Here is a 55,768-nt window from a genome sequence, read left to right on the forward strand (position 1 = left end):
TCTTCAGTCTGAGCGTGGATCATCGCGATCGGCTTGTCAGCATCGACGCTTTGACCCAGGCGGATAAAGTCGGTCAGACCGACCGCATAATCAAGTTTGTCACCGGCAGCGCGGCGACCACCGCCCATGGCGACCACGGCCAGACCCAGCTCGCGGGTATCCATGGCGGTCACGAAACCGCTGTTGGCCGCGAAGACCGGGCGCACGATGGCGGCTTTGGGCAGGTAAGCGTCGTAACGCTCCATAAAATCGGCCGGGCCACCGAGACCAGTCACCATGCGACCGAAGATCTCGGCCGCCTTGCCATTATCCAGCACCGCTTGCAGCTTGGTGCGGGCATCGCGCTCGTCGCTGGCAAGACCGGCGGAGATCAGCATCTCGGCACACAGCGCCATGGTCACTTCGTGGATCCGCGGGTTGCGGTATTCACCGGTCAGGTAGCGCACAGCTTCACGCACTTCCACCGCGTTACCGGCGCTGGAGGCTAGCACCTGGTTCATATCGGTCAAGAGCGCAGAGGTGCGGCAACCGGCACCGTTGGCCACGGCCACAATGCTCTTGGCCAGCTCTTCGGACGCTTCGAAGGTCGGCATAAAGGCGCCGGAGCCCACTTTCACATCCATCACCAACGCTTCGAGCCCGGAGGCGAGCTTCTTGGAGAGGATGGAGCCGGTGATCATCGCGATCGATTCGACGGTGGCGGTGATGTCCCGTACTGCATAGATACGCTTGTCAGCCGGGGCGAGATCGCCGGTCTGACCGATGATGGCCACGCCAGCCTCTTTCACCACTTTCAGGAAACGATCGTTGTCGACCGAGGTCTGGTAGCCGGGAATGGCGTCCAGCTTGTCGAGAGTACCGCCGGTGTGGCCCAGGCCACGGCCGGAGATCATCGGCACGAAACCGCCGCAGGCAGCGACCATCGGGCCAAGCATCAGGGAAACCACATCACCCACACCGCCGGTGGAGTGCTTGTCGACAATCGGGCCGCCCAGATTGAGGTGATCCCAAGTCAGCACCATGCCGGAGTCGCGCATGGCGCAGGTCAGGGCGACCCGCTCATCCATTGTCATGTCTTTGAAGTAGACCGCCATCGCCAGCGCGGCAATCTGCCCCTCGCCGATGGTGTTATTGGTAATGCCCTGAACGAAGAATTGAATTTCTTGGGTACTGAGCGCTTCACCGTTGCGCTTCTTGCGAATAATTTCTTGAGGCAAAAACATCTTTCATTCCCTCCGCCATTGCTGGCGTTACACAAGCCTGAATCCTTGCCCGCACACCGCATGGTGGGGGCTAACAGGGCGGACAGCAGTCCGCCCTCTCATCAACCTATTAGTAACCGCTGGTGTTGGCCGGCTTGTCGCCATGCCCCAGAGTGGCCAGCAGACTGGCCAGCAGGCTGGATGCACCAAAGCGGAAGGTACGGGCGGATACCCAGTCATTGCCGAGGATCTCTTCGGCCATGGCCAGGTACTGACCGGCAACGGCGGCATCTTTCACGCCACCAGCTGGCTTGAAGCCGACTTTCGGATTCTTGGCCTTGATCACTTCCATCATGATGCGTGCCGCTTCCGGGGTCGCATTGACCGGCACCTTGCCGGTGGAGGTCTTGATGAAGTCGGCACCGGCATCGATACAGATTTCGGAAGCGCGACGGATCAGCGCCTCTTCTTTCAGCTCGCCGGTCTCGATGATCACTTTCAGCAGCACGTTGGCACCGCAGGCCTCTTTACAGGCTTTGACCAGATCAAAACCGATCTGTTCATTGCCAGCCATGAAGGCGCGATACGGGAACACCACGTCCACTTCGTCAGCACCGTAGGCGACAGCGGCACGGGTCTCGGCCACGGCGATCTCGATGTCGTCGTTGCCGTGCGGGAAGTTGGTCACGGTCGCAATGCGTACGTCGGCTGCGCCGATCTCACGCAGGGTTTTGCGAGCGATAGGGATAAAACGGGGGTAGATGCAGACAGCGGCGGTCAGGCCAGCCGGTGACTTGGCCTTATGGCACAGGTCGATCACCTTCTGATCGGTGTCGTCATCGTTCAGGGTGGTCAGGTCCATCAGGTTCAGGGCGCGCTGAGCGGCCACTTTCAGATCAGTCATTCTGTTCTCCAAAGTCTCGATTTAATCCAGATAACCGGGCACCACCATACCATCCAGCGATGGATGCACAGGCAGTAATCCCCAGCTATACGGGAATGGAATTACAGTGCGAAGGCACCGGCACTATCGGGATGCTATTCAAAACACCCTGCAGGCACTGCGACTGTAAATAAGGCAAGAGCCCTGTCACTTTCTTACAAAAGTGCGGACTTGGTTCCATGAAGACTTGAGAAAGGCCGACAACATCTGACCTGACTTCCCAATCAATTCCATTTGACCGCCAACACCCGATTTCATCGAGTATTAGTCATTGCCAGCACCCTGCTGGCAACGCCTATTTCAGCCGAGATACCCCCTGTTTGCAAGCCGGATTTGCCAATTTCAGAGGTACCTCACATCTGGCAAATCCAGGTCTAAAAAAGCCTTACGAAAAGAAACGAGTCAGGATCCAGGAGTAGGCCAATCCCCCCAGATAGACCCCGACGATCCCCATTACCCCGGACAAAACGGGAGGCGCCGGGATCGGCAATTTGAGGAAAGAAAACAACAAACCAACTATAAAGCCGGCCACCATCGCCAGTAGCACTTCATTCATATAACCTCCGATTTGACTCATTTTATTATTAGTTTAGATAGGAAAACGGTTGTCACCGCTCCATACGCGAACGCCACGGCAGATGCCGTGGCGTTCGTGTTTATACCCTGTCAGTCAGGCGGCGATTACATGCCGGACAGTGCCAGGAAGAAGCCTGCGATAGTGGCAGACATCAGGTTGGACAGAGAGCCAGCCAGTACGGCTTTCAGACCAAAGCGTGCAATGGTGCCGCGGCGGTTCGGCGCCATGGACCCCAGACCACCCAGCAGGATGGCAACAGAGGAGAGGTTGGCAAAACCACACAGCGCGAAGGAGATGATCGCCTTGGTGTGATCGGACATGGCCACACCGTTGATCAGCACTTCGTCTTTCAGGTACGGAGCGAAGTTCAGGTAAGCCACGAACTCGTTCACTACCAGCTTCTGACCGATGAAGGAACCGGCAACCACTGCTTCATTCCAGGGCACACCGATCAGGAAGGCCAGCGGGGAGAAGATCCAGCCCAGCAGCAGTTCCAGAGAGAGTTGCGGATAACCGAACCAGCCACCCACACCGGAGAAGATGCCGTTGATCATGGCAATCAGACCGATGAAGGCCAGCAGCATGGCGCCGACGTTCAGGGCCAGTTGCATACCGGCAGAAGCGCCAGCAGCAGCAGCGTCAATGACGTTGGCAGGCTTGTCATCCAGCTCGGCATCGGCAGAGCTTTCGTCGTAGTTCGGGGTCTCGGTCTCGGGAACCAGCAGCTTGGCGAACAGCAGACCACCCGGTGCAGCCATGAAGGAGGCAGCAATCAGGTATTCCATCTTCACGCCCATGGAGGCGTAACCGGCCAGTACGGAACCGGCAACGGAGGCCAGACCACCACACATGACGGCGAACAGCTCGGAGTCAGTCATCTTGGAGATGTAAGGACGAACCACCAGCGGCGCTTCGGTCTGACCTACGAAGATGTTGGCAGTTGCAGACAGGGATTCGGTGCGGGAAGTACCCAGTACTTTCTGCAGACCGCCGCCCAGCAACTTGATGACCATCTGCATGATGCCCAGGTAGTAGAGCACTGCAATCAGGGAAGAGAAGAAGATGATGACCGGCAGAACACGGAAGGCAAAGACAAAGCCGCCGCCACCGAACACTTCAAACATCTTGTTACTGACCAGACCGCCAAACAGGAAGTCGATCCCGTTCTGGCCGTAGCTGATCACGCTGGATACCGCGTCGGACACGCCGACCAGGATATCGCGACCAACCGGAACATAGAGAACAAACGCCCCCAGACCGGCTTGAATTGCGAACGCACCGACAACGGTACGGACGTTGATTGCCTTGCGATTGCTGGAGAACAGCACCGCGATAAGGACGAGCGTCGCCATCCCTACCAGACCCATGAACAAATTCATTATTATCTTCCTCTAGTAGCACCTGGCTTGTTAGCGAGTTGTTATTAAACCCAACTAATCAAGGGGAGCGCATTATACTAATTAAAGTCCGATAAAATAGAATGCTGGTCACATTTTATCGTTATCAAAATGTCCAAGTGTCACAAAATTAGACAGCAAACGATTTTTACGCTCATTTTTTTTCCTGACAACTAAATCAGGTGTTGCGAATTTGTTTCATGGCTATTGGTCATGATGGAAAATATGCCGGGCAGTTTCAAATAACACCTTGGTAACATCCGCCGATGATTCCTCCCGCAAGGTCATCAATATTTCCGCTATTTTCGGCAGCGCTTCCGGGGTATTCCGGGTGCCTTGCTCACCTTGTAACGGCATATCGGGCGAATCGGTTTCCAGCACCAGGGCCTCAAGCGGCATAGCCCGAAATACCTCTCGCGTCTTGTTTGCGCGCTCAAAACTGATCACCCCGCCCACCCCGAGTCGAAAGCCCAGTTGCCAGAAAGTCTCCGCCTGCTGCAACGAACCGCTGAAAGCGTGGATCACCCCGCCACGTGGCGGCTTGAAGCGGCGCAACAGCTTGGCCACAGTGTCATTGGCACGCACCGAGTGGATCATCAGGGGAAGCCCGACATCGGCAGCCAGCCGGACCTGAGCCTCAAACAGCGCAAGCTGCCCCTCCTGCGGCACGTGAGAACGGAGGTCCAGCCCACACTCGCCTATGGCCACCAGCCCGACAGGCTGGCTCATTACCAGCGTTCGCAGCCGCTCCATCACCCCCTCCCGCTGTTCACCGGCATACCAGGGATGAATGCCCAGACCATAAAAGAGGCCGTCATGTTGCTCTGCCAGTGCCATCACACGAGTCCAGTTATCCTCTGCGATGGCAGGAATGATATACTCCGTCACCCCCAATGCCCGACAACGGACCAGCAGTGCCTCCCTGTCCTGGTCAAACACCGGAAAGTCGAGATGACAATGGGTATCTATCAGCTGCATATCACTCACACCTGTTTGCGGTATTTAATGGGTCATTGAACATGATGAACAACAGAAACAACGGCTTTACCCTGATTGAACTGGTGCTGGTGATCATAGTGCTGGGGATCCTGGCCGTCACCGCCCTGCCCCGCTTTATCAATATCAAGGATGATGCCCTGAAAAGCACGGTCTCGGCGACCGCAGGCAGCTTTGCCAGTGCAGTTCAGCTGGCTAATGCTGGATGGGCGGTGAAAGTGCAGGGGCAAGCGATCGCGCTCTACAACCTGAGCAGCTTTGGTAAAGGCGATGTGGATATCAATCGATATGGTTGGCCGGCAGGCTCTGAAGAAGATCAGGGAAGCGTAGGAAGCGATACACCATATCAGCCGGGCTCAGGTAACCATATATCGGTTAGCAACCCGTCAGACTGTAAACTGCTCTTTACCGATCTGCTTGATGGAGACCAAACCGTCACCCCCATAGCTCCCAACGCAGTGAATATCCCAGAAGGGTTTGATTATCTATCCATGCAAGTCGGTTCAGGCCATCAAGATGAGGATGAAGGCAACGAGAAACACTTCAACTGCCGCTATATCCTACGCGACTCAATCAACCGCTTCCAAACCAGCTCGGCTTATCTAAACGGCCTCGGCTTCGAGTACAACAGTGTTACCGGCGCCGTGACCCGCAATTTTGATTGAGCTCAGCCTCTTCTGTGCAAGCTCGCTCTTTGCTTGAATCATCATCATAACGAACCGGCGTGCAGCAGCGCCGGTTCTCCTGAGTGAGCCCCCACTCCTCGCACCATGCATCGTAACGGGCCAGCCAACGTAGCAATACCCCTTTCATCGTCACACCTCCGCCAACAGGTTCAGGTCAAAAACCATCCTAATCAGAGTCGACAAGGTGAGCAAGCCATCCCCACTATTGCGCTCGGGCGAGATAAAAAAGAGCCGGTCAGCATGGCTGACCGGCTCTTTTAAGATTCCCTGAAGAGGTTACACGATGAGCGACAGCTCATCAGCCTCACAGACTCTTCAGCTTCTCTTCCGGCAGGGCCAGCTCGTCGTTGTGGTTGACGCCGATACCGCGCTCCAGCACATGACGGGCGATGGCGTGCGCCTCTTCCAGCGAGTGCATGCTGTAGGTGCCGCACTGATACTCGTTCAGCTCGGGGATCTTGGCCTGATCCTGCACGGTCAGCACGTCGCTCATGGCCGCCTGCCAGGCTGCGCCAACACGGGCTTCGTCCGGCGCGCCGATCAGGCTCATGTAGAAACCGGTACGGCAACCCATGGGGGAGATATCGATGATCTCCACGCCATTGCCGTTCAGGTGATCACGCATAAAACCGGCGAAAAGGTGCTCCAGCGTATGGATACCGCGCTCGGAGAGGATCTCCTGGTTCGGCACACAGAAACGCAGGTCGAACACGGTAATAGTGTCCTTGTTCGGGGTCTGCATGGTCTTGGCCACACGCACCGCTGGCGCCTCCATACGGGTGTGGTCAACGGTAAAACTGTCCAATAACGGCATTTCTGACTCCTGATTTGGTTACCAGAACCAGCCCCCACGGGAGAGCTGATCCTTGCATTGACGGTACTGGGCGCCGTAGCGCTGGGCGCGAGCCTCTACCTTGCGAGAGGTCTTCATCAACCACCCCTTGCTGCGATAGCTGCCACGCCGGTAGCCACCCCACCCTTCGTGATAGTTGAGGTACTGGCCATAGGCATCCCACTTGGAGGTGCCATTGAGCCGCTGGGCTTTGCTAGTGTACCAACCCATAAAATCGATGGCGTCGGCAAAATCATCGCGGTCACTCCAGCTGTTGCCGGTTTCTCGCTGGTAATCGGCCCAGGTTTCATCTTTGACCTGAGCATAACCATAAGCCGAACTGGCCCGCCCGGTCGGGATGAAGAGGAAATACTGCATCGGCGGCTGGGCATCATGTACGTAAGAGGACTCCTGATACATCATGGCCATCACCACATGGATCGGCGTCCCCCATTTCTCGTTCATCTTGAGCGCGGCCTTGTGCCACTCAGGCTTCTCGCGAAAGATCTGGCACAGATTCTCCGGCTGGGCCGGTGGACGGGTACTGCAAGCAGTCAGGCCCGCCAACAGGCTGGCGACCACCAGGAAGCGCATCCACCCCATCAAATCAGGTCGCACTTCACGCATCAGGTCAGGTAAAGAGATAGCCAAGGTCAGATCGCGTCTTCGTTCTCTTCGCCGGTACGGATACGAATGACACGCTCCACCTCGCAGACGAAGATCTTGCCATCACCAATCTTGCCGGTGCGGGCGGTGTTCTGGATCGCTTCCAAACAGGCATCGAGATCCTCGTCCTGCACCACCAGCTCCACCTTCACTTTCGGCAAGAAGTCGACCATATATTCGGCGCCGCGATAGAGCTCGGTATGGCCCTTCTGGCGGCCGAAGCCTTTGACTTCGGATACGGTCATGCCGTTGATGCCGATCTCGGCCAGGGCCTCGCGCACATCGTCCAGCTTGAACGGTTTGATGATGGCTTCAATCTTCTTCATGGTGACTCCTTACCAGTTCTGTTTGCCGAACCCGGATGTAATGGGGTAACGGCGATCCTTACCAAAGTTGCGAGCCGTAATGCGGGGCCCGACCGCCGCCTGACGGCGCTTGTATTCGTTAAGATCCACCAAGCGGATCACCTTGCGCACCACCGCTTCCTCGAACCCTTCTGCCACCATGTCGGCGACCGAGGCATCCTCTTCCACGTAACGCTTGAGGATGGCATCGAGGATTTCGTATGGCGGCAGGCTGTCCTGATCCACCTGATCCGGCGCCAGCTCCGCTGAAGGAGGACGGTCGATAACCCGCTGCGGGATCACATAGTCAACCGAGTTGCGATATTCGCACAACTTGAATACCAGCGTCTTGGGCACATCTTTCAACACGTCGAAGCCACCGGCCATGTCGCCGTACAGCGTGGCATAGCCGACCGCCATCTCGCTCTTGTTACCGGTGGTCAGCACGATACGACGACGCTTGTTAGAGAGCGCCATCAGCAGCACACCGCGGCAGCGGGCCTGCAGGTTCTCTTCGGTGGTATCGCGGGCGGTGCCTTCAAACAGCGGCGCCAGCTGGGTCATAAACCCTTCGAACATCGGCTCGATGGAGATGATGTTGAACTCAACCCCCATCCGCTCGGCCTGCTCCTTGGCATCTTCCACACTCATCTGGGCGGTGTAGCGGAACGGCATCATCACCGCCTGCACCCTGTCGGCACCGATGGCATCGGCCGCAATGGCCAACGTCAGCGCCGAGTCGATGCCTCCGGATAGACCCAGCACAGCACCGTGGAAACCGTTCTTGGTAACGTAGTCGCGCACTGCCAGCACCAGCGCCTGATAGGTCTCGGCCAACGGCTCCAGCGGCGCAGCGGGCTCCCGCTCTTTCACCGGCTGGCCATCGGCAAAGCGTACCAGCGCCAGCTCTTCGGCAAACGGTGCCAGTTTGTGGCTCAGCTCGCCCTGGCTGTTGAACACCTTGGAGCAGCCGTCGAAAATCAGCTCGTCCTGACCGCACACCTGATTGAGGTAGACCAGCGGCAGACCGGTCTGATCGCAGCGTTCGGCCATCAGCTCGCGGCGGATCCAGGGTTTCTCCTGATCGTAGGGCGACGCATTGATGGTGAGCAGCAGTTCGGCCCCCGCTGCCTTGGCGGCCAGCGCCGGGCCCGGTTGCCACAGGTCTTCGCAGATGAGCAGCCCTAGCTGGTGACCCCGGAACGGTACCACGCAGGTCTCGGTCGCGGCGGTAAAGTAACGCTTCTCATCAAACACGCCGTAGTTGGGCAAATCCTGCTTGAAGTAACGGGCAATCAGCTGGCCCTGCTCATAGAGGGAAGCCGCGTTGTAGAGCGCCTCTCCTTCACGCCAAGGGTGACCCACCAAAATGGCACAGTTGCCCTGCCATTCGGCAACACGAGCCAACGCGGCTTCGACCCGGATCATCAGATCGGCACGCAACAACAGATCTTCCGGTGGATAACCGGTGAGGGCCAGCTCGGAGCAGACAAGCAGATCGGCACCTTGCTGTTCGGCTTGAGCTGCCGCAGCGAGCACTTTGTCAGTGTTATCTTCGATGGCGCCTACCGTCAGATTCAACTGGGCAAGCATCAGAGAGAGGGCTTTTGCCATGGCGATGCATCTTGTATTCGAAAATGATGGGGAATGATAAAGAAAAGGGGGGCAATCTGCCAGTTCAAGACAGGCGTAACCGTGTGACAGCAACCAGCGGGAAGGATAAGCTGTACATAGTCACGGAACGACAGGTCTTCGCAGATATGAAAAACGCCGGATTTACCCTGATGGAATTGATGATAGCCATTGCGCTGGGCGTCATTCTGTTGGGGATTGGTATTCCTTCCCTCTCTAACCTGCTTGGCAGCAATAATTTGGCAACCCAGGAAAAAAGCCTGCTAAACCACTTAAACTATGCCAGACAACAGGCTATCTCCAACCAGCAGACCGTCACGCTTTGCCTGACCACCACCAACGGGACTGATGAGGAGTGTGTTACCGGCGGAGCAACTCGGCTGTTAGTCTTTATCGACAGCGATAGGGACCAAAAGCTCAATGGCAGCGAAACAACTCTGACGGCAAGCCCCGAGTTTCCGGCACAACTGGCTATTTCCGCCGATACGCATTCCGCCGATGTAAAGTCCCTGCGCTTCCTCCCTGATGGCACCCTGGCTTCTGCCAATAAGGTTACATTTTCACTCTGTATCAGCGGCGAAAAGGGCATTGATATTGACGTTATGCCTGCCGGGCGTGCCCACAGCCAGACAAGTGGTGCTGTATGTCCATGACCTGCGTTAACCACAGTGGAACTCGAATGAGCACAAGGAGATCCATTTCAATCCAATAGCTATGCTTAGAGTCTCCTTTGAACAAGGACTCATACGCTATGGCACGAAATGGATTTACCCTGCTTGAGTTTTTAATATCTGCAAGCCTGACAACCATCCTGCTGACCTTGGGACTGCCATCATTGGCAAATCTGCTGACATCTACCGACAGCGACATCTACACAAGAAACCTGCAGGACCACCTGATCTTCGGCCAACGGCAAGCCATCACACAGCAGCAACCCGTCACAGCATGTCTTGCCATGCCTGTCAGAAACTCCACAAAAGAAGGCTGTGTACTCGCAAATCAAACCGGCGCCCAGCGCATGCTTGTCTTTATCGACATCAATCAGGATCGCCAATTCGATATTGCAAGTGGCGATATCTTGTTATCAGCAACAGAACCCTTTCTTGAAAAACATACCGTGACGGCCAATCGACAATTTGTGCGATTTAGTCCAGATGGCACTGCGATTGGCACCAACATGACACTCCGGTTTTGTATCGACCAGGCACCCCGAGTCGATATCATCGTTTCCCCATCCGGCAGAAGCAGAAGCGAAAAAAAGGAGCTGAGTTGTTCTTAGCACCTTTACCCTACTCAATAACCAACGTTATCTGGGTTGGATTTCATCTTGTTTTTTTGCATCAGCCAGCGAAAAGGTAGCCGCCAAAGGAACGCACTCGATTACCTCTGTGACAAGATGCACCACCCCATCAATCTCATAACCTTTCTGTTTAAACACCCTGACCAGATTTGCCTTGCTCGTATCAGCAACCGGTTGCTGCAACACCATCTGCACGCCACCTTCCAGAGTGACATAACATTTCATGTCTTCCGTTTGAGCATGAACCAACAAGGGTAAGCCCACACACCAGAGCAGCATGCGTTTCATCCCTGTTCTCCTTCATAGAGATAGATTTTCTTGGGGGACATATCCATTTTTGCCTCTTCCGCACCTTGTGAGCATTCTCCTTCACCGGTACAGCGCTCAGGCTCTCCCTTCCCATCATCTTTGAGGATGACCTCCTTGCCCGGAGCACCACCTATAATCCTGATCCGGCCATCATCCCCACCATGAATAACCAGATCATCAGCAACCTTATTTTGCACCTCTACGTAACGCTGAATAACTTCCTGATTGTTGCTATCCAGTACATATTTGAACGAAGTGCCATAGTGCATATCAATCATATATTGGCGCATGGCACCGATCGATTGAATCGTACATTGTTGGAAGTCCTGTACCTGAGGCAAAAAGGAGGTGAAATAGAGCTTGCCTTGCAACACCAAACCAGCCCCCATTGATTTTTCACCGTTTTCATTGAGCCAGAATTTCCATCCCAACTTGCTGGTCAACGCCTTGGTGGTGTTTACAATCTGCTCTTCATTCAAACCCGTAAAGGGATCGCTGGTCACATCGTAGAGATCGTTCAGTGTGATACTTGATGGCACCGCTGGTTCAGACGTTGCCCCAAACAAGGTTGGATTAACATTGTAGTCACGTAGCATCACATACACATTTTGGGTTGTCGCCTCCGAGGAGGGGCGGTTTCTATCACCACTGCCTATCAATACGGCATCAAACGGACGCTCGCTGTAAAGATAATTTGTCCCATCATACTTCCAACCTTTATTGATGGTGCGCACCAATACGGGCTGGGTAAAGAAACGGCGATCATCTTCCAGCTTCTTGGCAGTTCCACTTAAATGTGCATTTCCCAAACTGGCAAACTTGATGGCCGTCCATTTGGATTTTTCTGTCCCCTTCATGTCGATGCGCCAGATCTGACCGCCGGTATCACCCGCATAAACCCGGTCAGATACACCATCTCCATCGCTGTCCAGCACAGAAACAGCGCCTGGCATGCTATAAACCATGCCTGCAACCTGTTTGTTGGTTGCACTGGCCACATCTGGGGTAAAGCTTAACAACAGCGTGCCGGCCTCAGCATCCACGATATAAATACCCAACCCTTCACTGTCTTCAGCCCCCTGGCCCAAATAGCTCTTGGCCTGATCATAACCTCCAGAGAATATCAGGACTGGCTTATAGGTTTTTTTACCATTGGTTTCTGTGTAATAACCAGGAATGAACGCAACCTCGGGGATCGACCAGGTTTCGCCCAGGTTGCTGAAACCGGCGCTGTTTTTATCCAACCGCCACATAAGCGAAGGGGAGTCCGGATCGGATATATTCAACGCATAATAGGCCTTGCCACCACCGCGCAACCCGGTAAATAACCACACTTTGTCACCTTGTGACGACTTGATATGACCATCTTTGACTTGCTCATTGACCAGCACAGTGGGCGATGAATCTACACCATATAGATGAGCCGATGAATCCAGGTTTTCTCGCAGCGCTTTCTGATTGGCAATAAATTGATAGGGCATAACGGCCCAGCTTTCATCAACCGTGGTGCCGCTGTCTTTAAACATATGCAAGAAGCCGGCATTACTTCCCATCACAATGCGTAAGTCAGGTGTACATGTAGTCTGTCCTGTCGACTTTGTACAACCGTAGTTGATCACTAATGGCCGTGAATGCAACGGGTCACCAAGAATATGCTCCCGATTATCTGTTCTATCACCATCCTGATTCTCATCAAACGCATCAATACCCTTGGTCCAATTAAGCAGGTCATCCATGCTATCAGCACTATCAAGTTTCATGACAGTGCGTAGCTGCGTCGCCCCGCCTGCCATACCCTCAAGAGCAGACTTGCTAAAGGGAGTTAATGTATTAGTGGAAGGGGGAATAATATAAAGATTGCGATTGGTTTTAGCTGCCAGCATCTCTTGTACCCCACCCTCGGCAACCTTGTTACCATCACTGGTGGATGACCAATAGGTTCTTGCTGACTCAAGAATTGTTCCATCACTGGATATCGCAGGTAAGCCACTCTGATCGACTACATAACCCTTATCTGGATTCAGAACCAGCTTTTTAAGATTGCCCTTCCATCGTGGACCAGAACCAGGCTCAAACATTGCATAATAAATATTATTCAGACTGCGAGTACGGTCAAAGTTATTAGTGGCAATGGCGGGAGAGACCAACGAGGTATTCATTTTCAAGATAGCTAGTAATGATGATTTTAATGCTTCGTTAAGTTGGGTTGCATCGGTTGCTGGATAGTATTTACCCCCACCACGACGAGCGGTCTCTGCCAATAATGCACCGGCCCCCTTAATTGCTTCATCTCCAAAACCCACGGTGAATGTTGTGACTGTTTGTTTGCCTATAGCCGAGGTGTTTACATCATTGTTTTTCATATATCCGGCAAGTGCAGCAAGATAGCTTTTTTCACCAGAAGACCCATAACTAACCAAGCCGCCATAAGCAACCTTATCCTCTGTAGATAACGTGCTGATCAGGTTGACGACAAGGGAATCTGCTGCTTTATCATTGGTTGGTTCACCATCTGTCATATAGATGATATAACCATTATTGGAACATTTATCATAGGGGGTTTTATATATACCCGATGTTACTTCAGCATTGCTATCCCGCTTTGGAGTACGATTTACATCATCGTCACCAAAGTACACCCCCAAACCGCCAAAGTATCTATATGATTCATATAGTGTTTCACATAAGGGAGTCCAAGTGTCAGAGCTCAAACTATTTACCTTGTCAATCAAATCCTGCGCACCGCTTTTACCAGAGGTGAGGATGGCATCGTTACCTACAATATTACGGATTATTCTTCCGCCATTTCTACTACCTGGTTCATTGCCATCATTGTAGTTAAAAACAGCCAGACCAAAATCGACAGCTGGCGTAGCCAAAACCAGTTCTTTGACTGCATCCTGAGCAACTTTCAATCGAGTTTGTGTTGACACACCTGTACTACCGTAATACCAACGGACATAATTTGCCGTAAATAATGAGATCTGGGTAGAACTACCACTAGCAAGAGCATTGGCTACATTTGATGTGTAAAACCAGCTTCCCGTTGTGCGATTTGGCTTGTCAACGGGATAACCATCAACAATATATGTTGAATATGGACCTGAATATTGATTGTTTGCGTTTTTCTCATCAATATCTTGCTGGCAATCTGCAATTATTATACTGTAAATATCAAAATCATTTAGAGAACGCCAACGCCCCTTTCTATTTTTATCATATATTTCATATCCCCAAACTCGTGACTGAAATCGGCCCACATTATTTAGAGGGCCTTTAGATGTCGCACATGCATTTAAATTCTCACTAAAACGTTTGGTACTGTTGATAGTGGGAACTTTTCCATCACTGGAGAAATATATGAAGCGATTACTATTATTAACATCTGGATCATTAGCCAATGATGGATAACTTATCGATGAGTCATAAGGCTCTTTAGCAACTTCGGTTGTATTTTTCATACTCCCCGAGTTATCGAAAATAAAGAGCACCTTAGGGCGGAAGTCCCCCGCCTTGGCAAAGTCATAAATAAACAACTCGGTATCATCGGAATAACCAGTACCTACCGCCAAAGATCCCCCTGATATTCCGCAACACAATACCAGCAAGCTTGTAAACAAACAGTTCCTTATGTTCATCACCCGCTCCCTAATTGGCACTGAGCAGGGGTTGTTCTACCCCGGCAGTAAAGGTCATTTGGCTATTCACCTTGCCATAAGCACTGGATGTGGTGGCTTCAGCATAACGACAAGCTGGCGTTACATTCTGGCTACTGGCTTCAAATTTTCGTTTGCATACACTTTCTGTATTGACTGTCAAAGTAGTAGCAGGAGTGGTAGTGCCTATTGCCGCCGAAGTACCAATTGCCTGCGTTGCAATTTGTGTTGAGAGAGAAGTATCGCTCAATGCAGACTCCAGAGTACCTTCAACTTCGTGCTCCGCTCGTTGCAAACTGGCACTAGAACCCGCCATCTTCAGACTCATACCACTGGATTGCATGACGACTACCGCAATCAGAGTCAAGGGAACCAGAATAACCAGTGCAACAATCAATGCTACACCCTGGTTTTTTTTAACCAATCTCATGTTCCACCTCGGGTGGTTATTTGTTGATTGCGTAATGCAATACTGCTTTCCAAGAGCAGACGGCGATAACCATCACCACCACCATTAACCGTAATATTACCGAGTTGATAGCTATTGTTATTCTTATAGCGACTTGATTCCCGAGCGGCTCTAATCAGTAAGAAAAGCCGAGCCCCCAATACTCGCCCCTCATTCCAGCGCTGTGTTGTCATTTGGTCCGTTGATATATATCTGTCTATGCGCCCATCAGGGATCAAGGAGTCGTCAACACCATACATCAGCACCATATGTTCAACCCCTTCCGCCATGGCGCCACCAATCAGAGAAGAACCACCATTGACGGTCAAATAGCGCTTGCGCAAAACAGGAATGCCATCTTCTTGCGACAAGTAATAAATGTAGTGTTGGTATTCCCAGATCTGGCTCTCATTATTGGCACCAAAGAGTGGTCGGGTTTCACTCCCCTTGATGACTCTCGCCTCCTGACTATTGGTTGCCATATAAAAGCGGTTTGTATCCAATCCCTCTGATGCTGGTATAGGACGCCCTACCAGTCGCTTGATACTGATTACATCGGAGTTTGCCACTCGATCGTTGGCATCAATACAAGTAAAACCACTCAATCCTTTGCTTGCGGAGACCCGTGAAACCCAAAGCCCGCGAATTGGCCCAAGAGGTGATGGCAAACTACCGACAGAGCGCTCATCCAGACAATCACTGGCTGATAAAATGGTACTGCCAGTGCTGAGCGACAGTGAGGAGCCAACCTGGGTTGATTGGCCGGTATAGGCGCCAAAAAAACCGGCCCATTTGATATCCTGACTAATCAGCCGAATGGCCAATCGACCATTTTCCTGTAATTCACTTTGATCAAAGGCATCTTCAGAGCTGGAGCGAGACATCACAAAAACTGTGAATACCCCCGCCAACAAAAATAGACCGAGCAGCATAGCGACCAGCCACTCTACCAGCGTGAAACCGCGAGAATTCATAAAGTCGTCGTCAGAATAAACTGGCGCCTCGAAAGATTATTTGCTGTCGAGAGTTGACATTCATTGATCAGCGTTGCCGCGGCGGCGGCAGCCCCCCCATCAGATATATCTTGTTTGCCAGCCCAGAATATCCCGACAGCCAATACATTATTAGCCCGCCGCACCACGCAGCCTATCGGTGAATTCAGGGAGGATGCAGCCCCCGAAACACTGGCCCCAAGCAGAGCTTGTTGCCAGTAGTGAAGGTCGGCATTACGTAAATCTGCAGCACTGCACGCACTGATTGTGCCATCTGCAGCGGCGCATGTCGGGCGTGGCAAGTTGGCGGCAAGATTGACGGTCACTGCACCGGATGCGGCCCAGCTATCGCGATTTATCCGTACCCGCTCAACCATATCGTTTGCCAACCAGCTGGCGATAGTACGCTGGCGAGCTTCATAACTGGCAAATTTTGAATGGGTTTGCAAAGCAACCAGACCAAGCAGCCCCAACGACAGGATGACTGCGGTGATCATCACCTCCAGCAGACTGAATCCTCTCTCATGTGGTGAAACATGAATGACCATGGGCTATTCCCAACAGCTATTGCTAGCTGCACCGGAAGCACTTTTGACACCCAACTGATTAATGGAAAACACCGTGCAATCGGTATCTTTGACTTGGGCTGTCGTCGCGCCAGCACTGGCTGACAAGGTGTAGGTGTTGCCTGATACGGCAATGGATAATTGATACAGGCCATTCTCAGATGCACTACTGATACCAAGAGCAGCTGCAGAGGATGCATACTGATTGAAATCCATAAAATAGGTTTCTTGCCGATTGGCTGCATTGAGCAGCATGGCCTTGGCTTCGACACGATAACTGGTCAGCACATATTGCTGATAGGCGGGATAAGCGATGGTGCCAAGAATCGCCACGATGGCGATGACAATCATCAACTCAATAAGAGAAAAGCCACGAAAGTATCCAATCATATCCCATCCTTGGTGACAGACTGCTTCATAAGTTTAACGCCGAGCCTGTCTCTTGAACAAACCCGGCGTCATTATCAACACACTTTATTCTTAAGCCTTCCTGGCTGCACTCAAATTATTCTAAGTTCGGGAGGAACCTCAAAGACTACGTTCTCTTCACGGCCAGGATGCTCGGCAACCACCTTGCCTCCCAGCTCCCGCAGGCGGGCAATCACGTTTTGCACCAGCACCTCGGGTGCAGAAGCACCAGCGGTGACGCCGATCGCCTTCACCCCTTCCAGCCAGCTCGCCTCGATCATCGACGCATCGTCGATAAGATAGGCTCGGGCACCTACCTTCTCGGCCAGCTCGCGCAGACGGTTAGAGTTGGAGGAGTTGCGAGACCCCACCACCAGCATGGCGTCCACCAGCCCCGCCATCTCCCGCACCGCATCCTGACGGTTCTGGGTGGCGTAGCAGATATCATCCTTGCGCGGCCCCTGGATCTTGGGGAAGTGCTTGCGCAGCGTATCGATGACGTCAGAGGTCTCATCCACGCTCAGAGTGGTCTGGGTGACGAAGCAGAGGTCATCCGGATTCTTCACCTTGAGCTTGGCCACATCTTCCGGCGTCTCCACCAGATACATGCCGCCTTCGCGATTCTCGTACTGCCCCATGGTCCCGATCACCTCGGGGTGGCCGGCATGACCGATAAGCACGGCTTCTGAGCCCTTGCGGCTGGCGCGATGGACTTCCATATGCACCTTGGTCACCAGCGGACAGGTGGCATCGAATACCTTGAGTGCGCGGGACTTGGCCATCTCGCGCACTGTCTTGGCCACGCCGTGAGCAGAGAAGATGACGATGCTGTCGTCTGGCACCTCGTCCAGCTCCTCGACGAAGACAGCGCCCGCCTCTTTCAGCTTGTTCACCACATAGCGGTTATGCACCACTTCGTGGCGGACATAGATGGGGGCACCGAACTTCTCCAGCGCGCTCTCGACAATGCTGATGGCGCGATCGACACCAGCGCAAAAACCGCGAGGGTTAGCGAGCAGAATATCCATTAATGCACCTTCTCCTCATCATCAACGCCCAGGATCTCCACCTCAAAGGTCACGGTATGACCGGCCAGCGGATGGTTGAAATCGACCGTCACCGACATCCCGGCTACCGCCCGGATGATACCCGGCAGCTCGCTGCCATTGGGCTGATCGAACAGGATGATGGTGCCGACTTTTGGCTCTACATCAGCACCAAACTTGGCGCGATCCAGATGGTAGATGTTGTCGGGGTTGGAGAGACCAAAGGCCTCTTCCGGCGCCAGAGTAAAACTCTTGCTCTCCCCTTCGCTCAGCCCCAGCAGACACTGCTCGAAGGTGGGAGTCAGGCTGCCATCGCCCATCCGCAGGCGGGCAGGTTTGCCGTGCAGTGCAGTGCTGTCGGCAACCGAGCCATCTTCCAGCTTGATGGAGAAGTGGAACAGCACGCAGCTGTTAGCGGTGATCTGCTGGCTCATGCCTGCTCCTTTTTCTCACCACGGAAACCGTCCAGCACGATCATGGCGGCCCCGATAAAGATAAAGCTGTCGGCCAGATTGAATGCCGGCCAGTGCGCACGCTGCCAGTAGAAGTCGAGGAAATCGACCACATGGCCCAACACCAGTCGATCAAAGACGTTGCCGAGGGCGCCGCCGATGATGAGTGAATAGGCGATACCGCTCCAACGCTGGGTCACCGACTGCTTGCGCAGCCAGTGGATCAGCAATCCACAGATGGCAAAAGCCAGCACCGCGAAGAACCAGCGCTGCCAGCCCCCCTGATCAGCCAGAAAGCTGAATGCGGCCCCCTTGTTGTAGACGTGAACCAGATTGAAGAAGGGGGTGATCTCCACCCCCGGGTAACCAAATGGCAGCAACTTGACCACGGCGAGCTTGCTCGCCTGGTCCAGTACAAAGGCCAGCACTGCCAGCCACAGCCAACGCAGGCCGCTTTTATGTTGAGTCATGTTCATCAGGCAAATTGACGAGTTTCGCCGTCACCCTCAACGTTGGTCACACAGCGACCACAGATCTCTTCGTGACCCGCGATGGTGCCCACATCTTCTACATGGTGCCAGCAGCGATCGCACTTGGCGGCAGCAGACTGGGCCACGCTCAGCCACAGGTCATCACGCTCGGTCGCCACAGAGCCTTCCGGCGCAGTGTCAGCCTCCACAACCTTGGCTTTGGAGGTGAGCAGCACGAAGCGCAGTTCATCAGCCAGGGCATTCAGGCGTGCAGCCAGCTCCGGCTTGGCGAACAGGGTCAGTTCGGCCTGCAGGGAGCCGCCGATACGCTTCTCGCCACGGGCCACTTCCAGCGCCTTGTTCACTTCACCACGCACGGTGAGGATCTCGGCCCAGAAATCGTCGTTGAGGGTTTCACCCGCTTCCAGCCCGAACAAGCCGTCGTACCACTCTTCGGTGAAGACGAACTCGCCGCGCTCACCCGGCAGCAGGGCCCAGATTTCATCAGCGGTGAAGCTCATGATCGGTGCCATCCAGCGCACCATGGCCTCGGCAATGTGATAGAGGGCGGTCTGGCAGGATCGACGGGCCAGGCTGTCAGCCTTGGCGGTGTACTGGCGATCCTTGATGACGTCCAGATAGAAGGAGCCCATCTCGATGGAGCAGAACTGCATCAGCTTCTGGGTTACACCGTGGAAGTTGTACTCATCGAATGCCGCCATGATCTCGGCCTGTACCGCTTTGGCACGACCCACAGCCCAGCGATCCACCACCACCATGTCGGCAGGTGCCACCATGTCGGTCGCCGGATTGAAGCCGTTCAGGTTGGCCAGCAGGAAGCGGGCAGTGTTGCGAATACGACGATAAGCATCGGCAGAGCGCTTGAGGATCTCGTCGGAGACAGTCATCTCGCCGGTGTAGTCAGTGCTCGCTACCCACAGACGCAGGATGTCGGCACCCAGCTTGTTCATCACGTCCTGCGGGCTCACCACGTTGCCGATGGACTTGGACATCTTGCGACCCTGACCATCCACGGTGAAGCCGTGAGTCAGCACCTGGTTGTAGGGAGCCTTGTCTTTCATGGCCACACCGATCATCAGGGAGGACATGAACCAGCCACGGTGCTGGTCAGAGCCTTCCAGATACATGTCGGCTGGCTTGCCGTTAAACTCGGGACGGGCATCAACCACGGAAGCGTGGGTAGAACCGGAGTCGAACCAGACGTCGAGGGTATCAGGCACTTTCTCGTAGTTGTCGGCATCGGCACCCAGCAGCTCGGCCTTGTCCAGATCCCACCATGCCTGAATGCCGGACTGCTCGACCCGCTTGGCGACTTCGTGCATCAGGCGCACGGATTCCGGGTGCAGTTCCTGGGTCTCTTTATGGACGAACAGGGAGATGGGCACACCCCAGGTGCGCTGACGGGAGATACACCAGTCAGGACGGTTCTCGACCATCGCTTGAATGCGGTTTTTACCCCAAGCCGGTACCCAGCCGCTCTGGCCTTGCTGGGCAATACCGTCCTTCTCGATGCGCTCGATCTCTTCCAGTGCGCGCTTGCGCAGACCCTTCTGCTCCATGCTGATGAACCACTGTGGAGTAGCACGGAAGATGATCGGGGTCTTGTGACGCCAGCAGTGCGGATAGGAGTGGTTGAACACCTTGTGGTGCAGCAGGGCGCCGCGCTCGGTCAGCACTTCGATCACGGAGGCATTGGCCTTGAACACATGCTGGCCGGCAAACAGTTCGGTATCCGGCAGGTAAACACCGTTGCTGCCAACCGGGTTGGCCACTTCCAGACCGTACTTCTGACCGACCACGAAGTCTTCCTGACCGTGGCCAGGGGCGGTGTGTACGGCGCCGGTACCGGCATCCAGGGTGACGTGATCACCCAGAACCACCGGCACATCGAAGCTGTAGAAGGGGTGGTTGAAGCGCAGCAACTCGAGCGCGGCGCCCTTGGCATAGCCCAGATTGTGGAACTTCTCGATACCGGCGCGATCCATCACATCCTTGACCAGCTCGGCGGCCAGGATCAGACGCTCGGGGTGCTCACCTTCAACCTGCACCAGTGCGTAATCCAGATCGGCGTGCATGGCGATGGCGCGGTTGGCTGGCAGGGTCCACGGAGTGGTGGTCCAGATCACCGCAGAGATCGGGCCCTTGCCAGTGTGGCCTTCGGCGCAGTCAAACTTGGCGGCAACGCCCGCCTCGTCGACCGCCTTGAAGCGCACGTCGATGGAGGGGGAGTTCTTGTCGTAGTACTCAACCTCGGCTTCAGCCAGCGCGGAGCCGCAATCGGTACACCAGTGCACCGGCTTGGAGCCTTTGTGCAAGTGGCCGTTTTCAACGATCTTGGCCATGGAGCGGATGATGTTGGCTTCGGTGCCAAAATCCATGGTCAGGTAGGGGTGTTCCCAGTCGCCCAGCACACCCAGACGGATGAAGTCGGTCTTCTGCGCTTCGATCTGGGTCTTGGCGTATTTGCGGCACTCGGCGCGGAATTCGGCAGCGGAAACCTTCTCGCCCGGCTTGCCGACCATGCCTTCCACTTTCAGTTCGATAGGCAGACCGTGGCAATCCCAACCCGGCACATAGGGGGAATCGAAACCGGAGAGGCCCTTGGACTTGATGATGATGTCTTTGAGGATCTTGTTGACCGAGTGACCGATGTGAATGTTGCCGTTCGCATAGGGGGGGCCATCATGCAGAATGAAAGAAGGCTTGCCCGCTTTGGCGCGGCGAATAGCGCCGTAGAGATCCTGATCATACCAACGCTTCAGCATGTTGGGTTCGCGCTTGGCCAGATCGCCACGCATCGGAAACTCGGTTTCCGGAAGATTCAGGGTGTGTTTATAGTCGCTCATCAGTCCTGGGTTCCCTTCTTTTCTAAAAGAGTGCTGGGTAAATTGAATTGTGGCAGCCCGAACCAGGCTCGGGCCGCCAGGGCATCTCGTTCGATCTGCTCTTTCAAGGCAGTGAAAGAGGCAAACTTCTGCTCTTCGCGCAGCTTGTGGCGAAGCAGCACCTTGACCTGCTGACCATATAGATCACCAGAAAAATCAAATAGATGTACTTCCAATCTGGCTTGTGTACCGCTCAAGGTCGGCCGTACACCCACATTGGCTACACCGGGGAAGGTCTTGCCGGAACATATCACTTCCACCGCAAACACGCCACCGACCGGGATCACCTGGCGCTTGAGGGCCAGATTGGCGGTGGGAAAACCTATGGTGCGCCCCAGCTTGTCGCCGTGAGCCACCCGGCCGCTGATGGTGTAGGGACGGCCAAGCATCAGCTCCACTTCCGCCATCCGGCCCGCCTTAAGGGCTTCACGCACCAGGGTGCTGCTGACCCGCTGCCGTTCGAGCTGGAAGCTCTGGGTACTGATCACCTCGAAGCCGAAGCGATGACCCGCCTCCTCCAGCAGGTGGAAGTCCCCTTCCCGCCCCTTGCCGAAGCGAAAATCATCGCCGACCACCAGATAGCGCACCCCGAGCTTCTCCACCAGCAACTGCTCGATGAAGGTCGAGGCACCCTGCTCGGCAAAGCGGTGGCTGAAGCGCACGCAGAGCATGCGATCGATATGCAGCCCCTTGAGCGCTTCGTACTTTTCCCGCAAACGGCTCAGCCGGGCGGGCGCTGCCGTGCCGGCAAACAGCTCCAGCGGCTGCGGCTCAAACAGCATGACGCAGGCGGGCAATCCCAGCTGGGCCGCTTTCTCCTTGAGACGTGCCAATACCGCATGGTGACCCTGATGAACCCCATCAAAGTTGCCAATGGTTAATACACATCCCCGGTGACGGGGCTTGAGATTGTGAATGCCGCGAATAAGCTCCATCAGTGCCTTGTGCGTTGCTGCCATGGAAATCGGCGGATTATATATCAGGCAGCAGGCAGGGTCAGCCCTCATAGCCTGATTTCAACTATCCGTGCCCAATCACGCCCCCTGCGGCGCCATGAGGCACTATCCCCATGGCGCCGCAGGATCACGGCTACTGCTGCCCAGATTTAAGGTGACGCGGCCGAATGCCCAGCAGCAGCAACACCACGGCATAGACCGCAGCCCCCAGCGACAGCAGCATGGTCAGCTGCAAACTGGCCTTGCCCATGTTCCATGCCCCCCACTGTGCCAAGTCTGGCGACAGATAGGCGAGCACGCCCCCCATCAGCACGCTGGCGACCAGCAGCTTGAGGCAGAACACGCCGGTATGGTGGGAGGGACGATAGACACTCTGCTGGTACAACCCTTTGAACAGCAAAGCCGCATTCAGGGTACCCGAGCAGGCGGTCGAGAGCGCCAACCCCACGTAACCGAGCGGGTAGATGAAGATGAGGTTGCAAACCATGTTGGCAATCATCGACATCACCCCGATCCGCACCGGCGTTTTGGTGTCTTGACGGGCGTAGTAACCGGGCGCCAGCACCTTGATCAACATCAGGGAGAGCAGACCGGTAGTGGAGGCCAGCAGGCTGGCGCTCGACATGCTCACTTCATGCAGGCCGAACTCGCCGCGCATGAACAGCACTCGCAAAATGGGCTCGCGCATCACCGCAATGCCTATCATGGCGGGCAGGCCGAGCAGCATCACCATCCGCACGCCCCAATCCATGGTGCGGGAGAAGTCCGCCGGATCGGCATCCACATGCTTCTTGGCCAGCGCTGGCAGGATCACGGTACTGATGGCCACCGCAAACAGCCCGAGGGGGAACTCCAGCAGGCGATCCGAGTAGTAGAGATAGCTGATGGCACCAGTCGCCAAGAAGGAAGCCAGCATGGTGTTGACCAGCAGGTTGATCTGGCTGACCGAGACCCCGAACAGGGCGGGGATCATCAGGGTGCGGATCTTCACCACCCCAGGGTGATTCCATCCCCACTTGGGCCATACCAGCATGTTGATTTGGCGCAAAAAGGGGTACTGGAACAAAAACTGCACCAAACCGCCCAAAAAGACACCAATTGCCAGCGAGATCTCAGGTTTGTCCATCAGTGGCGCAATCCACCAGGCCGCCGCAATCATTGTGATGTTGAGAAACACCGGCGTAAACGACGAGACGGCAAAGCGGCCGAAGGTGTTGAGGATGGCCCCCGCCATGGCGGTAAAAGTGATAAACCAGAGGTAGGGGAAGGTGATTTTGAGCATCAGACTGGCGAGCTCGAACTTCTCGGCCGCAGGGCCGCCGTGCAGCCAGTCCCAGAACCAGCCCCAGCCAAACAGCGCGGTCAGCACACCCGACCCAAGCACCCCGAGCAGGGTGACCACAGTCACTATCCCCCCCAGCGTGCCCGCTACCGCCGCCAGCAATTCACGCACTTCCCCCTCGTCGCCATTTTTCTTGTACTCCGTCATCACGGGAACAAAGGCCTGGTTGAAGGCACCTTCGGCGAACAGACGACGCAGAAAGTTGGGAATGCGATTGGCAAAAAAGAAGACGTCGGCGGCCACCCCGGCACCGAGCAGATTGGCGATGACCACATCGCGAACCAAGCCCATTACGCGGGATGCCAGCGTCATTCCGGACACTATCATGCCGGATTTGATCAATTTCTTACTCAAGACGAGGCCTCTGGAACTGTCAGAATGAAAAGAATGCTGCTAGAATCGGCCGACAGTTTAACCGTCTCCCTACTGACACACCACCGGGAGGCGGTGTTTATTTGCACAAATCATTTGACAATATGTGGTTGGAAGGGCATATTTCCGGGCCTTTTCAATACACTCGCTAAGACAGTTTTAGGAGTTTTACCTTGGCTAACATCAAATCTGCTAAGAAGCGCGCTCTTCAGTCAGAAAAACGCCGTCAGCACAACGCCAGCCGTCGTTCCATGACCCGTACCTACCTGAAGAAAGTCATTGCTGCTATCGCCTCTGGCGACAAAGCTGCTGCGACTGCCGCTTTCGCTGTTGCTCAGCCGATCATGGATCGTATGGCGACCAAAGGCCTGATCCACAAGAACAAAGCTGCTCGTCACAAGAGCCGCCTGTCTGCCCAGATCAAAGCTATGGCTTAATCAGCGTCTGCTGATCAAAGCTGAAAAAACCGGCCTTAGTGCCGGTTTTTTATTTATCTGCGCTGCAATAAAGTCGATGCAGCAAGCTGATCATTTCACGCACTTCATGGCTGTGCAGCGAATAGTAGACCGTCTGGGCCTCTTTGCGCGTCGTCACCAGCTCATCCCGCCGCAGCAGCGCCAGATGCTGTGACAAGGCCGACTGACTCAATCCCAACCGCTCGTTGAGCTCCCCCACCGACAGTTCGCGCTCCAGCAACTGGCACAGAATAAACAGCCGCCGCTCGTTGGCCAGCGCCTTGAGCAAGGCCACCGCTTTACTCGCATTGGCTTCCATCTCTTCAAGTTGCATCACATCTCTCCTCTACCACTCATCGCCGATGATACGTGGTGACGGGCCGTTTTAAAACGACAGGGTGGCCGGCTGGATGGCGGAGAAGTTCTCCTGCCCGGAAAAGAGAAAGGTAAAATCGCTCTCGCAGACCCGCTTCACCGCCGGATGCTGGATCATCCGCTCGGCGAAGATGACGTAATACTCCTCCATCAGATCCTGAGTTTCCCCGATCAGCATCACCCCCTCCCCCTCGAGGATCTCCTCCCGATAGATGGTGGGAGCCATGAAAATCCCCTGATTGAAGAAGCCAAACGCCTTCATCAAGGCGGCATCATCAAACTCGCCAAGAATGCTGGGAGAAACCCCCTGCTGCTCGAACCACTGGGTCAGCTGACGCCCCATGGCGGTACGGCGACCGGGGATCAGCAGCTTGCGCTCCTCCAGACAGGCGGGAAAGGGCTTTTCAGGCAGCGGAGCCTTGCAGAAGAAGCTGACGCCACAGCCGCCCAGCCGTTTGGAGAGCAGCCCCGCATGTTGGCTGGAGTCCACCGGACAGTCGGAGAGGATCATATCGAGCTTGTGCTCGCTCAGCTGCTCCAGCAGTAGTTCGTGGGTCGATTCGAAACAGCGCAGATGGATGGAACCATCATTGGGGATGACAGAGAGAAGCACGCGGCTGGCAAGGCGCTTGGAGAGGGCATCGGCGATGCCGACGTCGAACAGGATCTGGCTCTCCTTGCGGTAGTTGACGATATCGAGCATCTCGTAGGAGAGGCTGAACATCTTGTCGGCATAACGAAACACCAGCTGGCCCAGCTCGGTTGCCTCAAGAGAGCGCCCCTTGCGTTTGAGCAGCTTGCCCCCGAGGCGCTGCTCCAGCAGCTTGATCTGGCCGGTGACCGTCTGCGGGGTCAAAAAAAGGGCTTCCGCTGCCTGGGTAACGGAGCCCTTCTTCTGAGTCATCCAGAAATAGTAGAGATGGTTGTAGTTAAGGTGTGACATCCGATGGGGTTCCCGCTTGACGCGGACTCCGGTAGCAGCTGAGTTCAACCGCCAGAATGTCATACATGTCGCTGACCGAGTCAACCTTGTTCGCGCCAAACTGCTCCATCAGAGTGGCCTTGAGGCGAGCCTTGTCAGGCATCCGGTCCGCGCAATAACGCTTGTTGGAGCGCTTGACCATCTCGCCAGCCCGGCTGCTCAGCGCCCGCTCGGAGAAGGTCTCGCCAAAGCGCGCCTTGGCCTGCTTGTCCCCCAGCAGCAGGGCGCTGTCTACCACCCCGTTGAGATAGGCAGAGCAGTTCTCCGAAGTGGCGTCCTGCTTGCAATCCTCCAGCCCGCCGGCCCATGCCGCTGGGCTCAACAACAGCATCAACAACCCTGTATGCAGCTTCATAGTCCCTCCGTACTCTGTTCCCCTTCACCCTTGGGAAGGGCCATGCGCAAGGCCAGATAGCCGACTACCGCAGCCATGGTGGAGCCCACCAGGATCCCGAGGCGAGAGTAGCTGCCGTAATCCAGCCCACCGTGCTCGAAGGCGAGCGACGCGATAAACATCGACATGGTGAACCCGATGCCACAGAGGATGCTGACCGCAAAAATCTGCTTGAAGTTGACCCCGGGTGGCAACTGGGCGATGCCCAGCTTGACCGACAGCCAGCTGATGGTGAACACCCCGAGCGGCTTGCCGATAAACAGCCCCAGCATGATCCCCATGGGTACCGGACTCAGCAGGGAGGAGAGACCAATCCCTTCCAGCGATACCCCGGCGTTGGCAAAGGCAAACAGCGGCAGGATCAGATAGGCACTCCAGGGGTGCAGCTGATGCTCCAGATACTTGAGCGGCGAGGCGTAACGCTTGCCGTTAAGCGGAACCATAAAGCCCACTACCACGCCTGCCAGGGTCGCATGGACGCCAGACTTGAGCACCGCAACCCAGAGCACCAGACCAACCAGCATGTAGAGGCTGATCCTGTCCTCACCACGACGATTCATCCAAAGCAGAGTGAGGGTTGCCAGAATACCGATGGCCAGCGCCTCCAGCGACAGCTGCTGGGTATAGAAGAGCGCGATGATGATGATGACACCGAGGTCATCCATGATGGCCAGTGCCAACAGGAATACCTTGAGGCTCACCGGCACCCGCTTGCCGAGCAGCGCCATCACCCCGAGGGCAAAGGCGATGTCGGTCGCAGCCGGAATTGCCCAGCCAGCGCGCGCCACTTCGTCCGAATAGTTGAAAAAGGCGTAGATCAAGGCCGGAGCCAGCATGCCGCCCACCGCCGCGATGGCCGGGAAGGTCGCCTGAACCCGGGTCGAGAGCGCCCCCTCCAGCATTTCACGCTTCACTTCCAGACCAACCAGCAGGAAGAAGATCGCCATAAAGCCATCGTTGATCCAGAGCAGCAGTGGCTTGTTGATGTCGAGAGCCGCGATGCGCACCTGCACCGGCGTGTCGAGAAACGCCTGATACCCGCCAGCCAGCGCGGTATTGGCCAAAATCATTGCCAGCATGGCAGCCATGATCAGAATAATTCCGGAGGCGGCCTCCAGCTTCAGGAACTTTTTGATTACGTCACTCATGGTTAAATTTTCCACCGTATTGCTTTGGTTTGAGTCTATCCCTTGCAACAACCAATGGAAAATCGTTTCTTGCTGCTCAATACAACGAAAAAACCGAAGGCAAAATAGAACATACCTGCTATAAGCAGGTTTTTCCTCGTCTCTGGCTACCGTCTTATTAATCAATAAAATGAATTTTCAATTATTTAACTGCATAAAAAAGGCGCCCTGAGGCGCCTTGCTATCAGATGGCGACGGGCGCCTTGATGCCGGGATGGGGGTCATAACCCTCGATCTCGAAATCCTCGAACTTGTAGTCGAAGATGGAGTCAGGTTTGCGCTTGATCACCAGGGTCGGCAGCGGGCGCGGCTCGCGGGAGAGCTGCAGCGCAGTCTGCTCCATGTGATTGGAGTAAAGGTGCACATCACCGCCAGTCCAGACGAAGTCACCCACTTCCAGATCGCACTGCTGGGCCATCATATGGGTCAGCAGGGCGTAGCTGGCGATGTTGAACGGCAGGCCGAGGAACACATCACAACTGCGCTGGTAGAGCTGGCAGGAGAGCTTGCCGTCCGCCACATAGAACTGGAAGAAGGCGTGGCAGGGAGCCAGCGCCATCTTGTCCAGCTCGCCCACGTTCCAGGCGGAGACGATGATGCGGCGCGAATCCGGGTTGTGCTTGATGTCATCCACCGCCTTCTGGATCTGGTCGATGACAGACCCGTCAGCCGCAGGCCAGGAGCGCCACTGAGCACCGTAAACCGGCCCCAGATCGCCATTCTCGTCGGCCCACTCATCCCAGATGCTGACGCCGTTTTCCTTCAGATAGGCGGTATTGGTATCGCCATTGAGGAACCAGAGCAGCTCGTGAATGATGGAGCGCAGGTGGCACTTCTTGGTGGTCACCAGCGGGAACCCCTCCGCCAGATTGAAGCGCATCTGATGGCCGAACAGGGAGACAGTACCGGTGCCGGTACGGTCTGACTTGACGGTCCCCTCATCGAGGATTTTCTGCATCAGGTCGAGATAAGCTCGCATTATTTCGCCTCCTTCATGGCATTACCGAACAACTGCGGACGCTTGTAGGCGGCCCAGATCATCAGGGCACCGGCGATAATCATCGGGGTGGAGAGGATCTGGCCCATGCTGATCTCCTGGAAGTAGAGACCGAGCTGGCTATCCGGCTGGCGCACAAACTCCACCAGGAAGCGGAACAGGCCGTAGAACAGCAGGAACATGCCGGAGATGGCGCCGCGCGGCGGACTCTTGCGCCAGAACAGGTTGAGGATGATGAACAGCACCACCCCTTCAAGCGCGAACTGGTAAAGCTGGGAGGGATGACGCGGCTCGGGGCCGGCTTCCGGGAAGATGATGGCCCAGGGTACATCGGTGACCCGGCCCCACAGCTCGCCGTTGAGGAAGTTGCCGATCCGGCCAACGCCGAGACCAAACGGAATGAGCGGTGCCACAAAGTCTGCCACGGTGAAGAAGTGGCGCTTGGTCTTGTGGGCAAACCAGATCATTGCGGTGATCACCCCGATCAGACCACCGTGGAACGACATACCGCCGGTCCAGATCTTGAACAGATAGGTGGGATCCGCGAGGAAGAGATCGAAGTTGTAGAACAGCACGTAACCGACACGGCCACCGAGGATCACCCCGAGGAAGCCGTAAAACAGCAGATCCGACACCTCGTTGCGGGTCCAGCCGCTGTTCGGTGCATCGGCGCGACGGCCAGCCAGCCACATGGCAAACGCAAAACCGAACAGGTACATGAGACCATACCAGCGTACCGATAGTGGTCCCAAACTGAATGCTACGGGATCAATCTGCGAGAAAACCCAATATCCATCGTGCTGCATATGCGGCCCCAGTCAAAATAAAAGCCGCATTTTCCGATCATTCGTCAGCAGGGACAAGGCATGATTATCAATCACTCTGTTTCGATTTATGACCGGCTCGCAGCAAACCGCCCAAACCATGCTCCTCCAGATAGCGGGCAAACAGGCCGCGCAGTACGTGGGGGTTGTCATGTTTGAGGCCATCGGCCATCAGTTCGGTCAACTCGCTCAGAGTGGATTGACGCAGCACGTACTTGATCCGGGCGATGTTGTGGGTGTTCATACTGAAGCGGCGATAGCCCATGGCAAGCAGCAGCAATACACCGACCGGATCACCGGCCAGCTCGCCACACACAGACACCGGCTTCTGGTAACAGTGGGAAGCATCAACCAGCTGTTGCAGGGCGCGGATCACCGCAGGATGGAAGGCATCGTAGATGTTGGCAACCCGGGAATTGTTGCGATCTACCGCCAGCAGGTACTGGGTCAGGTCGTTACTGCCCACTGACCAGAAGTCGATGAGCGGCGCCATCTCCGGCAAGATAAAGAGGGCTGAGGGCACCTCGATCATCACCCCAAGGCTGGGGTAGCGGATCACCGCATCGCGGCTTGCCGCCTCTTCCGACACCTCTCGCCACGCCTGATCCAGCAGACGACGGGAAGCCTTGATTTCGCTGACGCTGCTGATCATCGGCAGCATGATGGCCAGATTGTCCAGCCCTTCACTGGCCCGCAGCATCGCCTTGAGCTGCACCAGAAACAGTTCGGGGTGATCCAGGGTGATCCGGATCCCCCGCCAGCCAAGGAAGGGGTTTTCCTCGACGATAGGGAAATAGGGCAACGGCTTGTCGCCGCCCACATCCAGCGTCCGCATGCAGACCGGCCGGTTGCGGTAGGTCTCCAGAATGCCGCGATAACGGGCAGTCTGTTCCCACTCTGAGGGGAAGCTCTCCTGCAGCATAAAGGGGATCTCGGTGCGATAGAGGCCCACCCCGTCCGCCAGCTGGTTGAGGGAGATCTCGGTATCGGCGCTGAGACCGGCGTTGAGCAGCAGAGAGACCTTGGTGCCATCGGCGGTTTCAGATGGCAGGTTGTCGACGCTGCGCACCAGGGTATCGAGGGCCCGCTCTTCGTTCAGCAGCTGACGATACTCGGTCAGAATCACCTGATTGGGCTCGATGAAGAGATCGCCGCTGTAGCCATCGACAACCAGCATGCGACCACCGATGTCGCCGAGGGGCAGATCGACCCCCATGATGGCGGCGACCCCCATGGCGCGGGCCAGAATGGCCGCGTGGGAGTTGGTCCCCCCCTTGAGCGAGACCACCCCGGTCAGATACTCGCGGGGCACTTCTGCCAGAATGGTGGCAGTCACCTCGTCGGCAACCAGCACCACCGGCTCGCCGATGGAGATATGTTCCGGCTCATTCTGCACCAGTCGGCTGATCAGCCGCTGGGCAATATCCTTCACGTCGGTGGAGCGCTCCTGCAAGTAGGGATCCTTCATCCCCTTGAACTGCTCGATCAAGCGATCGCTGATGAGCTTGACCGCAGAGACCGCAGTCCAGTGCTCCTTGCTCACCTTGTTGCGAATAGGCTTGATGTAGCCGGGATCGCTGAGCAGATGGAGGTAGATGTCGAAGATCGCCACCGAATCCTGGCTGTAGCTCTCGCGAAAACGCAGCGCCAGACTCTCCAAGTCGTGCCGCACCTCCTCAACCGCCAGCTCCAGCCGTGCCAGCTGGCTGGCATGGTCTTCATCCTTGCGCGGGGTAATGGACGAGAGCGCCTTCCGGGGCCGCCACACCCAGGCCTTGGCCATAGCGATGCCGCTGGCACCGGCAATACCGCGCAGCGGCTTGCTCCAGTCGGTCTTCTGCAACCACCCCTTGGCCTGCGCCTGAGCGATCCGCGCCGCCAGCTGGGCCGCCAGTGTGACCATGAAGGACTCTTCCCCCTCATCGAAGCGGCGACTCTCCTTCTGCTGCACCACCAGAATGCCAACCACCTGACGCTGGTGCATGATGGGGGCACCGAGGAAGGAGCGGAACGCCTCTTCGGCAACATCGGGCAGGAATTTGAAACTGGGATGCGCGGGGGCATCAGCCAGGTTGATCAGCTCTTCCCGCTGACCCACCAGACCGACGATGCCCTGCTCGTAGGGCAGGGTCACCTTGCCGACTGCGGACGGGGCCAAGCCGTCGGTAGCCGCCAGGCGATAGCGGCGCACCTCGGGTTCCGAGACATAGACGGAGCAGCAGTCCACTGCCATGGCGTGCCGGGTCTGGCTCACCAATGCCTGCAAGGCCTGCTCGAGGGTATTGGCCTCGGCCATGCTCTCGACGATACGTCTCAGTTCCGTTAACAACTAATCTGTGCTCCTTAACGGGCGCGATTGCGTCGCCCATCCTTCTTGTTGACCTGCACTGCCGGCACTGGCATCGCCAGCGGGGCAAACTCTTTCATGACCCGGCGGTAAACCTCCCGCTTGAACGAGACGACCTGACGCACCGGGTACCAGAAGCTGACCCAACGCCAGTCGTCAAATTCGGGATGGCCATGACAGCCGAACTGGATCCGCGACTCCTTGCCCGAATTCAGCTGTAACAGGAACCATTTTTGTTTTTGGCCAATACAGACCGGTGAACTGTCCCAGCGGACAAGACGTTTGGGTAAACGGTACTTTAGCCAGTTACGACTGGTGGCCATGATGGTCACATCTTCGGGCTTGAGGCCAATCTCCTCATAAAGCTCTCGATACATGGCCTGCTCTGGCGTTTCACCATCATCAACTCCCCCCTGCGGAAACTGCCAGGAGTGCTGCCCATAGCGTTTAGCCCACAACACTTGTCCTTCACGGTTACAGATCACGATACCGACATTGGGACGAAATCCGTCGCCATCAATCACGTGATCACCTTATAAAGGCTGAATCTATAAGGAGATTGTTCCACATTCACTCCGTGGCAGCAAACAAGGAGTGAATCCCCTGTTTCATGAATAACTTTCGATTTCAAACATACTTATAAACAAATCCAAGGATCCGCGCCCCCAAGTTGCCCACCCAGGCTGTGCATAAAGCTGTTAGCAAACGGGTATATACAGTACTTTTTAACTGTACGCGAAAAGTGCCTCTCCGTATTACCACGCGACATAAAATATAAAAAACCATTATTTTTTATAAGCTTGAGGCAAAACAACTGGATCTAGATCCATGTCCCCCCAAGAGCCAGATCCATGATCCGGATTGTGAACAAGTTCAACTGCTCAAAGATCCACCACGGCGAAATTATCCACAGGAGTGGCACAATATCTACCCCGTTTACCCTGTAAAAATGGGGTGGCATTCACAATTTTTTGTAACATATCAGCGACTCCACCCACTTTCATCCACTTATCCAAGATTTCTGTGGATAACTGTGTGTAACATCATGCACAAACCCTTGGACAACTATTTAGAGGTCAAACCAGACCTGGCTTACTTCTCGATAAAACAGACAAAATCCTTTAAAATCATAATGATGAACTGACAGCACCCAAATTCTCTGCATTTGATCTTACCCACTCAGGATCGGTTATAAAAACAGCGATCCTTCTCGGGATCCTCCCCTGTTAGAATATGGCGAGCAAGATGGAGCCAACTATGCCAAGCAATCCCCAATCCGAGCAGGAGTTATTGAGCCGCGCCTATGCCATGGCCGGCTTCACGCTGGCGCAGCTGGCCGCCGAGGCTGGCGTTGCGGTGCCCAAAGACCTGCGCCGTGACAAGGGGTGGGTCGGTCAGTTGATCGAGCTGCAACTGGGGGCCAGCGCCGGGAGCAAGCCGGAGCAGGACTTCCCAGAGCTGGGGATCGAACTCAAGACGATCCCCGTGGATCCTCAAGGCAAACCGCTGGAGACCACCTTCGTCTGCGTCGCCCCGCTGATCGGCGTCAGCGGCCAGCGCTGGGAGGAGTCCAACGTGCGCAACAAGCTCTCCCGGGTGCTCTGGATCCCGGTGGAAGGCAGTCGGGAGATCCCGGTTGGCGAGCGGCGAGTCGGCATGCCGCTGATGTGGAGCCCGAATGAAGAGGAAGATCGGCTACTGCGTCAGGACTGGGAGGAGCTGATGGACATGATAGTGCTGGGAGAAGTTGAGCAGATCAGCGCCCGCCACGGCCAGGTGATGCAACTGCGGCCCAAGGCGGCCAACAACAAGGCGCTGACTCGCGCCATCGGCCGCGATGGTCAACCCATCATGACCCTGCCCCGTGGCTTCTATCTCAAGATCGACTTCACCCACAGTTTGCTGCAACGCTATTTTGCCTTGCCGACTTGATCTGCCTTATCAACATCTTTGTCATATGGTGGTATAAAAATAGACAGGAGCCATTTTTAACTCACAGACAAGGAGGCGTCATGCCACTGATCAAACAGTTTTTGAAGTCCAAGCCCGAGGTCAAGGTGACCTTTGCCGTAGAGAAAGAGGCGGCTGCAGGAGCGGAACAGGTGATGCTGATCGGCGAGTTCACCCAGTGGCAACCGGTCGAGCTGAAACGCATGAAGAGCGGCGAGTTCAAAGCCACCCTCAATCTGCCGACCGACGGCCCGGGCTACTTTGAATATTGCTACCAACTCATCACACCGGCAGGGGAAACCCTCTACGAGAATGACTGGGCTGCGGACGACTATGTGCCTGGCCCCTTCGGGCGTGACAACTCGGTGGTACGGGTCATCCAGTAACGGCAACCAGAGAGCCAATAGACGGATACAAAAAAGGCTCGCCATTGGCGAGCCTTTTCACTACCTGTCGAGCTATTTGCCGACATACCGACACCAATTCGAATCGAATTAGTTGAGCTTCTCTTTGATACGAGCAGCTTTGCCGGACAGGTTGCGCAGGTAGTACAGTTTGGCGCGGCGAACATCACCACGACGCTTCAGTTCTACACTGTGGATCAGCGGAGAGTGAGTCTGGAATACACGCTCAACACCTTCGCCGTTGGAGATCTTGCGAACGGTGAAAGCAGAGTGCAGACCGCGGTTACGCTTGGCAATAACGATGCCTTCGAAAGCCTGCAGACGCTCTTTACCACCTTCTTTAACACGAACTTGAACACGTACAGTGTCGCCCTGGGCAAAAGCCGGGATGTCGGTACGCAGTTGCTCTTGTTCAAGCTGCTGAATAATCTTGCTCATTGTCTTTCCTTACCTAGGATAAACTGAAAACTCTACTTAACGCTGTCACGCACTTCGCGGACATACTCGGCAAGAAGTGATTCTTGCTCGTCAGTCAGAGCTAGGTTGTTAATAAGTTCCGGCCTTCTTTGCCAGGTTCGTCCGAGCGACTGCTTGAGACGCCAGCGTCGAATCACTTCGTGATTGCCGCTTGTCAGCGCCTCGGGCACCGCCAATCCATCCAACACCTCCGGCCGAGTATAGTGGGGATGATCCAGCAAGCCATCCGTAAAGGAGTCTTGCTCGGCACTGGCCTGATCGCCCAAAACCCCGGGGACCAGACGCGAAACCGCATCGATCAGGGTCATGGCAGGCAACTCGCCACCACTTAACACGTAATCCCCGATAGACCACTCTTCGTCGACTTCGGTTTGTATCACGCGTTCATCGATACCTTCGTATCGACCGGCTACCAGAATCAGTTTCTGATTCGTCGCCAACTCGGTTACGCCCGCTTGAGTCAGCTTGCGTCCCTGAGGAGAGAGATAGATGACTTTCGCCCCGTCTCCCGCCGCTTGCTTGGCTGCATGAATCGCGTCACGCAGCGGCTGAACCATCATTAACATGCCGGGCCCACCACCATAAGGACGATCATCGACCGTACGGTGTTTATCGTGGGTAAACTCCCGGGGGTTCCAGCACTCAATCTGCAGCAGGCCACTCTTGACGGCCCGACCCGTTACCCCGTGCTCGGTAATGGCTCGGAACATTTCAGGGAAGAGGCTAATAACCCCGATCCACATAAGAAACCTCCGGCACCCGTGTTAGCGCGGGAAACTAGAAACCAGGATCCCAATCAACTTCGATTGTTCGAGCAGTCAGATCAATATTCTTGATCACCTGCTCTTCCAGGAACGGAATCAACCGCTCCTTTGCACCAAAGGCATCTTTTACATTGGCCTCAACCACCAACACATCGTTGGAGCCGGTTTCCATCAATTCGGTCACCTTGCCCAGGTCGTATCCCTTGGTGGTCACCACGGAGCAACCAATCAGGTCACGCCAGTAGAACTCACCTTCAGGCAACGCAGGCAACAGATCGGCGGGTACGCCAATCTCGACATTGGTCAATGCCAGGGCATCTTCGCGCACATCGATACCATCGAGTTTGCAGATCAGACCCTTGTTGTGACGTTTCCAGGATGAAACCCGAATTTCACGCCACGCCCCGTTCTGATTAATCAGCCAGGGGTTGTAATCGAAAATCGCTTCGGCAACATCGGTGAAGGAGTTCACTTTAAGCCAGCCCTTGATGCCATAAACGGTACCCAGGGTGCCCAGAACTACAGGTTTTTCCACCTTAACTCCTTACCGTTGGGCTGATTAAGCAGCTTTTTTAGCGTCTTTGATCAGCTTGGCAACGCGGTCAGAAACAGCGGCACCAGTAGCAACCCAATGCTCGATACGAGCCAGGTCCAGGTTCAGCTTTTCAGCTTGACCAGCAGCAACCGGGTTAAAGAAACCAACGCGCTCGATGAAGCGACCGTCACGGGCGCAACGGCTGTCAGAAACTACTACCTGGTAGAACGGACGCTTTTTCGCGCCACCACGTTGTAAACGAATGGTTACCATATCGTCCTCATTAACATCTAATGAACAAGGCCCGCAAACACGCGGACCCTAGCTTAAAATAAGCCGCGTAATTCTACTTGGATTCGTAATAATTGCAACCAAGCCAGCCATTTTTTGCGCAGAGCGGCAATGAAAAGGGGCCTGCCGCTGCAGACCCCCATCAACACGCAGGCCGGATCAGAACGGGCCGCGACCGCCACCGAAACCGGGGGGCATCATGTTCTTCATCTGGCTCATCATCTTGCGCATGCCGCCTTTACCGGACATTTTCTTCATCATGCGCTGCATCTCGGTGAACTGCTTGAGCAGCTTGTTCACATCCTGCACCTGCATGCCGGAACCTGCGGCGATACGGCGTTTGCGGGAACCCTTGATGAGATCGGGATGGGCGCGCTCCTTCGGCGTCATGGAGCTGATGATGGCCTCCATTCGCACGGTGAGCTTGTCATCCATCTGATCTTTCACGTTATCCGGCAGACCTGACATGCCGGGCAGCTTGTCGAGCATCCCCATCATGCCGCCCATGTTACGCATCTGGGCCAGCTGCTCGCGGAAATCTTCCAGATCGAAGCCTTTGCCACTCTTGACCTTGCTGGCCAGCTTGGCTGCTTTCTCTTTATCGACGTTGCGCTCGACCTCTTCGATAAGAGAGAGCACATCGCCCATACCGAGGATGCGGGAGGCGAGACGATCCGGGTGGAACGGCTCCAGCGCATCGGTCTTTTCACCCATACCGATAAACTTGACCGGCTTGCCGGTGATGTGGCGCACCGACAGTGCAGCACCACCACGGGCATCGCCGTCCGCCTTGGTAAGGATGACACCGGTGAGCGGCAGCGCTTCGTTGAACGCCTTGGCGGTGTTGGCGGCATCCTGACCGGTCATGGCATCCACCACGAACAGAGTCTCGACCGGCTTGATGGTGGCATGCAGATCCTGGATCTCGGCCATCATCTCGCTATCGACGTGCAGACGACCGGCGGTATCGACGATCACCACGTCATAGAATTTCTTGCGCGCCTGATCGATAGCTGCGGTGGCGATATCGACCGGCTTCTGGCTGGCATCGCTCGGGAAAAAGTCGACGCCGATGTCGCTGGCCAGGGTCTCCAGCTGCTTGATCGCTGCAGGGCGATAGACGTCGGCACTGACCACCAGCACCTTCTTCTTGCTGCGCTCTTTGAGCAGCTTGGCCAGTTTACCAACCGTGGTGGTCTTACCGGCACCCTGCAGACCGGCCATCAGGATGATGGCGGGCGGCTGGGCAGCCAGGTTGAGCTGTTCGTTGGCCTCCCCCATCACGGTGACCAGTTCACCGTGCACAATCTTGATGAATGCCTGGCCCGGGCTCAGGGATTTGGCCACTTCCTGCCCGACTGCGCGCTCTTTGACACGCGCCACAAAATCACGCACGACCGGCAGGGCGACATCCGCCTCGAGCAGCGCCATGCGGACTTCGCGCAGGGTTTCCTTGATATTGTCTTCGGTCAGGCGACCACGGCCACTGACATTGCGCAAGGTGCGCGAGAGTCGTTCAGTCAAATTCTCAAACATGACGGATTCCGGTTCTTGGCGTAATAAATTGGGGGCATTATAACCCAGAGCGGGCGCGAGGACGATTATTCACCGCACCGCAGCAGCAGGGACCTTCTCCCTATATATGGGCAGATCGGCCGTTGCACAACTGGCGAGCACTTCTCGTGCAAGGTATACTGCCCCTCTTACCCTCAAAAGCTTGTGCAACAACGACCTGGTTATGATCGTAATCTCTGTTCTGGCCCTGGCGTTTTATCTGCTGGCCATCATCGCCTCCCTGCATCTGTTACTGAGCGCCAAGCCGGTGGGACAGCGCTCCCTGTTTGCCTGTATCGGATTGGCCCTGATCGCCCATGCCAGCGCCCTCGGTTCAGAGGTATTGCAGAGTTACGGCCAGAACCTGAGCATGCTCAACGTTGCCTCGCTGGTCAGCCTCATCATCAGTTGCTTCATGACTTGCGTGACCCGCCGCTTCAACGGCTGGATCCTGCTGCCGGTGGTCTACAGCTTCTCGGCCCTGTTGCTGGCTGCCAGCGCCTTGATCCCGGGTCGCTACATAACCCATCTGGAGGCCCACCCCCAGCTGTTGCTGCACATCGGCCTCGCCCTGATGGCCTACTCGGTATTGATGATCGCCTGTCTGTTTACGCTGCAGCTCGCCTGTCTGGACAAGCAGCTTAAATCTCGAAAAATCAGCAACCTGCCAGCCATGCCGCCACTGATGACAGTGGAGAAACGGCTGTTTCAGTTGATCTCTGCAGGGGTGCTGCTACTGACACTCTCCATCGCTTCCGGCCTCTTCTTCCTCGAAGATATGTTCGCCCAGGGCAAGTCTCACAAGGCAGTGCTCTCCATCCTGGCATGGTGTGTCTACGTGTTGCTGCTGTGGGGTCATCACACCTATGGTTGGCGCGGCCGCAAAGTCATCACGCTCAGTCTGATCGGCAGCTTCATCCTGACTCTTGCCTACTTTGGCAGTCGCTTCGTCAAAGAAGTGCTGTTGAGCTGACACCTATACTCTTTTAGCCATACCATCCAACAGGAGCCCTTTTTGGACAGCATCTCAACGAGTACATTACTGATTGTTCTCGTTATCTTGATCCTTCTTTCCGCCTTTTTCTCCAGTGCCGAAACCGGCCTGATGTCCATCAACCGCTACAAGCTGCGGCATCTGGCACAGACCAAACACAAAGCCGCACGTCGCGTCGAGCAACTGCTCGCCCGCCCCGATCGCCTGCTGGGACTGATCCTGATCGGTAACAATCTGGTCAATATCCTCGCCTCCGCCATCGCCACCATCGTCTGTATCCGGCTGTTTGGTGATCTCGGGGTCGCCATCGCCACCTTCGGCCTGACCCTGGTGGTACTGGTATTCGGTGAAGTGACCCCCAAGACCCTGGCCGCCATGTTCCCGGAGAAGATCGCCTATCCCGCCTCCTGGATCCTCAAGGGGCTGATGGTGCCGCTCTCACCGCTGGTCTGGCTGATCAACGGCATCACCAGCGGCCTGCTCAAAATGCTGAAGATCAATCCTAACAAGGATGACTCCCTCAACACCGAGGAGCTGCGCACCATCGTCAATGAGGCGGGTAACCTGATCCCCCAGCGTCATCAGGAGATGCTGCTGAGTATTCTGGATCTCGACAAGATGCTGGTCGAGGACATCATGGTGCCGCGCAGCGATATCTACGCCATCGACATCAACGACGACTGGAAGAGCATCCAGCGCCAGCTGGCCCACTGCGCTCACACCAAGATCCTGCTCTATCGCGACAATATCGACGACGTTGTCGGATTTTTACACGCGCGCGATGCCCTGCGGCTGGTAGCCAGGGACCAGTTCAACAAATCGAGTCTGTTGCGGGAAGTGGACGAGATCTACTTCATTCCGGAAGGAACGCCGCTCAACGTGCAGCTGGCCAAATTCCAGCGCAACAAGGAGCGAATTGGCCTGATCGTCGACGAATACGGCGATATTCAGGGTCTAATCACTCTGGACGATATTCTGGAAGAGATCGTGGGCGACTTCACCACCTCCATGACGCCTGCGCCGAGCGACGAGATCCACCCCCAGTCAGATGGTTCTTATCTGGTCGAAGGCTCAGCCAATATTCGTGAGCTGAACAAGGAGATGAACTGGCACCTGCCCATCGACGGCCCGCGTACCCTCAACGGTCTGATCCTCGAATATCTGGAAGAGATCCCCCAGCCCAACATCGGGATCCGGCTGGCCGGTTATCCTATCGAGATCCTCGATGTAGAGAACAACATGGTGAAGATGGCGCGGATCATGCCGGCATCGTACCGAGCGGAGTCGGATTCGCAAGATTGAAAAAGGGCTGCCAGTGGCAGCCCTTTTCTATTGCTCATCGTCACTGTTCAACTTCATCATCCGGCTCCAGTACCAGCGTCGGGATCAACTCGCCAAACACCCGTTGCAACTCGTCGCGGTTGGCCAGCAGGTCTTGCAGCGTATAGCTGTCCATCACCGCCAGAAACGCATCCATCGCCTCTTTCAGCGCACTCTTGAGCAGACAGACAGAGACGATGTGACAAGCGGGCGAGCCGCAGTCAATGCCGTCCAGATTGCCTTCCAGCGCCCTGATTACCTGCCCGATATTGATGGTGGCGGGATCGCAAGCCATGCGAATACCGCCATTCTTGCCACGCTGGGATTGCAGATAGCCCAGCTTCACCAGCTGATTGACCACCTTCACCATGTGGTTGCGGGAAACGCCATACAGGGCCGATACCTTGGCAACGCTCGACAACTCCCCTTCCGGCAGGGTGGCAAGATAGAGCAGGGCTCTCAATCCAAAATCTGTATAACTGGTTAGTCTCATAAAACCTGATTAGCGCGATGCGAAAAGTGGAGTATTGATTCAAATCAAATAAACATCTAGGATGCCACTTATTAAATGACATTTTATATGTTCAATTAGAACGAGGCCCCTATGCTAGATCAAACCACCGTTGCCGTCATCAAAAGCACCATTCCGCTGCTCGAATCGGCAGGCCCTGCCCTAACCCAGCACTTCTACCAGCGGATGTTCAGCCATAACCCGGAGCTGAAAGATATCTTCAACCTGGCCCACCAACGCAGTGGCGGCCAGCCGCTGGCCCTGTTCAATGCAGTCGCCGCGTATGCAAAGAATATCGACAATCTGGGGGCGCTCGCCGGTGCGGTCGAGCGGATTGCGCACAAACATACCGGATTCCTGATCCAGCCGGAACAATATCACATTGTAGGTAGTCATCTCTTGGCCACGCTCAAAGAATTGGGCGGAAGTGCGGTCACCGACGAGGTGCTGGAGGCATGGGGCAAGGCGTATGGCGTGCTGGCAGACATCTTCATCGGCCGCGAGCGAGAGATCTATCAGGAGAAGGCAAGCCAGGATGGCGGGTGGCAAGGAACCCGCACCTTCATCATCAAGGAGAAGCGGGCCGAGAGCGCCCTCATCACCTCCTTCCTGCTGGCGCCGGAAGATGGCAAGCCGGTACTGACCTTCAAACCGGGCCAATACCTCAGCATCAAGCTGGTTCACCCCGAGCTGGAATATCAGGAAATCCGCCAATACTCCCTCTCCGATGCCCCCAACGGGCAGGACTACCGCATCAGCGTCAAGCGTGAGCCGCAGGGTCAGGTCTCCAACCTGCTGCACGATCACCTGCAGGCGGGTGACAAGATCGAGGTGATGCCCCCTACCGGCGATTTCTACCTGAAAGCCGACAGCCAGACCCCGGTGGTACTGCTCTCAGCCGGTGTCGGCGTGACGCCGATGATGAGCATGCTCAACCAGCTGCTGGAAAGTGCTCATCAGGCCGAGATCACCTGGCTGCACGCCTGCGAACAGGGCGCTGTACACGCCTTCCGGGAGGATATTCAGCAAAAATCCCACCAGCATCCCAACTTGCTGAGCCGGATCTGGTATCGGGAGCCGGAGGCCAGTGATGTGCAGGGTCAAGATTACGATCTGGCCGGCACCATGGATCTGGCCGCAGTGAAGGAGCGCATCACGCCAGAGGCCCACTACTACTTCTGTGGCCCTGTCGGCTTCATGCAAGAGATCAAGCGGCAGCTGCTAGCGGCTGGGGTGCCAGCGGGGCAGCTCCATTACGAAGTTTTTGGCCCCCATCAAGATCTCTAAGGCGCGGGCAGCCATATAACAGAGGGAGGTTCCGGCCTGTCATGGCACGGCGGCTGGAACCGGACCCACAGGTGCAGATCTGTGGGTCATTTTTTTGGATCAGTGCATCGCCTTGGCGCGGGCCACCACGTTGGCAGGCATCCGGTTGCCAAGACGGTTGAGCAGACTCGCCGCCTTCTGGTGCAGCGCCTTGTCACCTATGACGGAGCCATGGAGCCAGCGATAGGCGTCCTCATAATCGAGCGGACTGCCCATCCCCTGCAACAGCATCTCGACCCACTCGATGCGGGCCCGCAGAAAACCGAGGCTGGCTGCCTCGCGCATCAGGGTCTCGGCTCGCACCAAATCCTTCTGCACCAAAGTTCCTTTCCAGTAGTAGCGACCCAGCTGCTCCAGCGCCGGCGCCAACCCCTGATTGGCCGCCTCCCACATATATTGCACCCCGAGCTCGGCATTGGATTTGGTACAGACACCCCACGCCAGCATATCCCCCCAGAGGAATTGATAGGCCGGGATCTTCATCACCGAGGCGCGCGCTTCGATATCCTGAGTCAGCTGACAGCGATCCTGCTTCACCTGAGTGAGGTGGCGCCCCTGCTCAATCCAGTTAAGAAGCTCGTCCTGACGATAGAGCGGCACCGCCCGCAACTCGCCAGCGGCCAGAGGTGCGGGAGGCGCCACCACAGCGGCAGGCTCCGCCGGTTTTGGCAGCGGCGCAGCCCCCTCGCCACTGCTGGCAACGGGCGTGACCGGCTCGGCCGGAAGCAAGACGGGGACGGCCTCAGAGGGCGCCGGCGTAGCAGCAGAGACAGGGGCCGTTGCCACCGCAGTACTGCTTGCGGTCGGTGCCGATGCACTTGCTGCAGGCGCATCGCTCGATACGGCAGCCGATACCGCCTCGGCACCATAGAGGGGCGCGGTGAATGCACCGACAAGAATGAGTAGGGTAAGGGGTTTCATCATAAGGATCTCCTGCTGCACTCTGTTATCGGCACCAAGCCCCATCCCCTTAGCCTGCCGGGCGGCTCTCATCAATACAAAAGGGAGCCGAAGCTCCCTTGTTGGCACGGTGGACCCGCTTACTTGACGAAATCGACACCCAGCTGGATATCGGCTTTCAGGGTAGCCAGCATGCCTTCCATCGCATCCTGCTCGAACGCGCTCAGCTTGCCGTAATCCAGTACGGTTTCGACACCGTTCTTGCCCATCAGTACCGGCTGTGCGAAGAAGGTGGCGTGCTCGCCGTTGCCTTCCACGTAGGCGCACTCAACAACGTTGGCTTCGCCCTGCAGACCCTTGATGAGGGAGAGACCGAAACGGCAAGCCGCCTGACCCATGGAGAGGGTTGCGGAACCGCCACCGGCCTTGGCTTCTACCACTTCGGTACCGGCATTCTGGATGCGCTTGGTCATGGCAGCCACTTCTTCAGCAGTGAAGGAGGCGCCTTCAATCTGGGAGAGCAGCGGCAGAATGGTAACGCCACTGTGACCACCGATCACATTGACGCGAACCTTGTCGATGTTCAACCCTTTGGCGGCGGCCACGAAGGTCTCGGCGCGGATCACGTCCAAAGTGGTGACACCAAACAGACGACGCTTGTCATAGACACCGGCTTTCTTCAGCACTTCGGCGGCGATGGCAACGGTGGTGTTGACCGGGTTGGTGATGATGCCGATCAGCGCTTTCGGGCAAGTGGCCGCGCACTTCTCGACCAGATTCTTGACGATACCGGCGTTGATGTTGAACAGGTCGGAGCGATCCATCCCCGGCTTGCGTGCCACACCGGCGGAGATCAGCACCACATCTGCCCCAACCAGCGCAGGAGTCGGATCTTCACCGCAGAAGCCCTTGATGGCGACGTCGGTAGGAATATGACTGAGGTCAACGGCCACACCCGGGGTGACCGGGGCGATGTCATACAGGCTCAGCTCGGAGCCAGCCGGCAGACGGTTTTTCAACAGCAGAGCGAGGGCTTGACCGATGCCACCAGCGGCACCCAGAACGGCAACTTTCATGATCAACTCCATGTTTAAGCGTAGGTTTAAGGTTGTTTGTTGTTGTGCGCCCAACCTTAATGGATCCCCCCATAAAAAACAATCTGATAACAGTTGCAGTCACGGGTTCTGTGAGCCACGAAACATGCGGGAGCAAAAATTGGAGGGAAATACAAAAAGTTGGAGGAGAAGCACAGTTTTTCTGCACTTCTCCTTACCATAAAGAGGTAGTTGTGAAGGTTTCAGGATTGGAATGCCAACGCCCGTTTTTCACACCAGCGAAAACCAATTGTTAACAATCCGTTCATCGCCAGATAAAGCCCGCCAGCCACCCCGAACACCGCCAGGGTATCGTAGGTCTGGGCGTTCAATCCCTGCGCCAGCCCCATGATGTCCATGATGGTGATGGTACTGGCGAGGGAGCTCCCCTTGAGCACCAGGATCACCTCGTTGGAGTAGGCAGGCACCAGATGACGGGCGGCATGGCGCACCTTCATCCACAAGGTCTGGCGGCCGTTAAAGCCAAGCGCACGACACGCCTCCACCTCACCGGCCGGGATGGCATCGAGCGCCCCTTTGAACAACCGGGTGGAGTAGGCCGCCGTGTTGAGACCCAGCGCCAACACGGCGCAGAACCAGGGCTGCTTGAGCAGCGGCCAGAGCGGGCTGGCTTTAAGCCACTCGAACTGGCCCGGCCCGTAGTAAATCAGGAAGATCTGGATAAGCAGCGGCGTACCGGTAAAGAGCAGCACCCACAGTTGCACCAGCTGGGTCGCTACCGGCAGGCGCAGCTCCAGCACCCAGGTCATCAGGGCCGCCAGCACAATCCCCAGCAGCAGGCTGAACAGGGTCAGTTCCAGCGTGGTGACCAGACCGCCCAGCAACGTAACGAGATACTCTTGCATCAGTTAGCCTCCGTAGCGGCGGGTGTAGCGGGCAGCCAGCCCGAGGCCATATTCACTCACCAGACTGATGGCCAGATAGATGAGGGCCGCAGCGGCATACCAGGTGAAAGGCTCATAGGTACTGGCCGAGGCCATCTGGGCCTGACGCATCATCTCGTTCACCCCGATAAGCGACACCAGCGCGGTATCTTTCAGCAGCACCAGCCACTGGTTGCCGAGGCCCGGCAAGGCGTGGCGCCACGCCTGCGGCAACACGATGCGAAAGAAGATGTGGCTCTTGCTCAACCCCAGCGCCAGCGCCGCCAGCCGTTGACCTGAAGGCACCGCATTGAGCGCCGCTCGCAGGGTCTGGGTCGCATAGCTGGCGAACAGCAGGGAGAGCGCCAGCACGCCACAGGCGAACGGGCTGAACTCCACATACTCGCCAGTGATGAGGAACAACACCTGGGTCGAGCCGAAGTAGATGAACAGCACCACCAGCAACTCGGGCAGGCCACGGATCAGCGTGGTCAGGGTGGCCACCGGCCACACCAGTGCACGCTGCTTGCTGAGCTCGGCGGCACTGAACGCCAGTGCCAATACCATGCCCCCGACCAGTGATGCCAAGGCCAGCCCGAGGGTCATCCAGGCTGCATCCAACAACAGGCTCAACATGGCTTACTGCGCGAAGTATTTGTCGAAGATTTTCTGATAGGTGCCGTTGGCCTTGATCTCGGCCAGCCCCTTGTTCAGCTGGGTCAGCAGCTCCTGATTGCCCTTGGCCACCGCGATGCCAAAGCCGGTACCGAAGTACTTGGCATCGGTCACCGGCGCCCCCACCACCGCATACTCCTTGTGCTGCTTCAGCCAGTCGGCTGCGACAGCAGTATCGGCAAAGACACCGTCGGTACGGCCATTCATCATGTCGAGGAAGGCGCTCTGGTAGCTGGCGTACGGCACAGTCAGCAGACCCTTGCTCACCCAGTTATCCACCAGATAGGACTGGTGAGAGGTACCGTTCTGCACGCCGACTGTCTTGTCGACCATCTCTTCCGGCCCCTTGAAGGCCCCTTTCTTGGCGACGAATACGGCCGAGTTCTCGTAATAGATGTCGGAGAAATCGACCTGAGCGGAGCGCTCCGGGGTCACGTCCATGGCGGCGATGGCGGCATCATAGCGACGGAATTTGAGGCTGGGGATCAGGCTGTCAAAGGCCTGGTTGTGGAAGCTGCACTCCAGCTTGGCCTGCTCGCAGATGGCGCGCGCCAGATCGATGTCAAAACCCTGAAACTCGTTCTTGTCATCCAGGTATTCGAACGGTGCGTAGGTGGCCTCGGTGGCGAACTTGATCTCTTTGGCCATGACGGAGGTACTCAACAGGCCCATGGCAGCAACCAACAACAGACTCTTTTTCATGACAGCTTCCTTATCGATTCAATATCAATGCATCAAGAATTCGGCAAACCGGCTGGTTTGCGGGGATTGGAAAATGGCAGCGGTGCCGGATTCGATGATCCGCCCCTTCTCCAGATAAATCACCTGGCTGGCTACCTTGCGGGCAAAGTCGACCTCGTGGGTCACCACCACCTGGGTAATGCCGGTCTGGCTCAAGTTGCGGATGATCTCGGCCACCTCTTTGGTGATCTCGGGATCGAGGGCTGCTGTCGGCTCGTCAAACAGCAGCACTTCCGGGTCCATCATCAGGGTACGGGCAATGGCCACCCGCTGCTGCTGACCGCCAGAGAGACGGGCAGGCCAGGCATCGCGCTTGTCGGCCAGTTGCAGCTGGGCCAGCAGATAGGCCCCCTTCTCGATGGCGGCCTCCTTGCTCATGCCAAGCACCTTGACCGGCGCTTCAATCAGATTCTCCATCACGGTGAGATGTGGCCAGAGATTGTACTGCTGGAACACCATACCCACCTTGCGACGCAGCAGTTGGGACTGGCGGTTGAATTCGGCGGCAGAGAGGGAGTTCGGGAAAGAAAATTCACTTTCGCCAATCCGCAGAACACCCGCATCCGGGGTATCCAGCAGGTTCATCATCCGTAGCAGGGAACTCTTGCCAGCACCGCTCGGGCCCAGCAACACCAAGGTTTCACCGGGGGATGTCCGAAAGCTGACCTGTTGCAGAACCGGCACCTTGTGCCAGGACTTCTCGATACCTATTAATTCAATACCCATACAGCCCAATTGAATAAGTTTTCAAAATTTCATCCCGATTCTATCCCTAATAAAGGTTGATGCAAGCCATTTTTGAATCAATATGCAGAACAAGCGCCGCTTCCTTGCAAAAAACGGCATATGAATGCAAAATGGCCCCGCTGTTCGTATCTGCCGCCTGTATCGCACAGGCCGCCACACCTCCTCATTCGTGAGACCAAGATGAAACACAACGACAAGCAAGAAAAACTGGCCAAGGCCTTTAAAGCCTTGCTGAAAGAAGAGCGCTTTGGCTCCCAGGCAGAAATCGTCACCGCCCTGCAAGAGCTGGGCTTCGAGAACATCAACCAGTCCAAGGTATCGCGCATGCTGAGCCGCTTCGGCGCCGTTCGCACTCGCAATGCCAAGATGGAGATGGTCTACTGCCTGCCAGTGGAACTGGGCGTGCCCACCACCTCCAGCCCGCTCAAGAATCTGGTGCTGGACGTCGATCACAACGGCGCACTGGTGGTGATCCACACCAGCCCGGGCGCAGCCCAGCTGATCGCCCGCCTGCTCGACTCCCTCGGCAAGGCAGAGGGGATCCTCGGCACCATCGCCGGTGATGACACCATCTTCATCACCCCGACCAGCGACACCGATATCGAAGAGCTCTATCTCTCCGCCCTCGAGCTGTTCGAACAGACGCCGTAATGGCCGCTACCGCGTCATAGCGGTCACGCCAGAACGAAAAATCCCGGCCAAGGCCGGGATTTTTGTTTTCTGCAGCTTCGTCAGGCGGGCTTATTTGCCCTGCGCCATCAGAAAACCCTCCGATGGGGCGAAGAAAGCCGCGCCGGTCACTGCCTTGGTAAAGCGCAGCAGGTGGTCGAAGTGGCTGCCCTCCCCCTTGTACATGCTGGCCAGCATGGCGTTGAAGTGCTGCGGAGTGCGGCAGCAGGAGATGAAGTAGAGCCCCTGCTCGGTCATGGTGCCCCAGGGCATGCTCTGGCGCAGGATCTCCATGGACTCCCCTTTCGGGGTCTTGAGGTTGACCCGCTTGATGTGGGCGGTCAGCGGTTTGGCGGCAGACTCATACTCGATGTTATCGGGCTTGGTGCGACCGATAATGTCTTCCTGCTCTTTTTGCGCCAGCTTCTCCCAGTCGCTCATGGCATGGACCCAGCGCTGAACGTGGATGTAAGAGCCACCGGCAAACTCGCCTTCCGCCAGCAGCGCCACTTCGGCACGGTGCTCATCCTGCGGGTTCTCGGTGCCGTCAACGAAACCGGTCAGGTCACGGAAATCCAGATTGCGGAAACCGCGCACCTCTTCGGCCAGCTCGACCAGTCCGGCCAGCAGTGCCATCACACGGTGACCGGCGTGGTGCAGCACGTCCACCCGATCGGCGCGCAGCTGAATAAAGAGATCAAACGGGGTGTTGGGGGCTTCCTGACCGTTGGCGGATTGCGCCATAAAGCTGCGGAACTGGGGCGGACGGGCGGCAGGGTAGAGACCATCCCAGGCATCGGCGCCAACGGCAACCAGACCGCTGAAACCGGCATCGGGGAAATCGGCGGCGACCGCCTGCCACAAGGCGGGCAGTTTGGCCAGACGGCCGACCAGTTCGGCGGCATCGCCGGTACGATTGAACATCAGATAGAGGGCGTGCAGATTCGGCTCTGCGCAGATCCCGGCTTGGGCTTTCATATATCTCTCCCCTGAGTAGGCGTTAGCGTTACGGGCTATTTGCGTTGCGCGATTATAAACCAGAGTGAATCCAGTTCTTTGATTTCACGACGATATCACGCGTTCAGGGCAAAGGGTCAAACAACACCAACCCATGGGGGGCAACCTTGATCCGTGCCCGCATTCCCTCAAGGGGCTCGCCAATGCTCGCCTCCAGCTGCAGATCGCCACACTCGAACAGCACCCGGCAGTGGTGGCCGAGGAACTGCTGCTCCACCACCTTGAGCTCCCCATCTGCGGCGCTCTCCAGCAACAACTGCTGGGGTCTGAGCATCAGCTGCAACTGCTCACCCACTGCGCGGCCATGGGGCTCGCTGCCACAAATGACCCCGAGCGCCGTCTGTACGCAGTGGCTGTCCACCACCTCGGCAGCCAGATAGTTGACCCCGCCGAGAAACTCCGCCACGAAGCGGTTTTGCGGACGGCGATAGAGCTGCTCCGGCTGGCCCACCTGCTCGATGTGACCGGCGCGAAACAGCGCCAGCCGATCGGCGAAGGCGAACGCCTCCTCCTTGCTGTGGCTGACGAAGATGGCGCCGATCCCCTGCTGCTTGAGCAGGGCGCGGATCTCGAGGATCAACTTCATCCGCACCTGGGTATCGATGTTGGAGAAGGGCTCATCCAGCAGCATCAGCCGCGGCTTGCACACCAGCGCCCGGGCGATGGCTACCCGCTGCTGCTGACCACCGGAGAGCTGATGCGGATACCGATCCCCCAGCCCCTGCAGATTGACCAGCGCCAGCGCCTCGTCCACCTGCTGCTGGCGGGCGCGGCGATCGAGTTTGGTCAGGCCAAAGCCGACGTTGTCAGCTACCGTCAGGTGGGGGAAGAGGGCGTAATCCTGAAAGATCATCCCGATATTGCGCGCCTCGGGCGGCATGCCGACACCCGGCCCGTCGAGCAGGGTATCGCCGAGGCGAATCGTGCCCTCTGCCAACGGCAGCAGCCCTGCGATGGCCTTGAGCAGCGTGGTTTTGCCGCAGCCACTGGCTCCCAGCAGGCAGACGATCTCGTTGTCTGCCACCGTCAGGGAGAGCTGCTCCAGCACATTGCGGCCGTTGTAACGGCAGCTGACATTTTCAACCTGCAAACAGGACAAGGCTGACTTCCTCTCGTTTCTGGCGGCGCACTGCCTTTCGGTTCAGCACACCGCATGCAATTTCATTGACCGACGTGGCGACTCAGTGACCCGGACTGTCCAGACTGCGGTTGACCCAGATCAGCGGCAACAGCCCCACCAGTACGATGACGATGGCCCCCAGCGCGCCGCGCTCCAGCATCTCGTCCGAGACGAACTGGTAGACGTGGGTCGCCAGGGTATCGAAGTTGAACGGCCGCAGCAGCAGGGCGGCGGGCAGCTCCTTCATGGATTCGATAAACACCAGCATGGCACCGGCAAACAGACCGCGGCGCACCAGCGGCAGATGGACCCGGCGCAGCATGCCGCCATCCCCTTGCCCCAGAGAGCGGGCCGCCATGTCGAGGCTGGGGGAGATCTTGCCCATGCTGCTCTCCACCGAGCCGATGGCAATGGCCACGAAGCGCACCAAATAGCCGAACACGATGGCGGTAATAGTGCCGGTCAGCAGCAGCCCCGGCCCCTGACGCCCGAGCCACTCGGCCAGATCGTTGATGGCAAAGTCGAGGGCGGTGAGCGGCACCAGCACCCCGATGGCCAGCACTGTGCCCGGCATGGCGTAGCCCATGGCGGCGATGCGCAGAGGCAGCAGACTCTTGATCCCGCCATCGAGGCGGCGGAAGAAGCCGAGCAGCAGGGCGATACCCATCGCCAGCAGTGCGGTCAGCGCCGAGATAGCCAAGCTGTTTCCGGCAAAGCGGACAAACTCCGGCGTCCACGACAACTCGAAGTAACGCACGCCGTAATCGAGCAAGATGACGAACGGCAGAGCGAAACCGGCCAGCACCAGCCCCCAGCACCAGAGACCCGCCAACCAGCGGCTCATCCCCTTGAGCGGATAGCGCAGCGGCTGCTCATGGCCCATGGACTTCTGGAACACCTGCTGCCGACTGCGCGAGCGGCGCTCCAGCGCGATCAGCAGCACCACAGCCAACAGCATCAGGCAGGAGAGTTTCGCCGCGGTGGCGAGACTGCCGTAGCCGAGCCAGGTATCGTAGACCGCCGTGGTCAGGGTGTTGATGGCAAAGAAGTGGACGGTGGCGAAATCGGCCAGCGTCTCCATGGCCACCAGCGATACAGCCACCATGATGGCGGGGCGCGCCAGCGGCAGACTGAGGCGGCGAAAGCTCTGCCACGGGGTGCAGCCGAGCAGGCGGCTGGAGTGGATCAAGCTGACTGACTGCTCGAGAAAAGAGGCGCGGGTCAGCAGATAGACATAGGGGAACAGCACCAGCGCCAGCACCCAGGCGGCGCCGCCAAGGGAGCGAACGGCCGGAAACCAGTAATCGGCAGGGCTGTTCCAGCCAAAGAGTGCTCGCAACCCGGCCTGTAGGGGGCCCGAGTAGTCGAGCAAGTCGGTATAGACGTAGGCGACGATATAGGAGGGCATGGCCATCGGCAGCATCAGCGCCCATTGCAGGGCACGGCGCCCCGGCACCTGACACATGGCCACCAGCCAGGCGGTGGGTACACCAAACAGCAGGCTGAGCAGTACCACTCCGACCACCAGCCCCAGGGTATTGCCCAGATAATCGAGCAGCACGGTATCGGCGAGGTGGCGAAACAGCTCCCCCTCAGCCGAAAAGGCAGAGAAAAGCAGGGCTATAACCGGTAAACCCAGCAGCAGGGCGGTGGCCCAGCTGCCGGTCATCCATCCAAAATTTTTCATGAGACCACAGATGTTGATGGGGCCGTTGGCCCCATCTGATTACAAATCGAACTTCACTTCATCCAGCAACTGCAAGGCGTCCTTGCGGTGCTTGGCGTAATCGCTGACCGGTAGTGCGTCAGACTTGAAACTGCCCCAGGACTTGACCATGACGGAAGGCTCGACTCCGGCCTTGACCGGATATTCGGCGTTCACGTCCGCATACATGTGCTGGGCGGTGTCACCAGCCAGAAACTCCATCAGCTTCTGGGCCTCGGCCTTGTTCTTGGCATACTTGGTCATGGCCACGCCGCTCACGTTGACGTGAGCACCGCGGTCAGCCTGGTTCGGGAAGTTGATATAGACCGCATCCGCCCAGGACTTCTGCGCAGGATCTTTCAACATGGCGCCCAGATAGTAGCTGTTGCCGAGCGACACGTCACAGATGCCATCCTTGATCGCCTTGACCTGATCCCGGTCATTGCCCTGCGGTTTGCGCGCCAGGTTGGCCTTGACCCCTTCCAGCCAGGTTTTGGTCTCGGTCATGCCGTGATGGGCGATCATGGAGGAGACCAGCGCCACATTGTACTCATGCTTGCCGCTGCGGGTGCAGATTTTTCCTTTGAATTCAGGCTTGGCCAGATCTTCGTAGCTGATGGTATCGAGCTTGCCGAGGCGATCCTTGCTGGAGTAGATGGCGCGAACCCGGGTGGTCAGGGCGAACCAGCGATTCTCCGGATCACGATAGATGGCGGGGATGTTCTCCTGCAAGATCTTGCTGTCTACCGGCTGCACCAGCCCCTTGTCCACCAGATCGGTCAGACGGCTGATATCAACGGTCAGCATCAGGTCGGCCGGAGAGAGCTTGCCTTCCCGCTCCAGACGCTCGTTCAATCCCTCTTTGGCGAACACCACGTTCACCTTGATGCCAGATTCCTTCTCGAACTGCTGGATGATGGGCTTGATCAGCTCATCCTGCCGGTTGGAGTAGACATTCACTTCTCCGGCCGCCAATGCCGACTGAGCTGCCAACGCAGAGAAAGCCAGTGCCAACATCTTCATTTTCATCATCCATTCCTTGATTAGCTATACAGAGTGATAACGATTTCCGTTTGCATTCTGCATACATCTTATAAGCGGATCAAGAAAGCTCGCCGTCGCCACATCACATATTTAATCGCCCATAAATGAAAAGGGCCGGATAGAATCCCATTCGGCCTCTTCTGAGCAAAACGTTATGTTGAGCAGGCTTCAATAAGCGCTCACTCCATCGGGATTCCCCGAGATCGGGAGGTCAACAGATCTGTACGTCACGGATGCGGTTCATCACAGCGCCTCGTCGTCACTCTCGCCGGTGCGGATGCGCACCGCTTGCAGCAAGTCGTAGACAAAAATCTTGCCGTCGCCGATCTTGCCGGTATAGGCCGCCTTGCAGATCGCCTCGATCACCCCTTCCACGTTATCATCGGCGGTAGCAATCTCCAGCTTCACCTTGGGCAGGAAGTCGACCTGATACTCGGCTCCCCGATATAATTCGGTGTGTCCCTTCTGGCGGCCAAATCCCTTGACCTCGGACACGGTCAGCCCTTCCACCCCCAGGTTGGCAATAGCCTCGCGGACATCGTCCAACTTGAACGGTTTGATAATCGCACTAATCAGCTTCATCTGGTTGCTCCCAATCCATGGTGTGTCATGAATCGGGTTTCAATTCTTATGCCAAGTATTTTTATTGTTTTATTTCATATAGATAGATTTTAATGCCTGCGCCATTCGCCAGGCACATCCCCATAACCGGCCAGCACGCCCCATAATGAGGCACCATGCTGCAGCGGTCAGCGGGTATGCACCAAACAAGAGCAAAACAGCATGTTAGTTATCTCCAACAGCGTCACGATTCCCTGGTATGAGCTGCAATTTCAGACCATGCGGGCACAGGGCAACGGTGGACAGCACGTCAACAAGACCGACTCCGCCGTCTGGTTGCGCTTCGATTACCGCAACTCTCCCAGCCTGACGCCCCTCTACAAGGAGGGTCTCGACAAGCTGAGCGACAGCCGGGTACACGATGGCTTTGTACTGATCCGGGTCGAGAGCCATCGCAGCCAGGACATGAACCGCAAGGAGGCGATGAGCCGTCTGGTGGAGTTGCTGAAAAAAGCAGCCTGGCGCCCCAAGGCTCGCCATGCCACCAAGCCGACCCGCAGCTCCCAGCGCAAACGGGTCGATGCCAAAAAGCGCAAGGGGGATATCAAATCCGCCCGCGGCAAACCGGTACTGGACTGAGCCCCCCCAGCCCCCAAAGGATGTCAGCCGATGAGATACAGTTTTTGCGACAGCGCACGCGGCCCCCTGCTGGTCGCCATCGATCAGGATGGCCTGCGCTATGTGGAGTTCGTCCAGGGGGAGCAGCCGGTAACTCCGACCGATGAGTGGCTGCGTGATGACCTGACTCTTGCTCCTTTCGTCGAGCAGTTCACCGCCTATTTTGCCGGAAAATTGCAGCAGTTCGATCTGCCCATGGCAGCGAAGGGCACCCCGTTCCAGCAAACGGTGTGGAACGCTTTGTGTGATATCCCCTATGGCGAGACCGTGAGCTATCTCGAGATTGCCCAGGCTATCGGCAATCCCAAGGCAGTGCGAGCAGTAGGCGCTGCCAATGGCCGCAATCCGCTGAGCATCATAGTACCCTGCCATCGGGTGATCGGACGCAGCGGCGAGCTGACCGGCTATGCTGGCGGCATTCCCATCAAGCGCTGGTTGCTGGCACTGGAACAGACAGGCACAACATTCGAGCTGGCCCCATGAGACGATGAGCCCCCGTGGAGAGGGAATGGACAATATCGTGGCCAGAATGAAAAGGCTTTCTGCCAGTGGCCACGCTTTGCTGACAAGATGAACAGAAAATGAAGAATCGCCTCAGAACTACTTCAGATTGAGCTTGGCATGATGGCTCCATACTTGAATGGCACGGCTCATTCGCTGATTCAAGTAGCACCCATGTGACGCTTCCAATCTGTCTTTTTCCCCGCGCCTCCTCTGAGGCGCTTTTTTTGTGCCGACACAACAGGCCACCACCCAAGCTGAATGGCCTGAACGCCACAAAATCTGCACCAGCCCAAAAACCAAGAGGCGAAGGATCATCCTTCGCCTCTGACGTAACAGCTGGCTACTCGCTCTGGGGCAGGAACTGCAGTTCAGGCGCCGAGGAGGTCAGCACATCGGCGCAATAATCCCAGGTCGAGATGCGATAGTGCTGCAGATCTTCATCCAGATGCAGGCCGTCCGACTCCTGATGGAACCAGCTGGCAAAACGGGATGGGGTGATGAGCTGGATCTGCTCTTCGATAGCGTGACTATCCTTCCCCTCGGCCAGATCGCAATCTTCGATAACCCGCAGGGCGTAGATATGGCGAAAATAGACCCGGCAGAGGATTTGCGGGGGTAGATCGATGCTGCGTGCCCGCCCCAGCATGATGGTCAGAGAGTCGCTCCAGAGATCCTGATGCAGCTCGGCAACGACCAGCCCGGGTGGGAGCTGGCGGGACGGAGCCCAAGGTACGGCAACCTGCCGAATGGCATTTTTCTGTTCCATATTCACCTCACGACGACTCGCTCCCTGTCTTGAGTCTATCTGAACCACATAGTCCCGGCGAAGGCAATCGATGGACAATAAAAACGGCAATAAAAAAGCCGACGTATCAAACGTCGGCGAATAAAAAGTGCTTACAACAGAGGATTCACATATTCAGACCCGTGGGTCGAAAGATTGGTTCCCTCTTTTTGTAATTAATTTTCGGCGCGTTTAAACATCAGGGTATTGGCGTCCGACTCTTCCGGTACGAAGTAGTAGCCCTCGGCGTTGAAACCGGTCAGCTGCTCCACCTCGGTCAGACGGTGCTTGATGATGTGGCGAGCCATCATGCCGCGCGCCTTCTTGGCGTAGAAGCTGATGATCTTGAACTGGCCGTTCTTCTCATCCTTGAACACCGGCGTGACAATCCGCCCTTTCAGGCTCTTGGGTCGTACCGACTTGAAATACTCGTCGGAGGCTAGATTGATCAGCACTTCAT

Annotated in this window: 61 protein-coding genes (1 of these 61 cut by a window edge); 12 read left to right on the forward strand and 49 right to left on the reverse strand. The window is 56.5% G+C overall.

What is annotated here, in order from left to right; translation table 11 throughout:
* The 5 genes from deoA to AB5Y76_RS19525 form a co-directional block, all read right to left on the reverse strand.
* The coding region (gene deoA / locus AB5Y76_RS19505; protein WP_201993724.1) for a thymidine phosphorylase at positions 1-1,223 on the reverse strand (1,223 nt) is incomplete at its 3' end.
* 109 nt (positions 1,224-1,332) lie between these two features.
* Entirely contained in the window at positions 1,333-2,106 is a 774-nt protein-coding gene (deoC, locus tag AB5Y76_RS19510) for a deoxyribose-phosphate aldolase (RefSeq protein ID WP_005340468.1), read from the reverse strand.
* Between the two features lie 424 nt (positions 2,107-2,530).
* Positions 2,531-2,701, reverse strand: coding sequence for a XapX domain-containing protein (locus AB5Y76_RS19515; protein ID WP_005340467.1), 171 nt, complete (start codon positions 2,699-2,701; stop codon positions 2,531-2,533).
* Positions 2,702-2,826: 125 nt separating this feature from the next.
* Entirely contained in the window at positions 2,827-4,101 is a 1,275-nt protein-coding gene (locus AB5Y76_RS19520) for a NupC/NupG family nucleoside CNT transporter (RefSeq protein ID WP_019445565.1), read from the reverse strand.
* A 222-nt stretch (positions 4,102-4,323) separates the two neighbouring features.
* Positions 4,324-5,097 carry a TatD family hydrolase gene (locus AB5Y76_RS19525; RefSeq protein ID WP_263719235.1) on the reverse strand — a complete coding sequence of 258 codons (774 nt, stop codon included), beginning with the start codon at positions 5,095-5,097 and terminating at the stop codon, positions 4,324-4,326.
* 41 nt (positions 5,098-5,138) lie between these two features.
* On the opposite strand from AB5Y76_RS19525, the gene AB5Y76_RS19530 reads away from it, so the two are divergent.
* Positions 5,139-5,780: a type II secretion system protein gene (locus AB5Y76_RS19530; RefSeq protein WP_120414769.1), complete on the forward strand. Its 642-nt coding sequence runs from the start codon at positions 5,139-5,141 to the stop codon at positions 5,778-5,780.
* Here AB5Y76_RS19530 and AB5Y76_RS19535 read toward each other — a convergent pair.
* The 5 genes from AB5Y76_RS19535 to AB5Y76_RS19555 form a co-directional block, all read right to left on the reverse strand.
* Positions 5,749-5,928, reverse strand: a complete 180-nt coding sequence (locus AB5Y76_RS19535) for a DUF5363 family protein (protein ID WP_120414768.1) — start codon at positions 5,926-5,928, stop codon at positions 5,749-5,751. The two genes, AB5Y76_RS19530 and AB5Y76_RS19535, sit on opposite strands and share 32 nt — an antisense overlap.
* A gap of 177 nt (positions 5,929-6,105) precedes the next feature.
* Entirely contained in the window at positions 6,106-6,615 is a 510-nt protein-coding gene (gene luxS / locus AB5Y76_RS19540; protein WP_005340462.1) for an S-ribosylhomocysteine lyase, read from the reverse strand.
* An 18-nt stretch (positions 6,616-6,633) separates the two neighbouring features.
* Positions 6,634-7,227, reverse strand: coding sequence for a hypothetical protein (locus AB5Y76_RS19545; protein WP_272949439.1), 594 nt, complete (start codon positions 7,225-7,227; stop codon positions 6,634-6,636).
* A gap of 59 nt (positions 7,228-7,286) precedes the next feature.
* A complete protein-coding gene (gene glnB / locus AB5Y76_RS19550) occupies positions 7,287-7,625 on the reverse strand; it encodes a nitrogen regulatory protein P-II (protein ID WP_005308848.1) in 339 nt (112 codons plus the stop codon).
* 9 nt (positions 7,626-7,634) lie between these two features.
* A complete protein-coding gene (locus AB5Y76_RS19555) occupies positions 7,635-9,257 on the reverse strand; it encodes an NAD+ synthase (RefSeq protein WP_263719234.1) in 1,623 nt (540 codons plus the stop codon).
* Between the two features lie 11 nt (positions 9,258-9,268).
* Between AB5Y76_RS19555 and AB5Y76_RS19560 the strand changes: the two genes are divergently transcribed.
* Together AB5Y76_RS19560 and AB5Y76_RS19565 are read left to right on the forward strand one after the other, a co-directional pair.
* Positions 9,269-9,928: a GspH/FimT family pseudopilin gene (locus tag AB5Y76_RS19560; protein WP_263719233.1), complete on the forward strand. Its 660-nt coding sequence runs from the start codon at positions 9,269-9,271 to the stop codon at positions 9,926-9,928.
* 98 nt (positions 9,929-10,026) lie between these two features.
* On the forward strand, positions 10,027-10,554 hold the full coding sequence (locus AB5Y76_RS19565) for a GspH/FimT family protein (RefSeq protein ID WP_263719232.1): 528 nt from the start codon (positions 10,027-10,029) through the stop codon (positions 10,552-10,554).
* A 27-nt stretch (positions 10,555-10,581) separates the two neighbouring features.
* Here AB5Y76_RS19565 and tapY2 read toward each other — a convergent pair whose 3' ends face one another.
* From tapY2 to murJ, 12 genes are all read right to left on the reverse strand, one after another.
* The gene (gene tapY2, locus AB5Y76_RS19570; protein WP_019445572.1) at positions 10,582-10,863 is read right to left on the reverse strand and encodes a type IVa secretion system protein TapY2; all 282 of its coding nucleotides are present in this window, start codon (positions 10,861-10,863) and stop codon (positions 10,582-10,584) included.
* The gene (locus AB5Y76_RS19575; protein WP_263719230.1) at positions 10,860-14,522 is read right to left on the reverse strand and encodes a pilus assembly protein; all 3,663 of its coding nucleotides are present in this window, start codon (positions 14,520-14,522) and stop codon (positions 10,860-10,862) included. The genes tapY2 and AB5Y76_RS19575 overlap by 4 nt, the downstream gene beginning before the upstream one ends.
* Positions 14,523-14,532: 10 nt before the next feature.
* The gene (tppD, locus tag AB5Y76_RS19580; RefSeq protein ID WP_074042661.1) at positions 14,533-14,970 is read right to left on the reverse strand and encodes a type IVa pilus pseudopilin TppD; all 438 of its coding nucleotides are present in this window, start codon (positions 14,968-14,970) and stop codon (positions 14,533-14,535) included.
* Positions 14,967-15,962, reverse strand: a complete 996-nt coding sequence (locus tag AB5Y76_RS19585) for a PilW family protein (protein WP_258721424.1) — start codon at positions 15,960-15,962, stop codon at positions 14,967-14,969. Before AB5Y76_RS19585 ends, tppD begins: the two co-directional genes overlap by 4 nt.
* Complete coding sequence (pilV, locus tag AB5Y76_RS19590; protein WP_263719229.1) at positions 15,959-16,528, reverse strand: type IV pilus modification protein PilV; 570 nt, start codon at positions 16,526-16,528, stop codon at positions 15,959-15,961. Before pilV ends, AB5Y76_RS19585 begins: the two co-directional genes overlap by 4 nt.
* A gap of 3 nt (positions 16,529-16,531) precedes the next feature.
* On the reverse strand, positions 16,532-16,936 hold the full coding sequence (locus AB5Y76_RS19595; RefSeq protein ID WP_263719228.1) for a type IV pilin protein: 405 nt from the start codon (positions 16,934-16,936) through the stop codon (positions 16,532-16,534).
* Positions 16,937-17,046: 110 nt separating this feature from the next.
* Positions 17,047-17,982 carry a 4-hydroxy-3-methylbut-2-enyl diphosphate reductase gene (ispH, locus tag AB5Y76_RS19600; RefSeq protein ID WP_263719227.1) on the reverse strand — a complete coding sequence of 312 codons (936 nt, stop codon included), beginning with the start codon at positions 17,980-17,982 and terminating at the stop codon, positions 17,047-17,049.
* On the reverse strand, positions 17,982-18,434 hold the full coding sequence (gene fkpB / locus AB5Y76_RS19605; protein WP_263719226.1) for an FKBP-type peptidyl-prolyl cis-trans isomerase: 453 nt from the start codon (positions 18,432-18,434) through the stop codon (positions 17,982-17,984). Before fkpB ends, ispH begins: the two co-directional genes overlap by 1 nt.
* Positions 18,431-18,928 carry a signal peptidase II gene (lspA, locus tag AB5Y76_RS19610; protein ID WP_005340447.1) on the reverse strand — a complete coding sequence of 166 codons (498 nt, stop codon included), beginning with the start codon at positions 18,926-18,928 and terminating at the stop codon, positions 18,431-18,433. The genes fkpB and lspA overlap by 4 nt, the downstream gene beginning before the upstream one ends.
* Positions 18,928-21,789, reverse strand: a complete 2,862-nt coding sequence (gene ileS, locus AB5Y76_RS19615) for an isoleucine--tRNA ligase (RefSeq protein ID WP_258721422.1) — start codon at positions 21,787-21,789, stop codon at positions 18,928-18,930. The genes lspA and ileS overlap by 1 nt, the downstream gene beginning before the upstream one ends.
* Complete coding sequence (gene ribF / locus AB5Y76_RS19620) at positions 21,789-22,763, reverse strand: bifunctional riboflavin kinase/FAD synthetase (RefSeq protein WP_216963964.1); 975 nt, start codon at positions 22,761-22,763, stop codon at positions 21,789-21,791. The genes ileS and ribF overlap by 1 nt, the downstream gene beginning before the upstream one ends.
* 154 nt (positions 22,764-22,917) lie before the next feature.
* The gene (murJ, locus tag AB5Y76_RS19625) at positions 22,918-24,480 is read right to left on the reverse strand and encodes a murein biosynthesis integral membrane protein MurJ (RefSeq protein WP_263719225.1); all 1,563 of its coding nucleotides are present in this window, start codon (positions 24,478-24,480) and stop codon (positions 22,918-22,920) included.
* A 191-nt stretch (positions 24,481-24,671) separates the two neighbouring features.
* On the opposite strand from murJ, the gene rpsT reads away from it, so the two are divergent.
* Entirely contained in the window at positions 24,672-24,935 is a 264-nt protein-coding gene (gene rpsT, locus AB5Y76_RS19630) for a 30S ribosomal protein S20 (protein WP_005308808.1), read from the forward strand.
* A gap of 49 nt (positions 24,936-24,984) precedes the next feature.
* On the opposite strand, the gene AB5Y76_RS19635 is transcribed toward rpsT, so the two are convergent.
* The 8 genes from AB5Y76_RS19635 to rppH form a co-directional block, all read right to left on the reverse strand.
* Positions 24,985-25,287, reverse strand: a complete 303-nt coding sequence (locus AB5Y76_RS19635) for a metalloregulator ArsR/SmtB family transcription factor (protein ID WP_201908104.1) — start codon at positions 25,285-25,287, stop codon at positions 24,985-24,987.
* Between the two features lie 51 nt (positions 25,288-25,338).
* Positions 25,339-26,271, reverse strand: coding sequence for a transcriptional activator NhaR (gene nhaR / locus AB5Y76_RS19640; protein ID WP_005340434.1), 933 nt, complete (start codon positions 26,269-26,271; stop codon positions 25,339-25,341).
* Positions 26,258-26,665 (reverse strand): hypothetical protein, encoded by a 408-nt coding sequence (locus AB5Y76_RS19645; RefSeq protein WP_263719060.1) that lies wholly within the window; start codon positions 26,663-26,665, stop codon positions 26,258-26,260. Before AB5Y76_RS19645 ends, nhaR begins: the two co-directional genes overlap by 14 nt.
* Positions 26,662-27,852: a Na+/H+ antiporter NhaA gene (gene nhaA, locus AB5Y76_RS19650; protein ID WP_005348917.1), complete on the reverse strand. Its 1,191-nt coding sequence runs from the start codon at positions 27,850-27,852 to the stop codon at positions 26,662-26,664. Before nhaA ends, AB5Y76_RS19645 begins: the two co-directional genes overlap by 4 nt.
* Positions 27,853-28,075: 223 nt before the next feature.
* Positions 28,076-28,870 carry a thymidylate synthase gene (gene thyA, locus AB5Y76_RS19655; protein ID WP_019445582.1) on the reverse strand — a complete coding sequence of 265 codons (795 nt, stop codon included), beginning with the start codon at positions 28,868-28,870 and terminating at the stop codon, positions 28,076-28,078.
* On the reverse strand, positions 28,870-29,694 hold the full coding sequence (lgt, locus tag AB5Y76_RS19660) for a prolipoprotein diacylglyceryl transferase (protein WP_263719066.1): 825 nt from the start codon (positions 29,692-29,694) through the stop codon (positions 28,870-28,872). Before lgt ends, thyA begins: the two co-directional genes overlap by 1 nt.
* Positions 29,695-29,761: 67 nt before the next feature.
* The gene (gene ptsP, locus AB5Y76_RS19665; protein ID WP_263719068.1) at positions 29,762-32,041 is read right to left on the reverse strand and encodes a phosphoenolpyruvate--protein phosphotransferase; all 2,280 of its coding nucleotides are present in this window, start codon (positions 32,039-32,041) and stop codon (positions 29,762-29,764) included.
* Between the two features lie 14 nt (positions 32,042-32,055).
* Positions 32,056-32,583 (reverse strand): RNA pyrophosphohydrolase, encoded by a 528-nt coding sequence (gene rppH, locus AB5Y76_RS19670; RefSeq protein ID WP_005340421.1) that lies wholly within the window; start codon positions 32,581-32,583, stop codon positions 32,056-32,058.
* A 733-nt stretch (positions 32,584-33,316) separates the two neighbouring features.
* Between rppH and mutH the strand changes: the two genes are divergently transcribed.
* Complete coding sequence (mutH, locus tag AB5Y76_RS19675; protein ID WP_042084339.1) at positions 33,317-33,991, forward strand: DNA mismatch repair endonuclease MutH; 675 nt, start codon at positions 33,317-33,319, stop codon at positions 33,989-33,991.
* A gap of 80 nt (positions 33,992-34,071) precedes the next feature.
* Positions 34,072-34,395 carry an isoamylase early set domain-containing protein gene (locus AB5Y76_RS19680; RefSeq protein ID WP_005348910.1) on the forward strand — a complete coding sequence of 108 codons (324 nt, stop codon included), beginning with the start codon at positions 34,072-34,074 and terminating at the stop codon, positions 34,393-34,395.
* 108 nt (positions 34,396-34,503) lie between these two features.
* Here AB5Y76_RS19680 and rplS read toward each other — a convergent pair whose 3' ends face one another.
* The 5 genes from rplS to ffh form a co-directional block, all read right to left on the reverse strand.
* Entirely contained in the window at positions 34,504-34,851 is a 348-nt protein-coding gene (gene rplS, locus AB5Y76_RS19685; RefSeq protein ID WP_005313505.1) for a 50S ribosomal protein L19, read from the reverse strand.
* Between the two features lie 32 nt (positions 34,852-34,883).
* Positions 34,884-35,633: a tRNA (guanosine(37)-N1)-methyltransferase TrmD gene (gene trmD / locus AB5Y76_RS19690; RefSeq protein WP_005340400.1), complete on the reverse strand. Its 750-nt coding sequence runs from the start codon at positions 35,631-35,633 to the stop codon at positions 34,884-34,886.
* A 34-nt stretch (positions 35,634-35,667) separates the two neighbouring features.
* Positions 35,668-36,189, reverse strand: coding sequence for a ribosome maturation factor RimM (gene rimM, locus AB5Y76_RS19695; protein ID WP_005340394.1), 522 nt, complete (start codon positions 36,187-36,189; stop codon positions 35,668-35,670).
* Positions 36,190-36,213: 24 nt separating this feature from the next.
* Entirely contained in the window at positions 36,214-36,462 is a 249-nt protein-coding gene (gene rpsP, locus AB5Y76_RS19700; RefSeq protein ID WP_005340392.1) for a 30S ribosomal protein S16, read from the reverse strand.
* A 177-nt stretch (positions 36,463-36,639) separates the two neighbouring features.
* A complete protein-coding gene (ffh, locus tag AB5Y76_RS19705) occupies positions 36,640-38,016 on the reverse strand; it encodes a signal recognition particle protein (protein WP_005340391.1) in 1,377 nt (458 codons plus the stop codon).
* A 202-nt stretch (positions 38,017-38,218) separates the two neighbouring features.
* Here ffh and ccsA point away from each other — a divergent pair, with 202 nt between their 5' ends.
* Both ccsA and AB5Y76_RS19715 read left to right on the forward strand, forming a co-directional pair.
* The gene (gene ccsA / locus AB5Y76_RS19710) at positions 38,219-39,007 is read left to right on the forward strand and encodes an inner membrane protein YpjD (protein WP_263719072.1); all 789 of its coding nucleotides are present in this window, start codon (positions 38,219-38,221) and stop codon (positions 39,005-39,007) included.
* Positions 39,008-39,049: 42 nt separating this feature from the next.
* Positions 39,050-40,330 (forward strand): HlyC/CorC family transporter, encoded by a 1,281-nt coding sequence (locus tag AB5Y76_RS19715; protein ID WP_005348906.1) that lies wholly within the window; start codon positions 39,050-39,052, stop codon positions 40,328-40,330.
* A 40-nt stretch (positions 40,331-40,370) separates the two neighbouring features.
* Here AB5Y76_RS19715 and AB5Y76_RS19720 read toward each other — a convergent pair whose 3' ends face one another.
* Complete coding sequence (locus AB5Y76_RS19720) at positions 40,371-40,841, reverse strand: Rrf2 family transcriptional regulator (RefSeq protein ID WP_263719076.1); 471 nt, start codon at positions 40,839-40,841, stop codon at positions 40,371-40,373.
* Between the two features lie 111 nt (positions 40,842-40,952).
* Between AB5Y76_RS19720 and hmpA the strand changes: the two genes are divergently transcribed.
* Positions 40,953-42,146 carry an NO-inducible flavohemoprotein gene (gene hmpA / locus AB5Y76_RS19725; protein WP_263719078.1) on the forward strand — a complete coding sequence of 398 codons (1,194 nt, stop codon included), beginning with the start codon at positions 40,953-40,955 and terminating at the stop codon, positions 42,144-42,146.
* Between the two features lie 99 nt (positions 42,147-42,245).
* Here the strand turns inward: hmpA and AB5Y76_RS19730 are convergent, their stop codons facing one another.
* The 6 genes from AB5Y76_RS19730 to AB5Y76_RS19755 form a co-directional block, all read right to left on the reverse strand.
* Positions 42,246-42,830 (reverse strand): tetratricopeptide repeat protein, encoded by a 585-nt coding sequence (locus AB5Y76_RS19730; protein ID WP_263719112.1) that lies wholly within the window; start codon positions 42,828-42,830, stop codon positions 42,246-42,248.
* Positions 42,831-43,225: 395 nt separating this feature from the next.
* Positions 43,226-44,161, reverse strand: a complete 936-nt coding sequence (mdh, locus tag AB5Y76_RS19735; protein WP_263719080.1) for a malate dehydrogenase — start codon at positions 44,159-44,161, stop codon at positions 43,226-43,228.
* Positions 44,162-44,382: 221 nt separating this feature from the next.
* Positions 44,383-45,045 (reverse strand): arginine ABC transporter permease ArtM, encoded by a 663-nt coding sequence (gene artM / locus AB5Y76_RS19740; protein WP_005348902.1) that lies wholly within the window; start codon positions 45,043-45,045, stop codon positions 44,383-44,385.
* Between the two features lie 3 nt (positions 45,046-45,048).
* Positions 45,049-45,699: an arginine ABC transporter permease ArtQ gene (gene artQ / locus AB5Y76_RS19745; protein ID WP_043826111.1), complete on the reverse strand. Its 651-nt coding sequence runs from the start codon at positions 45,697-45,699 to the stop codon at positions 45,049-45,051.
* Between the two features lie 3 nt (positions 45,700-45,702).
* Positions 45,703-46,440, reverse strand: a complete 738-nt coding sequence (locus AB5Y76_RS19750) for a transporter substrate-binding domain-containing protein (RefSeq protein WP_019445594.1) — start codon at positions 46,438-46,440, stop codon at positions 45,703-45,705.
* A gap of 24 nt (positions 46,441-46,464) precedes the next feature.
* Positions 46,465-47,205, reverse strand: coding sequence for an ATP-binding cassette domain-containing protein (locus AB5Y76_RS19755; RefSeq protein ID WP_005357971.1), 741 nt, complete (start codon positions 47,203-47,205; stop codon positions 46,465-46,467).
* Positions 47,206-47,406: 201 nt separating this feature from the next.
* Between AB5Y76_RS19755 and argR the strand changes: the two genes are divergently transcribed.
* Positions 47,407-47,877 carry a transcriptional regulator ArgR gene (gene argR, locus AB5Y76_RS19760; RefSeq protein WP_005340378.1) on the forward strand — a complete coding sequence of 157 codons (471 nt, stop codon included), beginning with the start codon at positions 47,407-47,409 and terminating at the stop codon, positions 47,875-47,877.
* A gap of 90 nt (positions 47,878-47,967) precedes the next feature.
* Here argR and AB5Y76_RS19765 read toward each other — a convergent pair whose 3' ends face one another.
* The 5 genes from AB5Y76_RS19765 to glnK form a co-directional block, all read right to left on the reverse strand.
* On the reverse strand, positions 47,968-48,873 hold the full coding sequence (locus tag AB5Y76_RS19765; protein WP_064338814.1) for a Dyp-type peroxidase: 906 nt from the start codon (positions 48,871-48,873) through the stop codon (positions 47,968-47,970).
* Between the two features lie 103 nt (positions 48,874-48,976).
* On the reverse strand, positions 48,977-50,011 hold the full coding sequence (locus tag AB5Y76_RS19770; RefSeq protein WP_263719089.1) for an ABC transporter ATP-binding protein: 1,035 nt from the start codon (positions 50,009-50,011) through the stop codon (positions 48,977-48,979).
* An 82-nt stretch (positions 50,012-50,093) separates the two neighbouring features.
* Positions 50,094-51,719, reverse strand: coding sequence for an iron ABC transporter permease (locus AB5Y76_RS19775; protein ID WP_263719091.1), 1,626 nt, complete (start codon positions 51,717-51,719; stop codon positions 50,094-50,096).
* Positions 51,720-51,758: 39 nt separating this feature from the next.
* Positions 51,759-52,766: a Fe(3+) ABC transporter substrate-binding protein gene (locus AB5Y76_RS19780; RefSeq protein ID WP_263719113.1), complete on the reverse strand. Its 1,008-nt coding sequence runs from the start codon at positions 52,764-52,766 to the stop codon at positions 51,759-51,761.
* Between the two features lie 258 nt (positions 52,767-53,024).
* Positions 53,025-53,363 (reverse strand): P-II family nitrogen regulator, encoded by a 339-nt coding sequence (glnK, locus tag AB5Y76_RS19785; protein WP_005341406.1) that lies wholly within the window; start codon positions 53,361-53,363, stop codon positions 53,025-53,027.
* Between the two features lie 201 nt (positions 53,364-53,564).
* On the opposite strand from glnK, the gene arfB reads away from it, so the two are divergent.
* Together arfB and AB5Y76_RS19795 are read left to right on the forward strand one after the other, a co-directional pair.
* Positions 53,565-53,981, forward strand: a complete 417-nt coding sequence (gene arfB, locus AB5Y76_RS19790; RefSeq protein ID WP_263719095.1) for an alternative ribosome rescue aminoacyl-tRNA hydrolase ArfB — start codon at positions 53,565-53,567, stop codon at positions 53,979-53,981.
* A 30-nt stretch (positions 53,982-54,011) separates the two neighbouring features.
* The gene (locus AB5Y76_RS19795) at positions 54,012-54,503 is read left to right on the forward strand and encodes a methylated-DNA--[protein]-cysteine S-methyltransferase (RefSeq protein WP_101530185.1); all 492 of its coding nucleotides are present in this window, start codon (positions 54,012-54,014) and stop codon (positions 54,501-54,503) included.
* Between the two features lie 361 nt (positions 54,504-54,864).
* Here AB5Y76_RS19795 and AB5Y76_RS19800 read toward each other — a convergent pair whose 3' ends face one another.
* A complete protein-coding gene (locus AB5Y76_RS19800; protein WP_005340360.1) occupies positions 54,865-55,290 on the reverse strand; it encodes a hypothetical protein in 426 nt (141 codons plus the stop codon).
* A 194-nt stretch (positions 55,291-55,484) separates the two neighbouring features.
* Positions 55,485-55,768: the end of a peroxide stress protein YaaA gene (gene yaaA / locus AB5Y76_RS19805; RefSeq protein ID WP_064338818.1), read on the reverse strand. 490 nt of this gene lie beyond the right edge of the window; the window shows 284 of its 774 coding nt (coding positions 491-774); its start codon lies beyond the right edge, outside the window — the gene reads right to left on this strand; it ends in the stop codon at positions 55,485-55,487.

Origin of the sequence: Aeromonas sp. R1-2 (genome assembly GCF_040908505.1) — a bacterium.
Classification (GTDB): domain Bacteria; phylum Pseudomonadota; class Gammaproteobacteria; order Enterobacterales; family Aeromonadaceae; genus Aeromonas; species Aeromonas veronii.

Bases quoted from the DNA above. Each gene is read 5' to 3' on its own strand.
- AB5Y76_RS19555 (WP_263719234.1), bottom strand. From the start codon at position 9,257: ATGGCAAAAGCCCTCTCTCTGATGCTTGCCCAGTTGAATCTGACGGTA.
- AB5Y76_RS19635 (WP_201908104.1), bottom strand. From the start codon at position 25,287: ATGCAACTTGAAGAGATGGAAGCCAATGCGAGTAAAGCGGTGGCCTTG.
- deoC (WP_005340468.1), bottom strand. From the start codon at position 2,106: ATGACTGATCTGAAAGTGGCCGCTCAGCGCGCCCTGAACCTGATGGAC.
- ffh (WP_005340391.1), bottom strand. From the start codon at position 38,016: ATGTTTGAGAATTTGACTGAACGACTCTCGCGCACCTTGCGCAATGTC.
- tppD (WP_074042661.1), bottom strand. From the start codon at position 14,970: ATGAGATTGGTTAAAAAAAACCAGGGTGTAGCATTGATTGTTGCACTG.
- ribF (WP_216963964.1), bottom strand. From the start codon at position 22,763: ATGGAGCTTATTCGCGGCATTCACAATCTCAAGCCCCGTCACCGGGGA.
- AB5Y76_RS19800 (WP_005340360.1), bottom strand. From the start codon at position 55,290: ATGGAACAGAAAAATGCCATTCGGCAGGTTGCCGTACCTTGGGCTCCG.
- glnK (WP_005341406.1), bottom strand. From the start codon at position 53,363: ATGAAGCTGATTAGTGCGATTATCAAACCGTTCAAGTTGGACGATGTC.
- AB5Y76_RS19530 (WP_120414769.1), top strand. From the start codon at position 5,139: ATGATGAACAACAGAAACAACGGCTTTACCCTGATTGAACTGGTGCTG.
- pilV (WP_263719229.1), bottom strand. From the start codon at position 16,528: ATGGTCATTCATGTTTCACCACATGAGAGAGGATTCAGTCTGCTGGAG.
- lgt (WP_263719066.1), bottom strand. From the start codon at position 29,694: ATGCAGCACGATGGATATTGGGTTTTCTCGCAGATTGATCCCGTAGCA.
- AB5Y76_RS19595 (WP_263719228.1), bottom strand. From the start codon at position 16,936: ATGATTGGATACTTTCGTGGCTTTTCTCTTATTGAGTTGATGATTGTC.
- glnB (WP_005308848.1), bottom strand. From the start codon at position 7,625: ATGAAGAAGATTGAAGCCATCATCAAACCGTTCAAGCTGGACGATGTG.
- ileS (WP_258721422.1), bottom strand. From the start codon at position 21,789: ATGAGCGACTATAAACACACCCTGAATCTTCCGGAAACCGAGTTTCCG.
- AB5Y76_RS19575 (WP_263719230.1), bottom strand. From the start codon at position 14,522: ATGAACATAAGGAACTGTTTGTTTACAAGCTTGCTGGTATTGTGTTGC.
- AB5Y76_RS19525 (WP_263719235.1), bottom strand. From the start codon at position 5,097: ATGCAGCTGATAGATACCCATTGTCATCTCGACTTTCCGGTGTTTGAC.
- fkpB (WP_263719226.1), bottom strand. From the start codon at position 18,434: ATGAGCCAGCAGATCACCGCTAACAGCTGCGTGCTGTTCCACTTCTCC.
- AB5Y76_RS19645 (WP_263719060.1), bottom strand. From the start codon at position 26,665: ATGAAGCTGCATACAGGGTTGTTGATGCTGTTGTTGAGCCCAGCGGCA.
- AB5Y76_RS19775 (WP_263719091.1), bottom strand. From the start codon at position 51,719: ATGAAAAATTTTGGATGGATGACCGGCAGCTGGGCCACCGCCCTGCTG.
- thyA (WP_019445582.1), bottom strand. From the start codon at position 28,870: ATGCGAGCTTATCTCGACCTGATGCAGAAAATCCTCGATGAGGGGACC.
- AB5Y76_RS19755 (WP_005357971.1), bottom strand. From the start codon at position 47,205: ATGGGTATTGAATTAATAGGTATCGAGAAGTCCTGGCACAAGGTGCCG.
- hmpA (WP_263719078.1), top strand. From the start codon at position 40,953: ATGCTAGATCAAACCACCGTTGCCGTCATCAAAAGCACCATTCCGCTG.
- arfB (WP_263719095.1), top strand. From the start codon at position 53,565: ATGTTAGTTATCTCCAACAGCGTCACGATTCCCTGGTATGAGCTGCAA.
- artM (WP_005348902.1), bottom strand. From the start codon at position 45,045: ATGCAAGAGTATCTCGTTACGTTGCTGGGCGGTCTGGTCACCACGCTG.
- nhaR (WP_005340434.1), bottom strand. From the start codon at position 26,271: ATGTCACACCTTAACTACAACCATCTCTACTATTTCTGGATGACTCAG.
- rpsP (WP_005340392.1), bottom strand. From the start codon at position 36,462: ATGGTAACCATTCGTTTACAACGTGGTGGCGCGAAAAAGCGTCCGTTC.
- AB5Y76_RS19795 (WP_101530185.1), top strand. From the start codon at position 54,012: ATGAGATACAGTTTTTGCGACAGCGCACGCGGCCCCCTGCTGGTCGCC.
- AB5Y76_RS19585 (WP_258721424.1), bottom strand. From the start codon at position 15,962: ATGAATTCTCGCGGTTTCACGCTGGTAGAGTGGCTGGTCGCTATGCTG.
- AB5Y76_RS19565 (WP_263719232.1), top strand. From the start codon at position 10,027: ATGGCACGAAATGGATTTACCCTGCTTGAGTTTTTAATATCTGCAAGC.
- argR (WP_005340378.1), top strand. From the start codon at position 47,407: ATGAAACACAACGACAAGCAAGAAAAACTGGCCAAGGCCTTTAAAGCC.
- nhaA (WP_005348917.1), bottom strand. From the start codon at position 27,852: ATGAGTGACGTAATCAAAAAGTTCCTGAAGCTGGAGGCCGCCTCCGGA.
- luxS (WP_005340462.1), bottom strand. From the start codon at position 6,615: ATGCCGTTATTGGACAGTTTTACCGTTGACCACACCCGTATGGAGGCG.
- AB5Y76_RS19520 (WP_019445565.1), bottom strand. From the start codon at position 4,101: ATGAATTTGTTCATGGGTCTGGTAGGGATGGCGACGCTCGTCCTTATC.
- ispH (WP_263719227.1), bottom strand. From the start codon at position 17,982: ATGGATATTCTGCTCGCTAACCCTCGCGGTTTTTGCGCTGGTGTCGAT.
- trmD (WP_005340400.1), bottom strand. From the start codon at position 35,633: ATGTGGATCGGGGTTATTAGCCTCTTCCCTGAAATGTTCCGAGCCATT.
- mdh (WP_263719080.1), bottom strand. From the start codon at position 44,161: ATGAAAGTTGCCGTTCTGGGTGCCGCTGGTGGCATCGGTCAAGCCCTC.
- tapY2 (WP_019445572.1), bottom strand. From the start codon at position 10,863: ATGAAACGCATGCTGCTCTGGTGTGTGGGCTTACCCTTGTTGGTTCAT.
- artQ (WP_043826111.1), bottom strand. From the start codon at position 45,699: ATGTTGAGCCTGTTGTTGGATGCAGCCTGGATGACCCTCGGGCTGGCC.
- AB5Y76_RS19765 (WP_064338814.1), bottom strand. From the start codon at position 48,873: ATGAAAGCCCAAGCCGGGATCTGCGCAGAGCCGAATCTGCACGCCCTC.
- ccsA (WP_263719072.1), top strand. From the start codon at position 38,219: ATGATCGTAATCTCTGTTCTGGCCCTGGCGTTTTATCTGCTGGCCATC.
- AB5Y76_RS19720 (WP_263719076.1), bottom strand. From the start codon at position 40,841: ATGAGACTAACCAGTTATACAGATTTTGGATTGAGAGCCCTGCTCTAT.
- AB5Y76_RS19680 (WP_005348910.1), top strand. From the start codon at position 34,072: ATGCCACTGATCAAACAGTTTTTGAAGTCCAAGCCCGAGGTCAAGGTG.
- AB5Y76_RS19750 (WP_019445594.1), bottom strand. From the start codon at position 46,440: ATGAAAAAGAGTCTGTTGTTGGTTGCTGCCATGGGCCTGTTGAGTACC.
- AB5Y76_RS19545 (WP_272949439.1), bottom strand. From the start codon at position 7,227: ATGCGCTTCCTGGTGGTCGCCAGCCTGTTGGCGGGCCTGACTGCTTGC.
- rplS (WP_005313505.1), bottom strand. From the start codon at position 34,851: ATGAGCAAGATTATTCAGCAGCTTGAACAAGAGCAACTGCGTACCGAC.
- AB5Y76_RS19515 (WP_005340467.1), bottom strand. From the start codon at position 2,701: ATGAATGAAGTGCTACTGGCGATGGTGGCCGGCTTTATAGTTGGTTTG.
- lspA (WP_005340447.1), bottom strand. From the start codon at position 18,928: ATGAACATGACTCAACATAAAAGCGGCCTGCGTTGGCTGTGGCTGGCA.
- AB5Y76_RS19535 (WP_120414768.1), bottom strand. From the start codon at position 5,928: ATGAAAGGGGTATTGCTACGTTGGCTGGCCCGTTACGATGCATGGTGC.
- mutH (WP_042084339.1), top strand. From the start codon at position 33,317: ATGCCAAGCAATCCCCAATCCGAGCAGGAGTTATTGAGCCGCGCCTAT.
- AB5Y76_RS19780 (WP_263719113.1), bottom strand. From the start codon at position 52,766: ATGAAAATGAAGATGTTGGCACTGGCTTTCTCTGCGTTGGCAGCTCAG.